Source organism: Enterobacter mori LMG 25706, from assembly GCF_000211415.1.
In the GTDB taxonomy this organism is placed as follows: domain Bacteria; phylum Pseudomonadota; class Gammaproteobacteria; order Enterobacterales; family Enterobacteriaceae; genus Enterobacter; species Enterobacter mori.
On the sequence record NZ_GL890777.1, the window covers coordinates 77,209 to 133,348 of the forward strand.

Here is a 56,140-nt window from a genome sequence, read left to right on the forward strand (position 1 = left end):
CCCCGAATCTGGTTGAACGGCCACGGCTGGAAAAACACCTGCAGAAGATCCTCAATGATGTCGTCAAAATGCGCGGCCTGATCACGCCCGCCAGCAAAGAAACCCATATTCAGAAAGCGATTTTCGAAGCCATCCAGACGGTAAGCCGCAATCTGGTCTGCATGCTTGAGCTGCAGATCAACGCGCACTGGGCCTCGCGTCCCAGCCATCTGCTGATGCTTAATGCGCAGACCCTCAAAGAGACCCAGCAGATGACGCAGCAAACGCTGCTGACCATCGCCCATGCGCTCTATGACGGCAACCCGCAGCCGATACTGGCCAACAGCGAGCGACTGAATGAGATCGTCGCGGAGCTGAAGCAGCTAATCAATGAACGCCAGAGCGATAACGTGGCGGAAACGCCCATTCATGGCTACGTCTGGCTGAGTATGGAGCTGGCGCGGCAGCTAGAGCTGTTATCGCATCTTATTTGCCGGGCGCTGCGCAAATAAAAGGCGTATGTGACGCCTGCTGCTTCGATTCAGCAGCAATTGGGGTTATGATAGATTTAAACGATATACTCATTGTCATTCGCAGCCGCTGTCTGTTACAACGGTTGCCTTAACGAATCCGACTCTCACCTTATCAGGGGTGTAAAAATGGAAACTACCAAGCCTTCGTTCCAGGATGTTCTGGAATTCGTCCGCCTGTTCCGCCGCAAAAACAAACTGCAGCGTGAAATCCAGGACGTTGAGAAGAAGATCCGTGACAACCAGAAACGTGTTCTGCTGCTCGACAACCTGAGCGACTACATCAAGCCAGGCATGAGCGTTGAAGCTATTCAGGGCATCATCGCCAGCATGAAGAGCGATTACGAAGACCGCGTTGATGACTACATCATCAAAAATGCTGAGCTGTCTAAAGAGCGTCGCGACATCTCCAAGAAGCTGAAAGTGATGGGCGAAATCAAAAACGCTGAAGCAAAAAGCGAGTAATCGCTGCGAATTGTGAAAAAGGCTCTCTGGTGACAGAGAGCCTTTTTTATTACGCAGAGCGCGGCTGTAGCTGATAAATCCAGGCCTTAACCTGTTTACCCTCAAGGGTGGTCACTATGACCTCAACCCGATCGTAGCCGTCTTCAAACTCATCCAGCATTTGCCAGTGTGCGGCAAGGTTATCAGAGATAAACAAATAGCCTTCGACGCGGGGCCCGTCCGGGTGGAGCACAATCCCCGGGAAATCCGCTGCTGCGCCCCAGCCGCGTTCGTAAAACGTGCCGGATACGAAGCCAGCGAGCCATTCACCGCCAATGTTTTCAAGAATATGCGCGTTAGAGTGACCGGGGCGTAGAGTGCCGTAAACAAACAGTGCGTCCATTTATCCTCACCGGAAAAGCAAAAAGCCCGCTCGAAAGCAGGCTTTTCTAAATGTGGCTCCTCTGACTGGACTCGAACCAGTGACATACGGATTAACAGTCCGCCGTTCTACCGACTGAACTACAGAGGAATCGTTGTGGAGGCTTATCTTAGCGGCGAAAAAAGTTTTGTCAAACCTGATCTTAGGGAAAATCGACTGACTGCTGATTCTGTCGTCAGTTTGTTGTAAATCCAAACATCTTTTTTATGGAAATACTTTGCAGGATAGCCATTTCTCCCCCATCATTTGAAATGGAGTTTCAACTTTTCTCGCTAAGGTCCATTTTGAACGTCACTGCCCCCTTACGCCAGGCGATCATGCGCACGCCCTGGTATGCAAAACGTAAAAGTTATCGTGTTCTGTTCTGGCGTGAAATCACCCCCCTTGCTGTGCCTATTTTCCTGGAGAATACCTGCGTACTGCTGATGGGCGTGCTAAGTACGTTCCTGGTCAGTTGGTTGGGCAAAGAGGCGATGGCAGGGGTAGGGCTGGCGGACAGCTTTAACATGGTGGTGATGTCTTTCTTTGCCGCCATCGATCTGGGTACAACGGTCGTCGTTGCCTTTAGTCTGGGGAAACTTGACCCGAAGCGCGCGCGCGAGGCGGCACGCCAGTCGCTGATGATCATGACCATCTTTTCGATCGTTCTGGCGGCGGTTATCCATTACTACGGCAAAGAGATTATTGATATTGTCGCGGGTGAGGCGACCAGTGAGGTAAAAGACCTTGCGCTGACATACTTGGAAATGACGGTGTTGAGCTATCCGGCGGCGGCTATTGCCCTGATTGGTAGCGGTGCGCTGCGCGGGGCGGGCAATACCAAAATTCCGCTGCTGATCAACGGCGGGATGAATATCCTGAACATTATCATCAGTAGTGTACTGATTTATGGGGTCTTTTCCTGGGACGGTCTGGGGTTTGTTGGTGCTGGCCTTGGCCTGACTATTTCACGTTACATTGGCGCGGCAGCGATTATCGGCGTGCTGATGACGGGGATCACCCCGTCGCTGCGCCTCACGCTGAAAAGCTATTTCAGGCCGTTTAACTTTGCCATTATCTGGGAAGTGATGGGCATCGGTATTCCGGCCAGCATTGAGTCGGTGCTGTTCAACGGCGGCAAGCTGCTCACGCAGATGTTTGTGGCCGGTATGGGAACGGATGTTATCGCCGGTAACTTTATCGCCTTCTCCATCGCCTCGCTGATTAACCTGCCGGGCAACGCCCTTGGTTCCGCCTCCACGATTATCACCGGCAAACGGCTCGGGAAAGGGCAGATAGGGCAGGCGGAGCGTCAGCTCCGGCATGTCTTTTGGCTATCGACCATTGGGCTGACAATGATAGCCTGGGGAACCGCGCCTTTTGCCGGGTTGATGGCCTCGTTTTACACCCACGAAAACGATGTTAAAGAGGTGGTTAAGATCCTGATTTGGCTCAACGCCGCGTTTATGCCGATCTGGGCCGCGTCCTGGGTGTTGCCCGCTGGCTTAAAAGGCGCGCGCGACGCCCGGTTTGCCATGTGGGTATCCATGCTCGGGATGTGGGGTTGCCGCGTGGTGGCGGGTTATACGCTGGGGATTATGCTGGGAATGGGCGTTGTAGGGGTCTGGCTGGGTATGTTCCTGGACTGGGCCGTACGCGGTGCACTGTTCTACTGGCGCATGGTAAGTGGGCGTTGGTTATGGAAATATCCACGGAAGAATGCCTGACAAATGCGCGAAATGGAGAATAAATCGGCAAACGAACGGAAATCTGCATTCTGCCTTTGACATCATCGGGGAGCATCGATAATATTCGCCCCGTTCACACGATTCCTCTGTAGTTCAGTCGGTAGAACGGCGGACTGTTAATCCGTATGTCACTGGTTCGAGTCCAGTCAGAGGAGCCAAATTTGAAAAGCCTGCTTTTAAAGCAGGCTTTTTGCTTTTCTGCGCAAGGTAAATGCAAAACGGCAACCGAGTTGCCGTTTTTAGTGTGTGCACCCTCTCCCGTGGGAGAGGGCTGGGGTGAGGGCACCAGCCCGCACAATGCACTATCCGTTCATACGAATCGGCGCCGTCGCCTCAATTAGCCACGGACGCGCATCGCTATCCACCAGCGGTGACAATGCCTCCCGTACCTGCTGATGATATTCATCCAGCCACTGCTTTTCCTGCTCGCTCAACAGATGCAATTCCACCTGGCTTAGGTCAATCGGGATCAGCGTCAGCGAGGCAAATTTGCAGAACCCCGGGCGGCTTTCCATAATCTCTACCTGATTTTCAATGCGAATGCCGTGGCTATCACCCAGATAGTAGCCCGGTTCGATGGTCATGATATTCCCCGCCACCAGCGGCCACGGGTTGACCTTTTTGGCGATGCGATGTGGGTTTTCATGGATCAGCAACTGATGCCCCACGCCGTGCCCGGTACCGTGATCGTAATCCAGCCCCATCTCCCACAGCGGACGACGGGCGAAGGCATCCAGTTGATGTCCCTGAGTTCCTGAAGGGAACTGCAGGGTAATGAGTGACAGGAAGCCTCTCAGCACGGCGGTATAGTGTAGGCGCTGCTGCGGATCGACTTTACCCCACGCCAGCGTGCGCGTGGCATCGGTGGTGCCGTTGTGGTACTGGCCACCGGAGTCATTCAGATAAAAATGGTCATGTCCGATGGACTTGTTACTTGCTTCGCTTGAGTGGTAATGGCACATTGCCGCATTGCTCGACGACGCGGAAATGGTCGCAAAACTCTGCTCAATAAAACCGGGCTGTTGCCTGCGGAACGCCAGCTGTTGTGCCTGTACCTCCAGTTCGGTCAACGGTTTCCCTGCCGCCACGCGTCGTGGAACTTCCCGACTCAGCCAGGCAAGAAAATTAACCCACGCGGCACCGTCCTGATGATGGCATTCGCGATAGCCTGCCAGCTCCATCGGGTTTTTCGTGGCTTTCATCAGGGTGATGGGGTTGGTCTGCCAGACGATCTCTCCCTGCGGCTCGATGGCAAAGCGCAATGCAACAGGCGCAGAATCTGCATCGACCAGCACCCGTTTGCCCGCAGCCTGCTGCTGGCAGCGTTCAATAAACGCCCTCTGCGGGGCGAGAGTGAAAGCATCACGCACGGGAGCCGGCAACGCGGTGAGCTTCGCATCGTCAACAAACCACTCCACGCTACCATCACGGCTGAGCAGGGCGAAGGAGAGAGGAACCGGGCTAAAGGGGATATCTGATCCACGCACGTTCAGCAGCCAGGCGATATTGTCCGGCAGCGTCACGGCGAGGAAATCAGCATTGTGTTCTGCCAGCACGGCGGCAACATGCTGACGTTTTTCTGCGCTGCTTTCACCGCTGACCTCAACGGGCATTTCGCGGATAAGCCCTGCTGGCGCCGCTGGGCGGTCAGTCCACAGCGTGTCAAACGGCGAGGCATCCAGAGGCACCAGCTCGCACGGCGTGGCAGACAGCTGCTCAAACTCTGAATTTGTCATCAGCATCGCGTCAAAGCCAATGCGCGTCCCTGCCTCCACGTTTTTCGCCAGCCACTCAGCCAGCGGTTCGTTGTGAAGATGGTGGATCTCAATCTCGTCCATATTGACCTGAACGCGGGCCTGAACCTGATAACGTCCATCGACGAAGAGTAGCGCTTTGTCTTTCAGCACCAGAGCCAGACCGGCCGAGCCGTCAAAGCCCGTCAGCCAGGCCAGCTTTTCGTCGTACGGGGCGCAGTATTCGCTCTGCCAGGCATCCGCACGCGGAACAATCATTCCGTCGAGATGACTGGCTTCAAGCCAGTGGCGCAGGGCAGAGAGCGGTGATGTGGTTTGCATGGTTTTTCCTTGTTATTAGCGGAACGGCGGCTCGTTGAAGGTACGCAGCTTGCGTGAATGCAGCTTGTCGCCCTCCGCGCGAAGTAAATCAATCGCACGAATACCGATCTGCAGATGCTCAGAGATAGCCCCTTCGTAAAAACGGTTGGCCTGGCCCGGCAGTTTGATTTCGCCGTGCAGCGGCTTATCGGAGACGCACAGCAGCGTGCCGTAAGGGACGCGGAAGCGATATCCCTGCGCGGCAATGGTGGCGCTCTCCATATCAATCGCCACCGCGCGGCTCAGGTTGAAACGCAGCGCGGAAGCGGAGTAGCGCAGCTCCCAGTTGCGGTCATCCGTCGTCACTACCGTGCCGGTACGCAGGCGCTGCTTAACCTCTTCACCCGGCATACCGCTGACCTCTTTGGTGGCGTCATAGAGCGCGCGCTGTACTTCGGCGATGCTTGGGATCGGGATGTCCGGCGGCAGTACCGCGTCCAGTACGTGGTCATCACGCAAATAGGCGTGGGCCAGCACGTAATCGCCAATCAGCTGGCTTTCGCGCAGGCCACCGCAGTGGCCAATCATCAGCCATACGTCCGGACGCAGGACCGCCAGATGGTCGCAGATGGTTTTGGCGTTTGACGGGCCCACGCCGATGTTGATCAGCGTAATGCCCTGTCCGTCGGCGGTGATCAGGTGCCACGCGGGCATCTGGTGTTTTTTCCACGCCAGGTCGGAGATAGCCTGCTCGGGCGCTTCGGTCTCCGCGGTGATCCAGATCCCGCCCGCGCAGGAAAGGGCGATGTAAGGGCTGTCCGGATCGAGAATTTGGCTACAGCCCCAGCGGACAAACTCATCCACGTAGCGGGTGTAGTTGGTGAACAGCACAAACGGCTGGAAGTGCTCCGCAGGTGTGCCGGTGTAGTGACGCAGGCGCGCCAGGGAGAAGTCCACGCGGCGAGCATCAAAGTGCGACAGGGGAGAAAATTCAGCCGGGTGATAGATGCCGTCAGCCGTCTCATCGCCAATCTGGGAAAGCTCGGTGGTCGGGAAGTGGCGCGTCAGCCCCGCGCTCATGGAGCGATCCAGCGTCAGCGCCGAGCCGTCTATCACGTACGGATAAGGGATTTCGTGCAGCGAAGGTTCCACAGAAATGTGCGCGCCGTAATCCTGATACAGCAGCGTCAGCTGTTCCTCAAGATAGGGGCGGAACAGCGCAGGGCGGGTGACGGTGGTGCTGTAACAGCCGGAGTGGGTAAAGCGCGCGTAGGCACGGGTTTTGGGATTACTGCTGGCACTGCCGTCCCAGGTAACAGAGAGCGACGGATAAACAAAAAGGCCCTGAGTTCTGGCCTTTTCATCGGGAAGTTTCCCTGATTCGATGTATTCACTAATGGCGCTGCGCAGCGCGTTGACGGACTGTTCATACAGCGCGTCGAGTTTTTCCAGCGCCTGAGCCGGGGTCAGGCTGGAGCCCTTATTATTCATCTCTGTCTCCTTGTTCCACAGGTGTGTGACTCTACCCGATAGTATGTCACACGCCCGTGAAACAAAAGTGAGATCAGGTGTGGCGCGGCTCTTTCATAAACAGCGCCGTGGCGGCAGAGAGCAGGCAACCGGCCAGCAAATAAATCGCCACGCTGTGCCAGTTTCCGCCAGAAAAAGTCACCAGCGCGGCGGCAATAAACGGCGTAAACCCGCCACCGACCACGCTTGCCACCTGATAGCCCACGCCCGCGCCGCTGTAGCGGTAGCTTGCGCCAAACAGCTCGGTGAACATCGGCTGCTGCACGCACACCACCATGTCGTGAGCGATGTTGGCGAGCATGATGGCGAAGAAGACAATCCAGAAGATCGACTGTGCCTCCAGCGCCATAAAGAACGGCCAGGCGCTGAGAGTGCCAATCAGCGCCCCGGTAATATAGACGCGACGGCGGCCAAACCGGTCCGCCAGCCAGGCGAAGCAGGGGATAGTCAGGCAGCTTATCCCACCGACCAGCAGGCCGATATTGAGGAACAGCTCGCGGGGAAGCCCGAGATTCTGCGTCGAGTAGTTCAGCGCAAACGCGGTGACGATATACATCGTCAGCAGTTCACAGAGGCGCAGGGCGATAATTTTCAGAAAAGCGCCAGGATGCTGAACCAGCGCTTCCATCACTGGCAGACGTTTTTTAGCGACCGGTTTTTCCCGCTGCTGCTGTTCGAATTCCGCGGACTCTTCCATCCCGTTGCGGATCCACAGCGCGGCGATGACAAGCACAATGCTGAAGATGAACGGAATGCGCCAGCCCCAGCTCAGGAATTGCTCGTCGGTGGTGAGCTGGCTGATTAAGGAGACCAGCCCGGTGGAGAGCAGCAGGCCGACGCCATAACCCACCTGCACGCCGCTGCTGTAAAAGGCTTTCCTGTGCTTCGGCGCGCTCTCGACGGATAGCAGCGCCGCGCCGCCCCATTCACCGCCTACGGCGAAGCCCTGGATGGCGCGCAGGGTGACCAGCAGTACCGGCGCCCACCAGCCGATGGAGGCAAACGAGGGGAGAATACCGATAAGCGCAGTGGCGATCCCCATCATCCAGACGGTGAGCATCAGCATGCGCTTGCGGCCGAGGCGGTCGCCAAAGTGGCCGAAAATTACCCCGCCCAGCGGGCGAAACAGAAAGCCGACGCCGAAGGTGGCAAACGCCGCGAGCGTGCCCATCGCGGGGCTGACCTGGGGAAAGAATTCGCGGTTAAACACCAGGGCGGCAGTGATGCCGTAGAGCAGAAAATCATACCAGTCGACGACGGCACCCGCGAAGCTGCCTAAGGCTGCGCGGCGGGCACGGTTGAGCGAAGGTGTCTCCTCGTTGGGACGTTCGGAGATGAGGGTGGAGTCCATAGTTGTCCTGTCTGTACTGATTTTTAATTATTGGTATAAGAAAAGGTCACTCACATTGCGTCCGTCATATAAACGGAACCTATGAGACTACCGCGACAAAACGCCTGAGAAAACGTTTTTATCTTTCCGGAAGGCGCTGAATAAATAAATTTCATCTTCCCCTGCCTCGAGATAAATCAGTCTGTTTGGCTCCGGTTAGTGCTGAATGGATTACAGTAATAGAAACCGCTGCGTGACTTAAGCTGAGGGAAAAACGATGCAACGCACCTTTTCGGCCATATGGATTGTCCTTTTTTTATTCGCCGCACCGCTTCATGCCGAGCAGAAAGTCTATGGAGAACAGCGAATTAGCGGCTGGTGGAATACGCTGACGGATGATATCTCCCAGACCTGGGAAGAGCCTCAACGTTACGATTTGTACCTGCCGTTCCTGAGCTGGCACGCTCGCTTTATGTACGACAAAGAAAAAACGGACAATTACAATGAAATGCCGTGGGGCGGCGGGTTGGGCGTTTCCCGCTATAACGAAGAGGGCAACTGGAGCGCGCTCTTTGCGATGATGTTCAAGGACTCCCACAACGAATGGCAGCCCGCGATGGGCTATGGCTGGGAGAAGGGCTGGTATCTGGATAATGCGAAGGATTTCCGCCTGGGGCTCGGTGCTGCAGCGGGCATCACGGCGCGAGATGATTTTGCCAACTACGTGCCGCTACCGTTCATCTTCCCGCTGTTTTCGGCCGGGTATAAGCGCGTTACCGTCCAGTTCACCTATATTCCAGGTACCTACAATAACGGCAACGTGCTCTTTGCCTGGCTGCGCTTAGGCTTTTAAAGGGTGATCACTTTTTTTGCCACGGCGTTAGACAATACCAGCATGGAGAAGAGAACAGAGGTGACGAACGTGAGCACAATCAGCGAAAGCTTTATGCCGAGTGAGGTCACCGGTATCAGCGCCGTCAGCAGGTGAAATACCGAGTAGTGCACAATATACACGCCGGTCATCGTTTTGCTGATGGCGGCCAGAACCGACTCTTTGAATTCGGCGTTGCGACGAAAGCGCACGCCGTTCGCCGCAATCACCAGCGCGATGATCAAAATGTAAATTTGAGAGCCGGTGAGAATAAAGGCGTTTCTGTCCGCCTTGAACAGCGCGAAGAAGAAGTGGCGCTCGTAAAACCAGGTAAAGAGATAGATAAACGGGATGGCGACAACCGCCGCCCTGACGACATTTTTGCGGCTTATCCACTCGGCGATTTTCGGGTCGCAGAAGAGCTGCCCCGTCAGATAAAACAGCAGCCATGTCCACAGCCGATACTGTGGTGACAGGGAAAGGAAGTGTGTTTCAGGATAAAGCGCCGATAGCAGATCGTATCCGTAGGAAAAGAGCAGCAGGGCGGCAATCGCCCCGCAGAATAGCGCTCGCCGCTGGCTGAGCCACTCCACCGCCGGATGGAAGGTGTAAATCACGACAAAGGCGAACACGAACCAGGGCTGGATTAAATACCCGCGCTGATAGGGCTCCCACAGGTAGTAGATCGTTATCCAGAAGAGAAAAACAATCACCAGACTTTTAATTTTACCCAGCTGCCAGCGGGTGCCGTGCCGGGATTGTCCGTCGAGATAGCCCGAAACCACAAAAAACAGCGGCGTGGCGATGGTCGAGATAAAAGTTAAAAATCCCAGGATCCAGTGATAGTCATAATCATAATGATCCCAGGTATTGTAGATGGTAAAGAAGGTCACCGCCGTCATACAGCCCAGCGTCTTGATAATGTTCAGCCCTGTCGCATTCATTGTTATTTGGCTTCGTCCTTACGATGGAAACACGCATAGATCACCGGGAGTACCAGCAGCGTCAGGATTGTAGCAAACCCCAGTCCAAACATAATCACAACGGCCATGCTCTGGAAGAAAACGTCCAGCAGTAGCGGAGCCAGGCCAAGAACTGTCGTAAACGCAGTGAGCAGGATGGGGCGCAGGCGCGAGGTGGCGGCGTACACGATCGCCTCGTGCTGATCCTTTTGCGTTTTCTGCTGCTCAATCTCTTCCACCAGCACGATGCCGTTGCGGATGAGCATTCCGCTCAGGCTCAGCAGTCCAATCAGCGCCATAAAGCCAAAGGGAATGCCGGTAATTAAAAATCCCGGCGTCACGCCGATCAGCGCCAGCGGTACGGTCAGCCAGATGGCGACGGCATTTTTTACCGAGCTGAACATTAGCACCGTAATGACAAACATCACCAGATACCCGAGAGGTAGCGTAGTGAACAGCCCCTGCTGCGCTTCGCTGGAGTTTTCCGCGTCGCCTCCCCACTCAATGCTGTAGCCGTGTGGCAGGGGAAGGGCATCTACCTGCGGCTTCACGCGGGCGAGGATATCACCGGAGGTTTGCTGGCTTAGCGGGTCCGGGTCTGTCTGAACCGTCAGCACCCGCGAACGGTCGCGTCGAAGGATGAGCGGATCCTCCCACTCCAGCGAGAAGCGGCTGACGACGTTACTCAGCGGGATATACTGCTGCCGCGTCTGGCTCCACACCAGCACGTTGTTCAGGTGATTGGCGTCCAGCCGTTCGCTCTCAGGCGGGCGCACCACCACGGGCAGCAGGTCGCTGCCTTCCCGGTACAGCCCCGCCCGGCTGCCGGAGAAGTTCATCTCCAGCGCGTTGTCGACGTCCTGTTTATCTACGCCAAGCTCGCGGCCCAGGGCGGCAACGTACTGTGGGCGGATCACCTTGCTACGGTTTTGCCAGTCGTTCCTGACGCTGCCCGTGGCAGGGTCGCGGGTGAGGATGTCGTCCACCTGGCTGGCAATCAGGCGCAGCCGGTCAGGATCGGGACCTTTAATGCGTACCTCAATGGAGCTGTCGCCGGAGGGGCCAAACATCACGCGTTTGGTGCTGGCGTTGACCTGCGGATAGTTTCGCGCGATGTACTCGTCCGCGTGGCGCGTCAGGGCGGAGATGTTGCGCTGGTCGTCCATGCGCACCATGATCTGCGCATAGTTACTGTACTGCCGCTGTCCGCTGTAGGTCAGAATAAAGCGCATACTTCCCTGACCAATGGTCGAGACGGTGGTTTCCACGCCCGGCTGGCCGTTAATGGTTTTTTCGATATCGCCGGTCATTTTCTCGGTCCATTTAATATCGGTGCCGTAGGGTAGCCAGAGGTCGACAAAGAAAATCGGCGTATTAGACGACGGGAAAAAGTTTTGCCGTACGGCGCCAAAACCCCAGACAGACGCTGCCAGCAGCGCAGCCATCACAATGAGCGTCGGTGCCTTATGGTGCAGAAGCGTGTTAAGCAGGCGCTGGTAGACGCGGTAGAGTCGTTTATCGTAAGGATCTGACTCATCGGTTTTTTCGGGGGTGTTGTCGTTTTTAAACAACCACCACTTAATCAGCACCGGGGTGAGGGTGAGCGCCGAAAACCAGCTCAGCATCAGGGAAATCAGCAGCACCTGGAAGAGGGATTTACAGTATTCCCCGGTGGAATCCTGCGACAGCCCGATAGGGGCAAACGCCAGGATGGCAATCACCGTCGCCCCCAGCAGCGGCAGGGCGGAGCGGCGGATGACGTAGTTCACGGCGGCCAGCAGAGGCGAGCCCTGCTGTCGGGCAATCAACACCCCTTCGACAATCACGATGGCGTTATCCACCAGCATGCTGAGGGCGATAATCAGCGCCCCGAGCGAGATGCGCTGCAGCTCAATGCCCCACAGATACATAATCAGCAGCGTGCCGAGCACGTTGAGCGCGAGAGAAAACGCAATGATGATCCCGCTGCGTACGCCCATAAAGATCAGCAGCACGCCGATGACAATCGCCAGCGCCATCAGGAAGTTAATAATAAAACCGTTAACAGAGTGGCCCACTTCGGCTGCCTGATCGTAAAACAGGTCTATCTGTATGCCTGCCGGTTTTTCCGCCGACATCTGGTTTAGCTTCGCCTCCAGCGCGTGGCCCACGTCGATTACGTTCACGCCGGGAATAAACGAGACGCCCATGGTGACGGCTTTTTTGCCGTTGGCATGGTAGAGACTGGCGGGCGATTCGTTTAGCCCGCGCGACAACGTGGCGATATCCCGCAGACGCGTCGCCGCCCCGGTGCCGGAAGGCGTGATGATGATATCCGCCAGTTCATCAAGATTCTCGAACTCACCGGTCGGGTGCAGGCGAATGGATTCGGTGCCGGAGGTGATTTCTCCTGCGCTGGAAACGACGTTAAGTCTGCTGAGCAGGACGGAAAGCTGGTTCAGCGTAATGCCGCGCGCGGCCATTTTGGTCAGGGAGATATCGATGTTGACCTGTTGGCTAATGGCCCCGCCGATGGCAACCTTTGCGACGCCGGGGATCAGAATCAACTCCCGGCGCAGCTGCTCCGCATATCTCACCAGTTCAGGATTACTGAATTCATCTCCGGAAATGGCGAAGAAGAAGCCGAACACATCGCCAAAATCGTCATTCACAAAGGGGGTGATGACGCCGGGCGGAAACTGACGCGAGGCATCGCCCACGCGGCGGCGAAGTTCATCCCAAATCTGCGGCAGTTCGTTCGAGTGATAGCGTGAAGCGATGTTAACAGTGATTTGCGACAGACCGTTTGACGAGATGGAGCTCACGTTGTCCAGATAAGGCAGCTGCTGCAGGGCATTCTCCAGCGGAAGTGTCACCTCTTCTTCAACCTGCTGAGCGGATGCGCCGGGGTAGTGGGTGACCACCACGGCGGTTTTGATGGTAAAGGCGGGATCTTCCAGCCTGCCGATATTCAACAGGGCGAAAATCCCCCCGATGCCCAGCAGCAGAATCGTTAGCCAGACGCGAACAGGGTTATTAATAAATTGACGAGAGATATCCATTACAGTCCCCGTTCACGCGTCCAGATACGCACTGGCTGGTTAGCGTGGAGCTCCCCAACGCCTGCGGCCACCACGCGCTCGCCCGCCTTAAGCCCGCTGGTGATTACCACGCCTTCGGTACTCACTTGCCCCACGCTGACCTTGCGGTCTTCAAGATGGAGCGTGTCGCCTTCTCCCGTTACGACCCAGACGTGCGGCTCATTGCGCGGGCTGTTGTCCGGGTTAAAGACTGCCTCAACCGGTACGACGAGCGCCTGAGCACCCGCACCGGCCGGGAGGTTGGTTAAATTGATGGTCACCGTACCGCTTACGCCACCGACGGCGGGAAAATCATCGGGTCGCGGCATGGTCAGTATCACCTGCCAGGTCAGGGTATTGCTGTCGCTGCTGCCCGAATGCTCTTTGTAGACGGCGGTAAATTCCCGATCCGGAAGGGCGTTAATTCTCACCACGGGGCGATACTGCGCGTTGCGAATATCAAAGGTCTTAAACAGGTTTTCAGGGATGCTGAACACCACGTCCAGCAGATCGGTACGGGTTAACGTCGCGATGGGCTGACCGGCGGACACCACCTGATGGTTTCGCACGTGCACGCTGGCTGCCGTCCCGCTAAAGGGCGCAACGAGCGTCATCTGATTTAGTTCTTCCCGGGCAATCTGCAGCGCCGCATTCGCCGAATCGCGGTTCGCACGCTGCACGTCCATCTCGGCTTTTGAAATGGCCTGTCGTCCTGCCAGCGTCTGGAAGCGGTCGAACTGCCTCTGGGCCAGCGTCGCCGCTGTTTGTCTGTCGTTAACCCGCTGCTGGGCCTCACGGCCGTTCAGTCTGGCAAGCTGTTGCCCCTGTTTGATGGCAGCACCCTGGCGTACATCGAGCGCTTCAATTTGCCCTGCACGCTTGAAGGAAAGGTCTGTGGCATCGCCCGATTCAATGCGGGCGGGGAAAACGCGCTGCTGGGCGTGGCCGGGAACCGTCACCTCCGCCACTTTTACCATTCTGGGCAGGGGGGAGGCTTGCTTCGGTTTAGGGTCGCACGCCGTGAGCGTTAACAAAACGAACGGTAAAAGAGAGAGGTAGCGGTTCACTGTATTCCCCTAATAAATAACTGTTTTATTTATTCCATAACCTGGACAGGGGGTGACACTATTCTGCCAGAACAGTGACAACCATATAGGTAAATAAACCAATCGCCGTACTGGCGATAATGGCGAGTGCAATAAACATACCCAGGCGGATCAGGCTTAAACCATACATACATTCCTCCATGAGCCGGAAGCGGTGGCTGACTATGAGCATAGTCGGCGAAAACATAAATGTTAAATAACCATTATCAGTGGGGAAGCGCTAAACCTGATATTCCTGTGCTACGTTTAATATTATTCATCTCTTTTTACCGTAACTGGCATTAAGGGCAACCCCCTGCATTTAATGCGTTTTTTTGCTTCATTCACTCTCGTGTTGGTTATAAAAAGGATGCTCGATATGTATAAAAACATTCTCGTTCCGGTGGATGTCTACGAGACAAGCCTGGCGGATAAAGCGTTGCAGCATGCACAGTTTCTGGCGCAAAGCGCATCGGGTGACATTCATTTGCTGCACGTCATGCCCAAATTTTCAGCCGAACTGACGCGTGGTTTTATTTCAGATGCGCGCAAAATGGATGAATATATGATTAATAATTCGAAAGAAAAGCTGTCTGACCTGGTCAAAAAATTGAATCTGCCAGAAGCGCGTGTTCATCTCCATGTCCGTAGCGGGAATGTTCGTGATGAGGTTATAAAGCTGGCGGATGAACTGGCTGTCGGCGCGATTATTGTAGGCTCGCGAAATCCCAATATTCAAACCCATTTGTTAGGATCAGAGGCGGCAAGTATTGTTCGTTACGCTCATGTCCCTGTTTTCGTTATTCGTTAATTACAGAGAAGCAAGGTGATTTCTGAATAGAACCTGAGGAAGGAACGATGGAAACAGGAAAACCTGAACGTCCGTATTATCAACAAACCGTTGACGAAACCCTGTCGAATATCCACTCCACCCTGGAAGGCCTTAGCGGCACTGAGGCATCAGCCCGACTTCAGCAGCACGGTGAGAATGCGTTACCGCAAAAAAAGGGCAAACCCGCCTGGCTGCGCTTCCTGGCGCATTTTAACGACGTTTTGATTTACGTTCTGCTGGTGGCCGCGTTGCTTAAGCTCTTTATGGGCCACTGGGTAGACATGTTTGTGATCCTTGGGGTTGCCATCATTAACGCGCTGATTGGCCATATCCAGGAGAGCAATGCTGAAAAATCGTTGCAGAGTATTCGCAATATGCTCTCCAGCGAAGCCGTGGTGGTACGGCAGGGGAATCATGAAACGATCCCCACCACGGCGCTGGTCCCGGGGGATATCGTGGTGATCCGTGCCGGGGATCGTATCCCTGCGGATCTGCGCGTGATTGAAGCGCACAACCTGCGCGTGGAGGAGGCCATCCTGACCGGTGAATCCACCGTTGTTGAGAAAAACAGCGATGCGTTAAGCGGGGAACTGCCTTTAGGTGACCGGTATAATCTGCTCTACTCAGGCACCACCGTCAGCTCCGGCGGCGGTAAAGGCGTGGTGGTAGCAACCGGGGGCGAGACCGAGCTGGGTCACATCAATCAGATGATGTCCGACATTGAAAAGCACCGCACGCCGCTGATGGTGCAGATGGATAAGCTCGGTAAGACTATCTTCATCACTATCCTGGTGATGATGGTGGCGCTGTTTGTCTTTAGTCTCCTGTTCCGGGATATGCCGGTTTCTGAACTGGTGCTGTCGCTTATCAGCCTCGCCGTTGCCGCCGTGCCGGAAGGCCTGCCGGCCATCATTTCCATCATTCTTTCGCTTGGCGTACAGGCCATGGCGCGTCGCAAGGCCATCATTCGCAAGCTGCCCACGGTGGAAACGCTGGGGGCGATGACGGTCATCTGCTCGGATAAAACCGGCACCCTGACGATGAATGAAATGACAGTCAAAGCGGTGATTACCGCTGACACGACCTATCGCGTGGAGGGTGACAGCTACGAACCGGTGGGGAATATTCACCCCGTAGATGACCCAACGCCCGTCAGCGTGACGCAGGGTTCCCTGCTGGAACGCTACCTGCGCACAATTGACCTCTGTAATGACAGCCAGCTGATCAAAGACGAGCAGGGGCTGTGGAAAATCACCGGGGGACCAACCGAGGGCGCGCTGAAGGTGCTGGCGGCGAAAATTCCGCTCCCACCGCTCGATACCGAAATGCGCAGTAAAATCCCGTTTGATTCGCAGTATAAATACATGTCCACGCTGTACCGGCTGGGCGATGAAGAGGTGATTTTAATCACTGGCGCGCCAGACGTCCTGTTCCGCCTCTGCCAGTACCAGCAGACGAATGACGGACTGCAGCCGTTCGATCAGCCTTACTGGGAAGGGAAGATTGAAGAGTATGCCCGGGAAGGCTTGCGTATGGTGGCGGCGGCCTGGAAACCTGCCCACGAGGGGCAACGCGAGCTGGATCACCCGGACCTGCATGATGGCGTGATCCTGCTGGGTATTGCAGGAATGATGGATCCGCCGCGTCCGGAGGCCATTACCGCCATTGCCGACTGTCTGCAGGCCGGGATCCGCGTGAAAATGATTACCGGCGACCACCCGCAAACGGCAATGAGCATTGGGCAAATGTTGGGGATAGGTAACGCCGCAAGCGCTATCACCGGACGTGAGCTGGAGGCGATGGACGATCGTCAGCTGAGTGATGCCGCCCAGCAGTACGATATTTTCGCCCGAACCAGCCCGGAGGATAAATTCCGCCTTGTGCAGGCTCTGCAAAGTAAACAGGAAGTCGTGGGCATGACCGGGGATGGCGTAAACGATGCCCCAGCGCTCAAGCGGGCGGATGTGGGTATCGCCATGGGGATTAAGGGGACGGAAGTCACCAAGGAAGCCGCCGACATGGTGTTAACGGATGACAACTTTGCCACTATTGCCCGCGCGGTGCACGAGGGACGTCGGGTTTACGATAACCTGAAAAAGACCATTCTGTTCGTCATCCCCAGCAACATCGCGCAGGCTCTGCTGATCATCATCGCGCTGCTGGCGGGGAACCTGATCCCGCTAACGCCGGTCCTGATCCTGTGGATGAACATGGCGACGTCGGCCACGCTGTCGTTTGGCCTGGCGTTTGAAGCGGGTGAGAAAAACATCATGAACCGGCCACCGCGCAAGGCGAATCTCCATGTGATGGACGGCTATGCCATCTGGCGCGTGGTGTTTGTCGGTCTGATGATTGCCATCAGCGCCTTCGTGCTGGAAGCCTGGCTACAGCCGCGCGGCTATTCGGCGGAATTTATCCGCACCGTGCTGCTGCAAACCCTGGTCACTGCGCAGTGGTTCTACATGCTCAACTGTCGCGTGAATGACGGCTTCTCGCTGAGCAAAGGCCTGCTGGCGAACAAAGGGATTTGGATCGTGAGCGGCGTACTGCTGGCGCTACAGCTTCTTATTATTTACGCACCCTTCATGCAGATGCTGTTTGGCACCGAGGCGCTGCCGTTCCGCTACTGGGTCATCACCCTGCTGATTGGTTTTGTGATGTTCCTTATTGTCGAGGCGGAAAAAGTACTGACGCGCAGGTGGCGCAAAACCGAGGCGTGATAGCGTAAACTGAGAAAGCCTGCCTGAGCCCGGGCTTTCTCTTTTTATGAGCACAGGAAACTATGATTCGACTTATCTGGTTCGTCCTTACGCTGTGCGCCGCTGTTCCCGGTGCGTTTGCCGTAACCTATCCACTTCCGCCGGAAGGCAGTCGTCTGGTGGGAACCCCGATTATCATCACCGTTCCCGAAGGCAACACGCTGCCTTTGGAAGCCTTTGCCGCGCAGTACGGGCAGGGGCTGAGCAACCTGCTGGAAGCAAACCCGGGCGTGGATCCTTTTTTGCCTAAATCCGGCACCCGTCTGGTAATACCTCAACAGCTGATTTTGCCTGACACCGTCCGCGAGGGGATCATCATAAATGCGGCGGAAATGCGCCTCTACTACTATCCGCCTGGCGGCAACACCGTAGAAGTGCTGCCCATCGGCATTGGTCAGGCCGGACGCGAAACGCCGCGTAACTGGGTGACGGCCGTTGAGCGTAAGCAGGAGGGGCCAACCTGGTCTCCGACGCCGAATACGCGCCGCGCCTATGCGGCAGAGGGGAAAACCCTGCCGGCGTTCGTGCCCGCCGGGCCGGATAACCCGATGGGGCTGTATGCGATTTATATCGGCAGGCTCTATGCCATTCACGGCACAAACTCGAATTTCGGCATCGGGCTGCGGGTGAGCCAGGGCTGCATTCGTCTGCGTAATAACGACATCAAATACCTTTTCGATAATGTTCCCGTAGGAACCCGCGTGCAGCTTATCGACAGGCCCGTTAAAACCACCACCGAGCCGGACGGCAGCCGCTGGGTTGAGGTTCATGAGTCATTATCACGTAACCGCGCGGAATTTGAGTCAACACGGAAAGTGCCTCTGCCCATTTCAGGCGCACAGCGGACGCAGCTGATAAACGAGGGGGCGGGAGCAGAACTGGAACGGCGGTCGGGGATGCCGGTGAAGCTCAGCGATTAAGTTCGTTTCGCCCGGTGGCGCTGCGCTTACCGGGCCTACAGTCCCGTAGGTCGGGTAAGGCGAAGCCGCCACCCGACAATTTTACCCGCCGCAGAAAAGCAAAAAGCCTGCTTTAAAAGCAGGCTTTCCAAATTTGGCTCCTCTGACTGGACTCGAACCAGTGACATACGGATTAACAGTCCGCCGTTCTACCGACTGAACTACAGAGGAATCGTGTGAACGGGGCGCATATTATCGACCTGCGTTCGCCTTGTCAAAGGATGGATCAACACCTTTTGATCGTTTGCTGACAAAATCAGCAAAGTGACGCTTTTGCCAACGTAATGCACCGTCATGGTGCAAACATACCTCTAATGGGGCAGATCATAAACTGCTGTTTCAGTCATTAAACCCCCATCCATGATTAGCTTTCCTTATTTTCAGCCGCTTAGCAACAAATCAGACCTCTTCGCAAAACTGGCATTCATATTGCAAAACCAGTTCAACAACGACAGCCGGTTCCGGCACAGTTTTTTGAACAGGGGGCAAAATGAACTTAAGACGACTGAAATACTTCGTAAAAATCGTCGATATCGGCAGCCTGACTCAAGCGGCAGAAGTGCTGCATATCGCGCAGCCTGCGCTGAGCCAGCAGGTGGCTACGCTGGAAGGCGAGATGGACCAGCAATTACTGATCCGCACCAAGCGCGGCGTAACGCCAACAGAAGCAGGCAAAATTTTGTATACCCATGCCCGCACTATTCTGCGTCAGTGTGAACAGGCGCAGCTGGCGGTGAACAATGTCGGCCAGACCCTGAGCGGGCACGTTTCCATTGGTTTAGCGCCAGGCACCGCGGCATCGTCTATCACCATGCCACTGCTGCAGGCCGTTCGCGCTGAGCTGCCTGAAGTGCTGGTCTACCTGCACGAAAACAGCGGTTCCGTTCTGAATGACAAACTGCTCAACGGCCAGCTGGATATGGCCGTCCTTTACGATCGCTCTCCCGTCGCCGGGATCACCAGCCAGCCGTTGCTGAAAGAAGATCTTTATCTGGTCGGCACCCGCGACTGCCCGGGTCAGAGCGTTGATTTAACCGCCGTGGCCGAGATGAATCTCTTCCTGCCGCGCGATTACAGCGCGGTGCGCGTGCGCGTGGATGAAGCGTTCTCCTTGCGCCGCCTGACGGCCAAAATTATTGGCGAAATTGATTCTATTTCCACGCTGACCGCAGCAATTGCCAGCGGAATGGGAGTAACGGTCCTGCCGGAGTCCGCCGCCCGCTCGCTGTGCAGTGCGGCAAACGGCTGGATGGCGCGCATCACCACGCCTTCAATGAGCCTGCCGCTGTCGCTGAATATGTCCGCACGCGGATCGCTGTCGCCGCAGGCGCAGGCGGTAAAAGAGATTTTGATGTCGCTGGTCAGCAAGCCGTCGCTTGAGAACCGTGAACTCCAGCTCGTGAGTTGATATTCCATAAAAGCATAAGATGCTGGTTTTTATTATTTGTTCTGCAGCTCAGCTGACTCTAACAATAGAGCTATGTCAGATGCGCCGGAGTGAATTGTGAATTTCCAGCAACTTAAAATTATCCGTGAGGCGGCCAGGCGGGACTACAACCTGACCGAAGTCGCTAACATGCTTTATACATCCCAGTCTGGTGTCAGCCGCCATATTCGCGAGCTGGAAGAGGAACTGGGGATAGAGATTTTTATCCGTCGCGGCAAGCGTCTGCTTGGGATGACGGAGCCGGGCAAGGCATTGCTGACCATCGCTGAGCGGATCCTCAACGAGGCCAGCAACGTGCGTCGTCTGGCGGATCTCTTCACCAATGACGCCTCGGGCGTGCTCACCATCGCCACTACCCACACGCAGGCGCGCTACAGCCTGCCGCCGGTGATTAAAGCCTTCCGCGAACTTTTCCCGGATGTCCGTCTGGAGCTTATTCAGGGCACGCCGCAGGAAATTGAAGTGCTGCTGCAAAACGGCGGGGCAGATATTGGCATCGCCAGCGAGCGTCTGAGCAACGACCCGCTGCTGGTGGCCTTCCCGTGGTTCCGCTGGTACCACAGTTTATTACTCCCGGTCGATCATCCCCTGAATCAGGTCTCTCCCCTGACGCTGGAAGACATTGCGAAATGGCCGCTGATCACTTACCGCCAGGGCATTACCGGACGCTCGCGCATTGATGAAGCCTTCAACCGCAAAGGGCTCACGCCGGACGTGGTGCTGAGCGCGCAGGACTCCGATGTGATCAAAACTTACGTCGAGCTGGGTCTGGGTATAGGCCTGGTGGCGGAACAGTCCAGCGGGGAACGCGAAGACGGGAACCTCGTGCGTCTTGATACGCGTCACCTGTTTGACGCCAATACCGTCTGGCTTGGGCTGAAGCGCGGACAGCTGCAGCGCAACTATGTCTGGCGCTTTATCGAGCTGTGCAACGCCGGACTGTCGGTGGACGAGATTAAACGTCAGGTAATGGAGCCGGAAGAAGTGGCGATTGATTACCAGATCTAGCTGCTGGCTTGCCCGGTAGCGCTGCGTTGGCCGGGCTCGTCGCTCAGTTGAAAGGATAGTTTTTAGAGAGGGAATAGCACGATGGGAAGAACCCTTGAGCAGCTTATAAAGAATGATGGACAACGTCGCTTGTTTATCCGCCCGATCTGGCACCTGTAAAGTGTCTTTGTGTTCACCGGACAGATTTCGCCCCATTACAAAGGTACAATCATGACAACACGCGAAGCCGTTTTCCCCTTCGGACGGCAGGCGCTCTATGATCGTAATCGGTACTCACCTGCCATCAAATCTAACGGCTTCCTACGGGTCTTGATATGACAGAGGAAAATTAATGAAAGCAGCGGTTTATGACGTGGAAGGCGCTCCCGACGTCCTGCAATACATTGATGTCCCGGATCCGGTCGCAGGGCCTGATGACGTCCTGATTTCTGTCGAGGCAATCTCGATTGAAGGGGGAGATCTGATCAACCGGCGTTCAACTCCGCCGCCTCTTCCTTCGTGGATCGTCGGCTACGCGGCCGCGGGCACAGTGGTTGCCGTCGGTTCGAAAGTCCGTCATCGCAGGGTTGGAGACAGAGTGACTGCGTTTAGCATGCAGGGATCGCATGCGGAACGTTGGGCTGTGCCTGCGGAACGAACCTGGCTTATACCGGATGGGGTGGATGCAGCAGACGCGGCGGTGGTACCGATTTCTTTTGGAACCGCGCATCATTGCCTTTTCACACGAGGCATGCTTCGGCACGGAGAAACGGTCCTGATTCAGGCAGCAGCAGGGGGCGTGGGGCTCGCGGCCGTTCAGCTTGCCTCACAAGCAGGCGCGACGGTTATCGCCGTGGCAAGCGGAACGCAGCGAAGAAGTCGGTTGCTTGAATTGGGTGCCGATTATGTCGTGGATCGTGTAGAGGACAACATCGTTGACAGTGTCCGAGAGTACACCCGTGGCGCCGGTGTTGACCTCGTCATCGATCCGGTAGGGACGACGTTGCCTGTTTCGCTTTCTGCACTCGCTCCGCAAGGACGTCTCGTCTTCGTCGGTAATGCGGGCGGTGGCAGTCTGACTGTCGACTTGTGGCCGCCAATGCAGTCTAACCAGACACTCATGGGGGTATTCATGGGGCCCCTTTTTGAAAGGCCCGGCGTTCGGGCAAGTGTGGACGACATCTTGCAGGCTGTGGCAGAAGGGCGCATCAGGGTTGTCATTGACCGCATCTTCCCCCTGGCTAACGCCGCGGCGGCCCATGAATACGCTGAGACAGCGAAACCGCTTGGCCGCATCGTTATGAAGCCGTGAGAGGGGGCCCTCAACCTGGCCCCAACACTCTACCGATGCGGAGGAGAACATCAAAAGCAAAAAGCCTGCTTCAAAAGCAGGCTTTTCAAATTTGGCTCCTCTGACTGGACTCGAACCAGTGACATACGGATTAACAGTCCGCCGTTCTACCGACTGAACTACAGAGGAATCGTGTGAACGGGGCGAATATTATCGACCTGCGTTCACCTTGTCAAAGGGGGAAAGTAAACTTTTCGTTCGTTTGCCGACAATTTCAGCAAATCGCTGATTTTATAGCAAATTCGCGTTGAAATTACACAGCAATATGCGCCGCCCGCAGGCGGCGCGCAGGATCAGAACAGTACGGAGTAGTTCAGACCAAAGGTACGTCCTCGGCCTTTATAGGTATACAGGCCCGGTGCGCCGTAGGTTGGGCTATACAGCCCCGGCGCGCGCTGGCCCCAGGCGGTGGTGTAGTCTTTGTCCAGCAGGTTTTCCACGCTGAAGCTGACCTTGCCCACCGGCAGGGCGTAGCTGCCCAGGAAATCAATGGTGTTATAGCCATCAATCTTCTTACCGTCGGCGTCAGATACGTCAAAGGTCTGCGTGCTCTGCACGCGCAGCGCCCAGTCGCCCGGAGCCCAGTTAACCCATGCGCTGGCCTTCGACGGGCTGGCGCTGTCGACCGTCAGCTTCTCCCATTTTCCGTTTTCACGCGTCTCAGACTTAATGGCGTTAAAGTTCGCGCCGGTACTCCAGTCGCTGTCGGTGAAGAAGTAGTCTACCTGGCCTTCGACCCCGTAAATACGACGTTTATCGTCTTCGAGGTTGATGGTCATGTCACTCTTGTTGATGGTGATGGTTTTATCCGAGAGCGAATAGTATGCCGCGACCTGCGTGCGCAGATTGTCGCCGGTGAAACGCCAGCCCAGCTCGTAAGCATTAACCTTGATCCCATCCAGAGTCGAGTCGTTCACGTTCACGCTGTTTAGCAGGCGATAGTGGCCGTCGACGAGCTGGTAGGTGCCAGAGCCATAGTATTTCGCCAGGTCCGGAATTTCGAAGCCTTGCGAGAAGTTAAACCACAGCTGCTGCTGTTCGGTCAGGCGGCCGAGTATCCCGGCGTTAAACAGGAAGTTGTTGTAATCCGTTTTCCCACCCGGCACCGCGTCGGCGGAGGTGGCTTTCCCGTTAGCGATGGCCTGCTGCTGGGCGTAACCAACAAAGTCATCCACCTTGTTTTCAGTGTACTGGTAGCGCACGCCGCCGCTCAGGGTGATGGCATCAATGTCATAGCTGGCCTGCAGGAACGGGGCAAGGTTGGTAATGCTGTAACCCGGATAACGGCCCACGTTATAGGCATTTTCCAGATCCATACCGCCGCTTGCCGCCGCTTTACTCAGATCGAAGAACTGCTGGTTGGCATCGAAGGTTTCATGGTCGGCATCGACACCCCAGGTGAGGGTCAAATCATCCACCGGCTTGCTGTTCAGCGTCAGCTTGCCGCCGTAAAAGTCGGTTTTCTGCTGGGATGCGCCAATGCTGGTTACCGCGCCTTTACTCAGCGTCGGGAACGGGTAGTAGGTCAGGCTCTCATCGCGATAGTAAATCTGCGCGACCAGGTCCTGGCCCCAGAAATCGGTATTCGAGTACTGCAGGTTAATCAGGTGGCGCTCGGTACCGGGGATACGATCGGAGTTGAGGTTGTCTTTGTTGTAGGCTTTTGCATCGCCCGTCACCGCCGAGAAGTTTTCGCCGAGGAACAGACCATGCTTCCCGTCGGACTCGCTCTTGTAGTACTGCGTGGTGAGCTGCAGCTGCTGATGATCGTCAATGTTGATGGTACCCGTGCCCATCACGTCAATACGGTCGGAATACTGCAGGCCGGTCTGGGTGTTATCGATAATCACCTCGTCGCCGTTGCCGTCATACCAGCCGCCGTAGCGCTGATACGACACCGACAGACGACCGGAGGCCTTATCGTTGCCGCCGCTGACGGCTGCCGACACGTTCTCATCGTGATCGTTGTGGCTGTTAAACCCGCTCTTTGTCCCGGTCTGGAACTCCACTTCGGTATCCGGCTGGCCCTTTTTGGTGACGATGTTCACCAGGCCGCCGGTGCTGCCGCCGCCATAGAGCGAGGTGGCACCGGAGATCACTTCGATACGATCGATATTGAACGGATCGATAGAGTCGAGCTGGCGGCTGTCGCTGCGTGACGAGTTCAGACGCACGCCGTCCACCATCACCATCATCGAACGACCGCGCAGGTTCATGCCGTAGTTGGTGCGCCCCTGGCTGCTGACGTCCATGCCTGGGATCAGCTGGGCCAGCACTTCTTTAATCTCTTTTCCGCCCTGAACCTGCTGCTCAATTTCAGCCCGTTCAATGACCCAGGTGGTCTGCGCCATTTCAGCCACGCTGCGGTGTGCGCGGCTGGCAGAGACCACGATATCTTCTTCCTTTTGTTCTTCCGCCCACGCAGAGGTAGAAAGCATTGCAAGCAAGCAAGGATTTAAAACCCAAAGATGAGAACGTTTCATTGTTATGTTGATCCTGAATGTGTGTGTCAGTACTCGGTCGTTTTTGCTAAAGATTTAAAAACCTGGCTACTTTCCGGGCTGGCGGTGCTTCGCCAGTGGATAACGCCAGGGGTGGTAGCCAGTTCAAACGGCTCGTCATCGTGCGCGCGATTCAGAATTCGCGCCGCGCGCCAGGCCATCAGGCTGAGCTGGGGTTCGGCAATGCCGAGACGGTGCATCCCGGCGTTTACGGCAAACAGGCGGTTGCTCTGCGGGCCGTCCCATTCAAGGGTGAAATCGTTGTTAATGCAGAAGGCCTCATCCGTATCCCGATGGAGGCGGTGAGACAGCGGCGCGAGGAACGCAGGCTGCACGGCGCGGTAGCCGGTGGCGAAAATCACCACGTCGCTCTCCAGCTGTTCCTGACCGCCATCAAGATGATGCTGAATGCTCAGGCGGTGTCCATTTTCCTGGCGCGTGAGGGCTGTCACCGAGCGGGATGGCAGGAGGTGAGCCCAGGGTTTTTCACGCAGCACTTCAAAGCGGTGGTACATGGCGCGGTAAATCGCCAGCAGCGATTCCGTGGTAATACCGTCAGAGGTCATCTTCTGCTCGTGCAGCATCTGGCGACGCGCCTCTTCACCGAGCGTGGAGAAGCTGTCCACGTATTCTGGCGTGAAGTATTCGTTGGCAAAGGCAGCTTCATCCAGCGCGTTGTAGTTGTTGCGGCGCGATACCCAGTTCAGGCTCCGCGGCCGGCCCCATTCACCGCGGAAGATGTTCAGGAACAGGTCGGCACCGCTCTGACCACCGCCGATCACGGTGACGCGCTTGCCCGCGAGATCCGGCGTGCGCAGCATCATCTCGCTGGCGTGGACGCAGGTATCGTCCTGCATCGTGACGCAGTCAGGCAGGTTGATCTGTTTGCCAATCCCCACGCAGACGTGGCGCGCCAGGAAGCGGTCCCGCTGTGTCATCACCTCAAACAGGCCGCTTGTCTCATCAAAGCTCACCTGCTGCACCTGCTGGCTGAATGACAGGTTGGTGAGGTTTTCCGCCGCCCAGCACAGGTAGTCCGCAAACTCCTCGCGGGAGACGGTGCGCTGCTCGGTGGTCAGAAAGCGGTAGAACTTTTTACGCTGCACCAGGTAGTTCAGGAAGCTGTGGCGGTTGGTGGGCTCCACGGCGCTGACCAGATCCTTCAGAAAGCTGGTCTGCATGTGGCAGTCCGGCACCATCATCCCCGGGTGCCAGGAGAAGTGCGGTTTACGCTCAAGGAACAGCGAGCTAAAACCGTCCAGCCCTTCCGCCAGAGCGGCGATGCTGAGGTTAAACGGGCCAATACCAATGCCGATGAAATCATAGGTTTTCATTGCGCTGACTCCCGGGAGGCGAGAAAAAGAGGGTTATCAAGATCGGTAACGTAGTTCGGCAGCATGCGGCTGCCGCCGTCGTGTTCGGAGAAGGTCAGTTTGACCGGGTTGAGGATCACGCGAATAATCTGCGGCTTAAACAGGTCGAACGTCGCGAAGCGCTCCGCAAGCTCCGGATGCGCGGCCATATAGCGAAGTAACACCTGTGCCAGAATCTGGTAGAAACGGGTTTCGCTGACGCCGCATTGCAGGGTGAGGCGCGAGATAAAGCGCAGCACCGTCACAAAGTTGCCGGTTTGCAGGTCGTGAATAATGTAATCCGCGCTCAGGCGCGCCGTGACGGCCTTCACCTGCTCCGGCAGGCTCTGCGCCTGCGGGAAATCCTCATCCACCAGGCGCATATCGCCCTGGAAATCTTTCAGCAGGATGCGCTGCGGGACGTAGTCCTTCATCACCAGCGTCACGTTCTGGCCGTGGGCGATCAGCGCCACGCCGTAGCGGCAGAGCAGGTGGTAGAACGGGATCACCGTTGCTTCAAACAGCTTTTCCAGCCACGCGTCGGCGCTTAACCCCGAACGGTTAATCCACGCGTCAATCAACGGGCGCCCTGCGTTGTCGGTTTCCATCAGCGCCGCCATCAGCACCGCCTGTTCACTGTCCTCTAAATAACAGGACGGGTTTTCGCGCCAGATCACCCCCAGCATCTCCTGATAGCGGTAGGGCGCTTTCGGCAACGCGGCATAGCCCGGATGCGACAGATATCCGGCGGCGGGTTCACCAAGCACCTGCGCGCCTGAGCGGGCAAGCGTGGCGTCGGTGGCAAACTGCTGCTGCAGCCAGCGCGAGGCCAGCGGCCCGGCGGCAATGTATTTGCCCGGAATGCCGCGATAGCAGGAGGTGTTGTAGATAGTCAGTGGCAGCTTGATGTCATACGGCGCGCGGCGGCTGGCGTTGGTGAGCGTGCGCAGGGACTGCTGCGCCAGATACTCATCGCCAAACTCGCCCAGCTCAACCATTTCACCGCGCGCCAGCTGCGCCAGGAAATGAATGGCGATCTTCTGCTGCCACTGCCACGGGTGCAGCGGCACCGGCAGCCAGCTATCGTTCAGACCTAGCGCCTGCCAGCGGGCGTCAAAGCGGGCGCGCTCGCCGTTGTCCATGGCGCTGGCCAGCAGAGCGCTGATATCGCAATCGGCGTCGCTGCTCCAGACCAGATGCTCCCGCTGAACGGCAACCCAGTGCAGACGAAAACGTCCGCGATACTCAGGCGCGTACTGACGCAGCGCGTCCAGCCCCCAGCCGCGGCGACCTTTGTTGAAAATAAACTTCGGGTGACCGCTCATCAGACACTGTAATTCGTCCGGGTCGAGGTGGATCAGCGCGTCCGCGTCAAGCGCTTCACGCGCCTGAAGCAGCTGCATATCGCCGCGCAGCGTGGCGTAGAGATCTTCCATGTGCTCTGCCGTTTGCGCGTCGCTCATCTCCAGCACTGTTGCGAGTTGCAGGAGTGCGCTTTCCGCTTCGACGGCTTCGCCGCTGGCGGTGGTCAGGCTGGCAGGATCGATGTGCAGCCAGCCCCAGATCCCGCGCGCGGCGCGAAACTGCCAGGACTCTCTGCCCATGGTGATGCGCCAGACTCCCGACGAAACCTGCTCAGCGCGCAGGGTGCCTTCGTATTCCAGCTCGGCGAGGATCTTCGCCACCATTTCGCGGTTCACTTTCTGCCAGAGCGCGTTCACAGGCCCACCTCGCTGAAGAAGCGGTGACGCTGGCTCATGATGAGGCGCGAGCGCTTGTGCGGGAAGTCGAACTCTTTCATCGTGTCAAAACCGGCGGATGCCAGATGGCGGAACAGGCGCTGATTGTCGAAGCGCGGCTCGGCGACAATGCGCGCGGTGCGCGGCTCATCGAGATATAAATAGTGGCTCAGGCCGCGCAGCCAACTGCGGATGTACTGCGCGCCGCGCCAGTTTTCTTCACCCACCAGCATGTGCAGCCCGCGGTCAAACGGCTGCCAGCGATAGTGACGGCCAATGCGGTCTTCCGCCGCCCAGTAGAGTTCAAAATAGCCGAACGGCTGGTCGTCAAAGCAGCCGATAACCGGGTAGCAGTAGGTCGAGTCAAGCTGGCGACGCAGGTAGCTTTCCTGCTCGGCCTGCTGGCCCGCCATCTCCCAGAAGGCGTTCACGCGCGGGTTGTTCATCCATTGGGTAAAACGCTCGCCGTCCAGCGTCACGTCGGCCACGCGGAAGCTCAGGGTGCGCTTAATTTGCGGATCGTAACGGCGGTACACTTCGCCCTGCGGGCGGCGAGGACGCAGCGGGAAGTACAGCTGACGGCTCTCATCAAACTGCATCCCGCCGCTGGACTGCGGCTGTTCGCCTTTTAGCCACAGCGGCAGCTGCCAAAAGGTTTCACGCGCCAGATAATCCCCGCTTGCCAGACGAAACAGCGCCTGCGCCTGCGGTTCATCCTGCCAGGTTGCCCAGGGCAGGGTGATACCGGCCAGCGTGGGTGCGGCAACAAACAGCTGATCCAGCGCCTCAGCCAGCCAGCCATCCGGGATCACATTCTGACGCTCCAGCACCGCGCTGCCGTCAAGACCCAGCGTCAGCGGCAGGTTTTTTTCCGTGCCTGTGCAGCGAAAGCCGTAGCCGGAATGGACGATATTCGCAATGGCCATCACGCCTTCTCCTTGTAAAACGGGTTGCTAAAGTCGAAATAGATCACCGCCGGATCGACGATGGTGTTTTCATTGCGATCGTGCAGGTAGCAGAAGAAGTTGCCTTTGCAGTTCCAGGTCGGGCTGTCGAGCACGTAGTCGAGGCAGCGGGTCTGCGCTGCCGTCTTGCGCAGTTCGGCCAGCGCGTCTCGCACCCGGGACATCAGGCTCTCCTCGCTGTCAAAACCGGCGGCGGCGAGGGCGGCGGTGACGGCAAGGGTAGAGTTCAGCAGCAGGTAGTAAGGGAAGTAGCGCAGCAGCTGGCTGTCGCCGAAGCGGTTTTCCACCTCCGTTTCACCCGCCTCTTTCAGCCACGCATCGGCCCCTTCGGTCCATGCACTGCCCTGGCAGTCGCGGTAGATAAGCCCGACGGGGAAATCCTGCTGCATTTCAACGAGGATATTCTGCTGGTGTGCCAGCAGGACAAGGCCGTAGTCCGCCTCGGCGCTGAACAGCGGGAGTAACACGCGGTCGCAATAGGCGTCGAGCCAGCAGCGGGTGGCCCGGTCGAGCGGTAATTCCAGACGCTGGCTCAGACGGCGCACCGCCGCGGCCAGCAGGCTATCACCGCCGTCCGGCGCGGCCTGGGTCAGGCTCACCAGCACGTTGGTCTGGGTGTCTGGCGTATCGAACAGCAGATTGACGCGCAGGGCCATCAGGCTCTCTTCCTGAACGATGCCATTTTCGTCACGCAGCCCCGCCCAGCCGTCTTCCTGCATCACGCGCATGGTCGGGTAGCGTGCCTGCAAGTCTTGCCAGCGTTCCGTTTTCGCCAGGCGCGCCAGGCGCATCCCGCGCTTAACTTCTTTCACCGACAGCGTGCGCACGGAGTTGGTCAGGCGCACGCTGAGCGAGAACTTAATCATGTCGCTGTTGGTTTCGCTGTACAGCGAGCGTGACGAGCTGGTGGGCAGCCACTGCGCGCCCGCTTCGCCCAGGTCCTGCAATGAACCTTTTTCCGCCAGACGCTGGCACCACGCCTGCTCCAGCAGATAGTCGGCCTGCCACGGATGCATCGGCAGCAGCCAGCGGGTGTCGGTGAAGTGGCCGAGCAGCTCAGGTGCGCTCTGTGCCGCGAAGCGCAGCAGACGTTCGCGCAGGGAGACGTTCAGGCTATCGCCGGCAATAAGCGTGCTCTCAACGGCAAACCAGCGCAGCGCGAAGCGGGAGGCGAAATCAGGCAGATAGCGCCGCGCCTCGGTTTCGCTGAACGGCTCATGGGATTTTGGCGCAGGGTGAAACGCGTGGCCGACCAGCAGCGCCTGTTCCGCCTCGGCAAACGTCAGCGGTTTATCGCGCAAGGTTGCCCAGCTGTGGCGCAGATCGATCGCCTGCCAGGTATGCGCATGGCTTTCAAGGACGCGCTGTTTAAAGCGTGCCAGCGTTTCGCTATCCAGTGAACCTTTTACGGAGGATTTTTCAAGAATTAAATCAACCAATTGCGTAAAGGTGACGGCGTCACCGCTATCGCTGTCGGCGTGGATCAGCGTTGCCGGAAAATGATACTGGTGATGCTGGGTAGGCGAAAAATAGCGTACGGGAACCCGAATAGCCTGGGTCTGGGAAAGCGGGATATGAATCTGCGATAACTCATCCGCAGCGGTAGCGGGATGATAGCGCCAGTCCTTCGTTTCGCGCAGCAGCGCGTTCAAAAAACACTGGGCCGCAACGTCTGTACCGGCGGAGCGGAGCAGAGCACGCATAAAAGTACCTCATTCCATGACTGATAATAATTCTCGTTATGATATTCATTCTGTTTACAGTCGCAACTATTTTTGCAATATTTGTTTTCATAAACTTCATAATTTCCACATATTTATTGACACTATCTTCACAAATCTATGCACCCAACCTCTGAAACTTTGATGGACAACGTCACCCCGAAAGCGAACTGGCCCCTGGCGCTGTGCGCAGGTTTATTAGGTATCGGGCAAAATGGTTTGCTGGTCATGCTGCCGCAGTTGGTCAGCCTGACCGGACTCTCACTCTCCGTCTGGGCGGGGCTACTGATGTTTGGCTCAATGCTCTTTTTACCCGCCTCTCCCTGGTGGGGACGGCAGAGCGAGCGGCACGGCTGCAAGGTGGTCATGATCGCCTCCCTCGGTGGCTATCTGGCCAGTTTCCTGGTGATGGCGCTGGTGGTCTGGGCGATGAGTAACGGCGTGTTGAATGCTTTGTGGGGGCTGGCGGGGCTTGTTCTCTCGCGCACGCTGTACGGCCTGACGGTCTCCGGGCTGGTGCCCGCCGCGCAGACGTGGGCCATTCAGCGCGCGGGTCTGGAGAAGAGAATGGCGGCGCTGGCGACCATTAGCTCGGGTCTCAGCTGCGGACGTCTGCTGGGGCCGCCGCTGGCGGCGCTGATGCTTAGCGTTAACCCGGTGGCGCCGCTCTGGCTAATGGCAGTAGCGCCCTTCAGCGCGCTGCTGCTGGTGCTGCGCGAAGCCGCCGATCCGCCGCTGCCGCCGGTGGCGCACCAGTCGACGCGGCTGAAGGTATCGATGCTGCCGTTCCTGGGGCTGGCACTGCTGCTGGCGGCGCTGGTGAGCCTGATGCAGCTTGGCCTGTCACCGCATCTGCATCCGTTGCTACAGGGCGACCCGGTGCAAATCAGCCATCATGTTGCGATGCTGCTGAGCCTGGCCGCACTGGCCACGCTCGCCGCCCAGTTTTTGGTGGTTCGCCCGCAGCATTTCAGCCCGATGACGCTGCTCTGCATCGCGGCGGTGTTAATGGTGGCAGGACTTGGGCTGATGTCTGTCGCGGGTTTAACGCTATTCTACGTGGGGATTGTTATCACTTCACTCGGGGCGGCGATGGCCACACCGGGCTATCAACTGCTGCTGAACGACAGGCTGACGACAGGGAAAGGGGCGGGAGTTATCGCCACCAGCCATACGTTAGGTTACGGGGTGAGTGCGATGCTGGTGCCTGTCGTCACCCGTTTTTATGGTGAGTCGTTTTTAATTGCTGCCGCATGGGGAATGGCGCTACTGTTTTTGCTGGTGAGCATAGGGGTACGCTGCTCCGCGCGTCCCCCTGCTGAAAAAGCTTAATGAACCTGGTGGGATGAATGACCGGCAGGGTCTTCGTTTTGCCGCAGACGTTGCAACGGATCTTGCTGGTAAAACTGGCAAAAACGCTGCCACAGCGCCGGGAAGCGCGGGGCAAAGAGTTCCGGTGCGCTAAAGAAATACTCTGACAGCACCGCAAAACACTCGGCAGGATCGGTTGCGGCATAGGCGTCAATACTGGCCGCGCTTTCTCCCACCAGGTCTATTTCATCCTGGATATTCTCCATCGCCGCATGCAGGTCGTGCTCCCATCCGGCAACTTCACGAAGCGGGATGAGCGGCACACCGCTGGCGCGATCGCCGTTGCGGGTATCCAGCTTGTGCGCAACTTCATGAATAATCAGGTTGAAGCCTGAGGCATCAAACGAGTCCTGAATATCCAGCCAGTTAAGGATGATCGGCCCTTGCTGCCAGCTCTGACCGGACTGCACCACGCGCTGGTTGTGCACCAGCCCGATGTCATCTTCCCACTCGTCATCGACGATAAAGGGGGCCGGGTAGATCAGCACTTCGTGGAAGCCATCCAGCCACTCAATGCCGAGCTCCAGCACCGGCAGACAGAAAAGCAGGGCGATACGGGTATTTTTCAGCGGATCCAGCTCGAACCCCTGCAACGGAACCAGGCGTTTTTGCTGCAAAAAACGATCCGCCATCTGAACCAGTTTCGATTGTTCATCCGGCTTAAGATTAGCCAGAACAGGGATCGCCAGCGCGTCATCCCACGGCAGCGCCATATCCCGGCCAGCCTCCTTCGTTTTCCAGGGCCACTTAATCATCGCTTTGCTCGCAAACTCGTCACTTGAACAAAATGGGAAGTTGATGTGCTGTTAACATGCCAAAGAACCCGGCATGAAGGCAACAATAAAACTGAGCAGGGGAATTTTTGCCGCAGGTGCAAAGCCTCTCTCCGGTGCTATTCAAGCACTTATGCCGTTTTGTTTCAGTGACAAAACTCCCATAGACACGATCGAGTGACGCACAGCCCTGTCCTTTTGGCATTCCCAGCGATAAAAATTTCAGAAAATACGCCGTCCGCCGAAATAACCCTAAAGCAGATGAGTTGTATACGTGGAGAACCAAAAGATGAATAAGCAGATACTTTTTGCAGCAGCGATAACTATGAGCATTCCTTTTTCAGCCCTGGCGGAGGAAACGTTAACGGGGTGCGCGGCGAAACGGCAAAGCATCGAGGAGCAAATGCGCTATGCGGAAACACACGAAAATAGCTATCGCCTGGAGGGCTTAAAAAAAGCCCACGCAGAAGTGGTCGCAACCTGTACGGATGCCTCGCTCAAAAAAGAGCGTGAGGCGGACGTGCAGAAAAAACAGCAAAAGGTAAGCGAGCGGGAACAGGAACTTCAGGAGGCAAATGCGTCCGGGCGTGCGGATAAGATTGCTAAAAAACGCGCAAAGCTTGAAGAGGCCAGAGCCGAGCTACTCGAAGCGGAAGCCGAGTTCAGAAAATAAACGGCCAGATTAATATCGCTAATTGCCAGCAATAATAAGCGATTATTGTCAAGTTGAGCGTATGGTTTGAAATAAAAATAATTGTTACCGTTGAATCGTTAGTGTCGAAATATCTGGCTGATACTCTTTTTTTTAAATACATAATCCTGACTATCCAGTGTCTCATACATTTACGGAGCATTTATGTTGTTAAAGAAAGCCGTATTTATTGCTATTCCTCTGGTGTTTTCCGCCTCTGCCCTGGCAGACCTGGGCGCAAAATGTTGCCCTTTCAGTGACGAAAATCTGAAAGAAGATATTCGTCCTCTTAAAGGCTCTCTGGACAAAATTCTCCAGCTGGAAGGGGTCTCTTATACCTGGAAAGAGAGCAAAAGCGAGGATGTTGGCTTAATCGCGCAGAATGTGGAAACGGTCTACCCGGAACTGGTCAAAACGGAAGATGGGAAAAAGCAGGTTGATTATCAAAAGCTGGTGGCCCCGTTGATTGAGGCCTTACGCGAATAGCAGAATGAAATTAAGACCTTAAAAGCGGATGTTGCACAATGTGCTTTGAAAAATAAGTAATGAAACCCTGAGCCCGTCGTAAACATGACGGGCTCAGGCATACCATTAGCGACGTTTAATTTTCCCGAGCGCGTCGATCAGCTGCGCCTTCTCCAGATCAGAGATCTGTTTATCGTTGAGTAACCGGCTCAGCATGCGGTCCTGCTCTTCACCAAATCCACCACCGGTCAGGATTTGACGGCTAATCAGATTCAGAATCGTATTATCCAGTTCGAGTATTTGTGCTCTTACCTGGGCAAGGGGACGAGGCTGCCACGCTTTTTCAGGCTGTACACGCCAGCGGTCAAGATAGCGATACTGGATATTTTTACTGATGGCCATCTGTGTCTGGACAAACGCATCGATACTCTGCGGATCCAGCATGGCGTCGCGGGCAGCGCTCTGTGCCTTCAGGAGCACGTTTTTTTCTCGCGGAAGATCCTCAACGGGAAGGCGGTTCGCCGCCTTATAGCCTGCCACATCCTTCATCACGTCGAACCGTGTATTTAATGCTTCTGCCAGCTCAGGAAGGCTTGCGGCGTTTACGGACGTTACCAGTGAAGATCCACACATTAATATTGATGAAACCACGATAGCAAAATAGTGCACGGCTTTTCTCCCACAAATAATGGTTGCGAATCTATTATGGCAGCCTGTTTTTTACAGGCAAACATTTATAGCGTTAATAAGCGATGACATTTGTAAGCATTTCGGGTGGTAGGGGGATAAATAATTTATTCTGTTCACTAAAGTCGTTAATAGCTTAAAGGTCTTTAAGGTTATCGCCAGATAAACAGATTGAACTTTCTGATAGCATAATAAAGAGTAATTTATACCACACGCAATGTGCGTCACGACGCGCCACTAAATATGACTCTGGAAATAAAATGAAAAAGAATATCATTATGCGCAGCCTGTTAATTGCAGGGTTTAGCGCGGCAGCACCTTTTGCCTCTGCTTCTTATAACGGTTTTGATGCCCGCAGCACCGCAATGGGTGGCACTGGCGTGGCGTCAGCACACTTTGGCGTGGCGCCGCTGGTGAATCCGGCACTGCTGGCGACGTCGCGATCGCAGGATAAAATCAGCCTGATTGCCCCGACCCTCGGGGCTCAAGCCAGCGATCCGGCAAACCTGATTGATGGTTTTGATGATGTCAAATCAGCTTGGGACAGGCTGGAAAGCGCAATTGGTACCGGCAATGAGGCACAGGCGGCAGGCGAACTGGGTGATATTGTTTCTGGTCTTTCTGGGGAAAACGCTTATGCGAACGTCGGACTGGCAATGGTGCTTGCCGTGCCGGATGATTCACTCCCTGTTGCGTTATCCGTCAACAGCTGGGCGAAGGGCAATGCCCGCGCGCTTGTCAGTCAGAGCGACCTGAAGTATCTCGAAGGGGTTGCCAGTGGCGCTATTATTCCGGTGAAGGAGGATCTGGATAACCTGACCTCCCGCGCCGAAGGGATGGCGGCGCTGGTCACTGAATACGGCGTGTCGATTGCCCATCCGTTTACCGTGAGGGATATCCCTGTCGGGGTTGGGATCACGCCGAAGATCCAGCGTATTGAAACGTGGAACTACAACGTTGCCATTAACAACTATGACAGCTCCGATCTGCGCGATGGCAACTGGCAGCACCAGACCATGAGCGCCAACATCGACGCCGGTATCTTTGCCTCGCCGACGCCAGGCTGGATGGTGGCACTTTCCGCGCAAAACCTGTTTGAAAACCGCGTGAAAACCCGAGAGGTGAACGGCTATCAGCCTGCCTTTGTGATCCGTCCGCAGGTGACTGCCGGTACCGCCTGGCAAACCGGGCCTGTAACGCTGGGGGCCGATATTGACCTAACGCCGGTCAGCAACTTCCAGTATATCGACAAAAATCAGTACGCGGCCTTTGGCGCGGAATGGCGCACGGCCGACTGGGTGCAGCTGCGTGCGGGCTATCGTCTTGATATGCGCGGCAACGACCGCCGGGTTGTGACGGGCGGTGTCGGGCTTTCCGCGGGTGACGCAATGCAGTTTGACCTAACCGCCATTGCCGGTCGCGACCGCACGATTGGCGGTATCGCGCAATTTACCTTCTACTTCTGACGACTAAGGCCACCCAGTGTGGCCTTTTTTATTGCACCGATCGCGCAGGGAGCCTATGAATAAAAGAACACGTGACGGAATAAAAGCTTATACGCCACTCTCACTGAAACTCTATTACTGGTGGGTGCATCAGGTTTCTAACCGCTACGCCTGGCAATGCGACACAGAGCGGCATCTTATTCCCCATTTCAGAAATAACATGAAAATAACCACCTCGATGTGGGGGGCGGTACTGGTTATTACCTGACGTTTAAGCCGGATATTTGCAACATATCGCTGCTTGATTTGAATATTTCCAGTCTGGAGGCGGCGAAATGCACGATAAAGCAGGGGTGATTGCCTACGCCAGTACTGCGTTAACGAAAGAAGGATGTTTATATGGCGCAACCATTCAGGGGGACGATGCGGGTCATAACAGGTTCGGGCGAAAGCTGATGCGAATGTATAATCAAAAAGGCATCTTTACTAACCGCACCGACAGCGCAGAAGCGTTAGTGTCTCTACTCTTCCGCTATTTCTGTCATGTTGAGATCCTCATTGAAGGGCGAGTGGTCCTGTTTAAAGCCGAGCGCAAAAAAGAGAGTATGCAGGCCGCATAATTTCAGATGATTGCCTTTTCACCGATGAATAAACAGAGAGGGGCTCCTCTCTGTGTATTCCTGTTCCAGATTGTACCGCGTGCATGACCGATTCGCCGGTCATGCACGGGCTTAACGCCGGTTCCGGTAACTCACCGTAACCTGGTTACTCAGCACCGTAAATGGGGCGTCAAGACCCCCGCCCGCCACTGAATAATACTCGAAACGAAAAGGCCCGCCTGCTGGCATATCGGCAGGCAGAGGCTGCTCGCCGGAAAAACCGGACAGCGGCAGGCACCGTGCCGCGCTGCACATGCGAATGCGAAACCCGGCAGGGATAAGGCCATGGGAAGAAATTTTCCAGTTCACACGGGATGCGACTGCACCTGCGGGCAGCGGAGAAGGGCTTTGCACCGGTTTGCTTTTCAACACTTGGTGGTCGCGGGTCAGCGTGCCGCCAAAGCTCTGGCTGCTCCAGGCCCCGTCCGCCGCGATAGCCAGCGGCGAAACCAGAAGCAGGGCGATCCCTGCTCTTATCATCCTTTGCCTCCAATCAGATACGTCATCCGCACGTTGCGTGAGGTATTGATCTCCTGGCTGGACAGCACTGCCATCTGCGGGAAAATGCGGCGCAGGTAGCGGGACAGCATCAGGCGCAGGGCCGGATTGACCAGCAGCACCGGCGGCGCGCCTAATCCCTCCTGATGCTGCAGCGCCTGTTCGGTCTGCTTCATCAGGTTTTCCGCAATGCCAGGTTCGATGGCGCTACCGCTCTGGGTTGCCTGTACCAGAAGTTGTTCCAGCGACAAACCCAGCCCAATCAGCTGAATATCCCCGTCGCCCGGGAACCACTGTTGGGTAATGGCGCGGGAAAGACGTGCACGCACGCGGGTGGTCAGCTCGTCGGCATCGCTCTGGGCGGTGGCAAACTCTGCCAGCGTATCGATGATGGTCCGCATATCGCGGATCGGCACACGCTCGGCAAGCAGGTTCTGCAACACCTTATGCAGGGTGGTCAGGCTGATGACCGCCGGGATCAAATCCTCTACCAGCTTCGGTGAGTGTTTGGTTAGCTGATCGAGCAGCTGCTGCGCCTCCTGGCGGCCAAACAGCTCCTCGGTATGGGTGGTAATCACATGGTTGAGGTGCGTTGCCACGACCGAGCTCGGGTCAACCACCGTGTAGCCCAGCGTCTGCGCCAGCTCGCGGTGGACTTCGTCAATCCACAGGGCCGGTAATCCAAAGGTAGGCTCCGTGCACGGTGAACCGGGAACGTCGCCCTCCGCGCAGCCGGGGTTGATCGCCATCCAGCGATCCGGCTGAACCTCGCCGGAACCAATCGTGACCCCTTTAAGCAGGATGCGGTAGTGCGTCGGGGCCAGATCCAGGTTGTCGCGAATATGCACGGCAGGCGGGAGGAAGCCCATCTGCTGGGCAAATTTCTTGCGAATACCGCGCACGCGGGTCAAGAGCTGCCCCTGCTGCTCGTGATCCACCATCGGGATCAGGCGATAGCCCACCTCCAGACCCAGAGTATCCTCCATCTGGACATCAGACCAGGTGGCTTCGTTCACCTGCGCCACCTCAGCGTCCGCCGCCTCGGTCTCTGCCTGTGCGCCACCGGCTTTGTTCGCGTCGCCTTCACGGCCGCGCAGCCACCAGGCAACGCCCAATAGCGTGGCGGTAAACAGCAGGAAGACAAAGTTCGGCATGCCGGGGATCAGCCCCAGCAGGCCAATGACACCCGCCGCCAGCACAATCACGCGCGGAGAGGTGAACAGCTGGCCCACCATCTGCTCGCCCACGTCCTGATCGTTGGCGACGCGGGTCACCACCACGCCAGCGGCGGTAGAGATCACCAGGCCCGGGATCTGCGCTACCAGACCGTCACCGATGGTCAGCAGCGTGTAGGTTTCACCGGCCACGCCCGCAGACATGTCGTGCTGCATCACGCCGATGACCAGGCCACCAATAATGTTGATCGCCATAATCAGCAGCCCGGCGATGGCATCGCCGCGCACAAACTTGCTCGCGCCGTCCATTGAGCCGTAGAAGTCCGCCTCCTGCGTCACCTCTTTACGGCGGCGTTTGGCTTCCTCTTCGCCGATCAGTCCGGCATTGAGATCGGCGTCAATCGCCATCTGCTTGCCCGGCATCCCGTCGAGGGCGAAACGCGCGCCCACTTCCGCAATACGCCCCGCACCCTTGGTGATTACCATGACGTTAATGATGATCAGGATGATGAACACGATAATACCGATGGCGAAATTGCCGCCCACCAGGAAGTGGCCGAAGGCTTCAACCCCCTGTCCCGCCGCTTCCGACCCGGTGTGCCCGTTCATCAGGATCACGCGCGTGGAGGCGACGTTAAGCGCCAGACGCAGCAGGGTGGAGAACAGCAGCACCGTCGGGAACGCCGAAAATTCCAGCGTGTTCTGGGTAAACATGGCGACCAGCAGGATCATGATCGACAGCACGATGTTGAAGGTAAACAGCAGATCCAGCACGAAGGTCGGCAGCGGCAGGATCATCATCGCCAGGATGGTCATGATCAGCACCGGCCCGGCCAGCACCTGCCACTGGGTTTCCTTCATGTTGGGTAATCGTAATTTGGTGGCGATATTGGCCATCACTCTCTACTCTCTTGTGCAAAATCCATCCCCGCCGGAACGGGAAGATCTTTAGGTGTCAGCGGACGCAGGCCATAGCCCTTGCGCCAGCGCTTAAGGCCATAAACCCAGGCCAGCACTTCCGCCACCGCGCTGTACAGTTCGGCGGGAACCGGCGTGCCGGGGTCGCAATGGCGATACAGGGCGCGCGCCAGCGGCGGCGCCTCAAGCATGGGAACCCGGTTCTCTTCGGCCAGCTCGCGGATGCGCAGGGCAATCAGCCCGCTACCGCTGGCGACCACCATCGGTGCTCCCATGGCGCCTTCCTGGTACTTCAGGGCCACCGAAAAGTGGGTTGGGTTATTCACCACCACATCTGCGGTGGGAACGTCCGTCATCATTCGCTGCTGCGCCATCTGCCGCTGCAGCTGGCGAATCTTGCTTTTGATCAGCGGGTCGCCTTCCTGATTTTTGAATTCGTCTTTGATTTCCTTCAGGCTCATGCGCAGCTTTTTAAAGTTGCTCCAGAGCTGGTAAACCACGTCGAACGCCACCATCGGGATCAGCGACAAAATGATGGCCAGCATGCAGCCCAGCAGCAGGGCGCTGATATCACCCAGCGCTCTGCCCAGCGGTTCATACATCAGGCTGATGAACTTCGCTTTGTTGAACCACAAAAACAGCCCGCCGCCGATGCCCGCCAGCGTCACCTTGAGAATGCTCTTTATCATTTCCGACACCATCTGCGCGGAAAACAGGCGCTTGATGCCGCTGACCGGGTTGAGCTTTTTGACGTTAAATTTGAGGGCCTTGGCGCTCATATTCAGTCCGCCAATCAGCGACGGCGTGGCGACGGCGGTAAGAAACAGCCCGCCGACGAACGGCAGCAGCGCCAGAAACGCGATCCCCAGCAGCGATGCAGCGTGATGCAGCATCTGCTGCGGGTCGCTGACTAACAGCCGGTCAAACGTTAAGCCGTTATGCAGCAGGTGCTGCAGCTGTTTTGCCAGCCAGCCGCCCGCGGCGACGATCAGCCCCCAGCCTGCCAGCAGCATCAGGAGGCTCGTCAGCTCGCGCGATCGGGGAACCTGCCCCTCTTCACGCGCTTTTTGCTTTCGGTGGGGGGTGGGGTCTTCTGTTTTTTCGCTGTCGTTTTGTTCTGACATGACATTCGCCCGGCGGGATTAGAAGCCGAGTGACTCCAGCAGGTCGTCCACCTGCTCCTGAGAGGCCACGATGCCCTCGGCGCGGGTATCGATCTGCGGGCCGTTCTTCAGATGCGCGTCGCCAGTGGCGGCGCTGGCGTCGCGTTCGTTCATGTTTTCCACCAGCACGCTGATAAGCTCTTTCTCGACGGTCTCGATCACGTGCATCAGGCTTTGCAGCACCTGGCCGGTGAGATCCTGGAAGTCTTGCGCCATCATGATTTCGGTCAGCTGGCGGTTAGTCTGCTGGGTGACATCCGGCACGTCATGCAGAAAGGTGCGGGTGGCTTTCACCAGCGCGCGGGCATCGTCCAGCGGCTGCGGGTTTTCAAACCAGGCGTCCCAGCGCGCGCTCAGCGCGGTGGCGTTATCGCTCAGCCCTTCCTGCAGGGGGCGCGCTACCTCAACGCTGGTCAGCGCCCGATCGGCGGCCTGCGAGGTTTTGCCGACCACGTAGTTCAGGCGGTCACGGGTGTTCGGAAACGCATCCGCCACTTCCATAATCGCCTGTTCCAGACCGAGGTTGGCCATGCTGTCGCGCAGCAGACGGGTCAGCTGTCCGATGCGAACAAAAATCTCTGTGGCGTTATCCGCCTGCATGTTTAACGGGGAGTTCATAAGGGTTACCCGAGTTTTTCAAAGATTTTGCCGAGCTTCTCTTCCAGCGTGGCAGCGGTGAACGGCTTAACGATGTAGCCATTGGCTCCTGCCTGGGCAGCGGCGATGATGTTCTCTTTCTTCGCTTCCGCGGTCACCATCCGCACCGGCAGTCTGGACATCGCCGCATCGCTGCGGATGGTTTTCAGCAGCTCCAGCCCGTCAACGTTCGGCATGTTCCAGTCGCTGACGACAAAATCGAATTTGTCGGCGCGCAGCCGGTTGAGCGCGTCCTGGCCGTCTTCGGCCTCGTCAATGTGCTTGTAGCCCAGATCCTGCAGCAGGTTTCGTACGATGCGCCGCATGGTGGCAAAATCGTCCACCACCAGAAAACGCAAATTTTTATCCGACATATGGGGTATCTCCTGAACGTCGTGAGTCGGTATTGGGTGACTTATGTCTGTGGAAACTGTCCAGTAAGCACTGGCTGATATCGTCAAGGTCGACGACCTTCTTTGCCGCGCCCAGCGCAATGGCTTCACGCGGCATACCGAAGACCACGCAGGTGGCTTCGCTCTGCGCGAGGGTAAAGGCGCCGGTCTGGCGCAAGTGCAGCAGGCCGCGCGCGCCGTCCGCGCCCATGCCGGTCAGCAGGGCGGCGCTGGCGTGCTTGCTGGCCTGCCGCGCCACGGAGTCAAACAGCACATCTACCGACGGGCGATGGCGATTCACCGGCGGGGCATCGCTGAGCCTGACCCGGTAGCCGTTGTCCTGGCCGAGGATCTCCATGTGGCTGTCCCCCGGCGCTATCAGGGCGCAGCCCGGGCGTACCGGTTCACCATCCTGCGCTTCACGCACGACAATCTGGCACAGCGAGTCGAGACGCTGGGCGAAAGAGTGGGTGAAACCGGCAGGCATATGCTGGGCGATGACAATCCCCGGCGTACTGACCGGCAGCGGCATTAAAACCCGACGCAGCGCCTCCGTGCCGCCCGTGGAAGAGCCAATGGCGATGATGCTCTGCTGACGCACGGGAATACCGGCGAGAACCGGTCGGGTGAGGGGACTGTGTGGTGCCAGTTTTGCGCGAGCGGCGATGCGGATCTTCTCCACCACCAGCTGGCTCCAGGTATCGATATTCTCTGCCCCGCGGTGTTCCGGCTTGGGCAGAAAATCAACCGCGCCGTGCTCCAGCGCGCCCATGGTGGCTTTCGAGCCTCGGGTGGTCAGGGAGGAGATCATAATGACCGGCATCGGGCGCAGGCGCATCAGGCGGGAGAGAAACTCCAGCCCGTCCATCCTTGGCATGTCGATATCCAGCGTCAGCACGTCCGGGTTGAGCTGTTTTATCAGCTCGCGGGCAATAAACGCGTCCGGCGCTGTGCCGACCATTTCCATATCAGGCTGCTGATTGACTACCGCACTGAGCATGTTACGCATCAGGGCAGAATCATCGACCGCCAGCACACGAATCGCCTTCACCGTGTGGCCTCCGTCAGTTCATACACCGACTGCCCGCGCAGGCGCAGTGGAATATGTGCGTGGTTAAAATGTTCCGAGTGACCTACAAACAGCAGGCCGCCGGGCTTAAGCAGACGCGCAAAGCGCTGCAACAGGCGCTGCTGCGTCGGCGCGTCGAAATAAATCATCACGTTGCGACAGAAAATGGCGTCGAACGGCCCGGGTACGGACCACTTCTCATCCAGTAAATTAAGCTGCTGATAGTGAATGGCGGAAAGCAGCTCCCGTCTGGCTTTCACCCACTCGCTGTTGTCGCCCGTGCCGCGCAGAAAGAAGTGACGCTTCTGCGCCAGCGTCAGCGCGTCCAGATCGCTCAGCCGGTAAACGCCCGCTTCCGCTTTTGCCAGCACCTCCGTGTCGATATCCGATGCCCAGATGCGCGGCCCGGACACCGACGCGCCCAACAGCTCGTGCAGCGTCATCGCGATAGAGCAGGGCTCTTCCCCCGTTGACGCGGCGGTACACCAGACGCGATATCCCGACGCGCGCTGGCGCGCATGTTCCGCGAGGATCGGAAAGTGATACGCCTCGCGGAAAAAGGAGGTCAGGTTGGTCGTCAGCGCGTTAATAAAGTTCTGCCATTCCGGATGTTCTGAGTGCGACTCAAGAAGGCCGATATACTCGCTGAACGTGGCAAGACCCAGCGTACGCACGCGACGGGAGAGACGATTAAAAATCATCTCCCGCTTTTGTGCGTTGACGACAATTCCGGCTCGCTTATAAATTAATTTCCCGACGCGCTGTAATTCGCTGTCGGTCAGAGAAAGCGTATTCAGGGATAAGCGTGCAGAAGTGCTGATAATTTCACTCATAGAATAGGAGCAGACCTTAAACCGGTGTATTCATTATTTCCTGATACGCGCCGATCATTTTATTTCGCGCCTGCATACCAAAGCTGAATGAAATAGAAGACTTCTGCATTGCGCGCATCACATCATTCAGGGCAATATCGCTGTTGCCGGACATCCACTGCTGTGTTTTGCTCTTTGCCTCGACCTGGGTTTTATTTATTTCGTTAATGCTGTTAAATAAAACGTCAGAAAAAGAGGGCGTGTCGCCGCGCGGGGATTCGAGGCGAGTAGACGTCCCGCCGACCTGCTGCGCCTGACGCTGAATTTGATCGAGTACGCCATGCATTAATGTTGCTGACATGTTCAATTCCTGGTAAATGAGATAAAAACTGCTGTTTGTTGCACATCTTTTAAACGCCGACAGCTTAACACGCGAATAAAAACCTCAGAAAATCCAATAAGCCGACAGAACTTTGAGCTTATTTATCCTTAAAAAAAACGCCTTTCAGACGATAATGCCCGCCTGAAAAATTCTTATATTTTTGAAATCGTCGACATCACTCTCGCGAATTTCGTGAGCTGACGCGCATCGCTGATGCGTGCTATTTCATACAGGAATACGGCATGAGTGCCACACTAAATGATTTAACCAACAACCCGGCAGAGCGAATTAAAGCAATACTGTCCTCACTTCGCAGCAGTCCAAAGCTTTTGCTGGTAATTTGCGGCGCTGCGGCGCTTTCCGTCATCATCGCCTTAATGTTCTGGGCAAAGGAGCCGGATTACCGGGTGCTGTTCAGCAACATCAGCGATGAAGAGGGCGGCGCGATTGTGGCGCAGCTGTCTCAGCTCAACGTCCCTTACCGTATCGATACGCCGGGCGGCGTGATCATGGTACCGGGATTCCAGGTACATGAAGTGCGTATGAAGCTGGCGCAGCAGGGGCTGCCGAAAGGCGGTTCGGTAGGCTTTGAACTCCTCGATCAGGAGAAGTTCGGCGTCAGCCAGTTTACCGAGCAGGTGAACTATCAGCGTGCCCTGGAGGGCGAGCTGGCGCGCACCATTGAAAATCTCGGGCCGATTCAGAGCGCGCGCGTGCATCTGGCCACGCCGAAACCGTCGATGTTTGTCCGTGAGCAGAAAAAACCGACCGCGTCAGTCACCGTTAACCTGCTGCACGGCCGCACCCTTGACGACAGCCAGGTGGTGGCCATCACCCATCTGATCTCCAGCGCTGTCACCGGGCTTTCTGCCGAGAGCGTCACCATTGTCGATCAGCGCGGCAACCTGCTGACCCAAAGCGGCGTGCGCGGTTTGCAAACAGCGCACCTGAAATACACCAACGACATTGAGAGCGACTACCAGCAGCGTATTCAGCGCATTCTGGCTCCGCTGGTGGGGGACGAAAATATTCGCGCACAGGTCACGGCGCAGATTGACTTCACCGAGCAGGAGCAGACGCTGGAGCAGTATCAGCCGAACAGCGAGCCTGAAAAAATGGCGATCCGCAGCCGCCAGGCGAGCCTCTCCGAGCAGGGCAACCGCCGCGGTGCAGGCGGCGTGCCGGGAGCGCTGAGCAATACCCCGCCCGCACCGGCCACCGCACCGCTGACCCAACCGCTCAACACCCCGGCGGATGACAATAAAGAGAAAACTACCGGTAACAGCGCCAGCCGCGATCCAGCCCAGCCGTATAACAACCGCAGTGATGAGACCACCAACTTTGAGGTGGATCGCACGCTAACCCACACCAAATCCAATACGGGACGCATTCAGCGTCTCTCGGTGGCCGTGGTCATCAACCATTTGCCGCAAGGGGAAGAGGGTAAACCCGGCCCGATCGGTGAGGCGGAGTTGACCCGCATCAACGCCCTGGTCAAAGAGGCGATTGGTTACAACGCCGCGCGCGGCGACAGCGTCAATATTCTCAACTCCGCGTTTAACGGCGTGGTGGAAGCCCCGGTACCGCCGTTCTGGAAACAGGAAAGTTTCTACGTCCTGCTGATGGCGATTGCGCGCTACCTGGTGATTGCGATTATCGCCTGGGTGATGTGGCGCAAGCTGGTTCAGCCAGCCTGGATCCGCCACCAGGAGACCACAATCCGTCGTCTGGAGATGGAGAAAGAGGCGCGGGAGGAACAGATTGCGGCGAAAAAACGTGCCGCGGAGAAAAACAACCGCGACCGTGCCCAGCAGCGAGTGGATACCGAACTCAATGGTCAACAGCTGCGTGAGCTGGCAGAGCAGGAGCCGCGCGTTATCGCCCTCGTTATCCGCCAGTGGATGAGTAAGGAGCCTAAATAATGAATGCCTCAGAAAAAAGCGCCATTGTCATGCTGACGCTGGGAGATGTCCTGGCGGCGGAGGTGTTCAAGCACCTCAATGCCCACGAGGTAAAGCAGATCAGTAGCTCAATGGTCAACATGGCGGGCTTTACCCATGACCAGATGGCAAGCGTATTAGAACAGTTCAAGAAAGACTCCAGCGAATATGCCGCGCTGAGCCTCAACACTAACGATTATCTGCGCAGCGTGCTGGTGAAGGCGCTGGGCGAAGAGCGTGCCTCGTCGCTGCTGGAAGACCTGCTGGATACCCATCAGGGCGGCAACGGCATCGAGACGCTCAACTTTATGGAGCCACAGTCGGTATTCGATCTGATCCGCGAGGAGCATCCGCAGATCATCGCCACCATCCTGGTGCACCTGAAGCGTAACCAGGCGGCGGACGTGCTGGGCAAATTTGACGACCGCGAGCGTAACGACATCATGCTGCGTATCGCCACGTTTGGCGGCGTACAGCCTGCCGCGTTGCAGGAGCTGACGGAAGTGCTGAACAACCTGCTGCACGGTCAAAACCTGAAGCGCAGCAAGATGGGCGGCGTGCGTCCGGCAGCCGAGATCCTCAACCTGATGAAGTCTCACCAGGAAGAGGCGGCCATCGAGGCGGTACGCGAATTCGACGGTGAGCTGGCACAGAAGATTATCGACGAGATGTTCCTGTTCGAAAACCTGGTGGAAGTGGAAGACAGAAGCATCCAGCGTCTGCTGCAGGAGATCGAGAGCGAGACGCTGATCATCGCGCTGAAAGGTGCCGACGAGCCGCTGCGCATGAAGTTCTTCCGCAACATGTCCCGTCGTCAGGCCGAGCTGATGACCGACGACCTGGCCTCCCGTGGTCCGGTTCGTCTGTCGCAGGTCGAAGCGGAACAGAAGACGATCCTCAACGTGGTCCGTCGCCTGGCCGAATCCGGCGAGATCCTGATTGGAGGCAGCGACGATGCCTACGTTTAAGGATACCCATGCCCAGGAGTGGCACAGCTGGCAGCCTGAAAATCTGCTCGGAGAACCCCTTGAAACGCCGCTGCCGACGCTGGATAACGCCCAGTCCGAGGCGCAACTGAAAGCCGAGCTGGCACGCCTGCGGAAACAGGCGGAGCAGCAGGGCTTCGCACAGGGACAGCAGCAGGGACAGGAAGAGGGACGCAAGCAGGGCTATGAGGTGGGCCTTAAAGAAGGCCGTGAGGCGGGCTTTGCAAAAGGTATGGAGCAGGCGCGCGTGGATCAGCAGACGGTGCTGCGTGAAGCGGAACAGTGGGTCACTCACTTTAAGCTCGCGCTGGAGAACCTCGAAAGCCTGATCCCTGGCCGTCTGGTGCAGTTCGCGCTCACCGCCGTGCAGCAACTCTACGGCAGCGCCAGCATGGCGGATAACCAGGCCCTGATGAGCCAGATCCGTAGCCTGATGAAACAGGATGTGCTGCTCCACGGCACCTTTAAGCTGTACGTGAATCCGGACGCGTTTACCTCGGTTGAGCAGGCGCTGGGTGACACGCTCACGGCGATGGGGCGGGAGCTGCACCGGGACGCGCACCTGGCGTCCGGCGGCTGCCGCGTGGTGTCACCTGACGCAGAGGTAGACGCCAGTATGGAAACGCGCTGGCAGGCGCTCTGTCACCTGGCTCGCGAGGAACTGTCGCAATGAGCGCGCAGCTAAAAAAGTGGCTTTCCGTCCTCGACCGGGTGGAAGAGAGACTGACGCAGGTGCCGGATTTTCGCCAGTACGGCAAGCTGACGCGCGCCACGGGTCTGGTGATGGAAGCGGTTGGGCTGAAGCTGCCGATTGGCGCGTTGTGCATCGTGGAGCGCCAGACGGAGCAGGGCATTATCCCGGTTGAGTGTGAAGTGGTGGGCTTTAACGGCCAAACGCTGTTCCTGATGCCGCTGGAGCACGTCGACGGCATTCTGCCGGGGGCGCGTATTTACGCTCTGCAAAACGACAGTCATGCCGGGAAGCAGTTGCCTGTGGGCCCGCATCTGCTGGGCCGGGTGCTGGATGCGCAGGGACGACCGCTGGATGGTCGTCCCGCGCCAGGGAATCCGTCGGCGGGGCTCTTTACGCCAACCCTCAACCCGCTCCATCGTGACCCGATTAAAAACGTACTGGATGTCGGTGTGCGCGCCATCAACGGCCTGTTGACGGTGGGACGCGGTCAGCGTATGGGCCTGTTTGCCGGATCCGGCGTGGGCAAAAGCGTGCTGCTCGGCATGATGGCGCGCTTCACCACCGCCGATGTCATCGTGGTGGGGCTGATTGGCGAGCGTGGCCGTGAAGTCAAAGATTTTATTGAAAATATCCTCGGCGAGCAGGGGCTGGCGCGCGCGGTGGTAGTTGCCGCACCGGCCGATGTCTCGCCCATTTTGCGTATGCAGGGGGCGGTCTATGCCACCCGCATCGCCGAAGATTTTCGCGATCGCGGCCTCAACGTGCTGCTGATCATGGACTCCCTGACGCGTTACGCCATGGCGCAGCGCGAGGTGGCGCTGGCCATCGGCGAACCGCCCGCGACCAAAGGCTATCCGCCATCGGTCTTTGCCCGCCTGCCTGCGCTGGTGGAACGGACCGGTAACGGCGTGAAGGGAGGCGGGTCAATCACCGCGTTTTATACCGTTCTGACGGAGGGCGATGACCAGCAGGATCCGATTGCCGACTCCGCGCGAGCAATCCTCGACGGACATATCGTCCTGTCGCGTCGTCTTGCCGAGGCGGGCCACTATCCGGCCATCGATATCGAAGCCTCGATCAGCCGCGCCATGACCGAGCTGATCCCGCCTGCCCCGTTCCGCAAGGTGCAGCGTTTCAAACAGCTACTTTCTGCGTATCAGCGCAACCGCGATCTGGTCAGCGTGGGTGCATACGTCAAAGGCAGCGACGCGATGCTGGATCTGGCAATCGACAAATACCCGTCACTGGAAGCGTTCCTCCACCAGGCGATCCACGAACGTAGCGGTTATGACGACGCCGTGCATACCCTCTCCGGGCTCTTCCCGGATATCAGGGACTAACCCGGAGGAGCCATGAAGGTAAACAACCCAATGACCCTGCTGCGTGACATGGCAGAGGAGACGCTGACGGAGACCACCCGCGCGCTGGGTGGCGTGCAGCAGCAGCTTCAGCAGGCGGTCACCCAGCATGAACAGCTGCAGCACTACGAGCAGGAGTATCAGCAGTCACTGCGTCAGGGAATGATGGGCAGCGGCATGTCGGTGGCGGATCTGGTTAATCACCAGTCGTTTATTTTATCTCTCAAGCAGGTCGTTAAGCAGCAGCAAGGCCATGTCGACGCCTGTGAAAAGGCAGTCGACAAGGTGAAACAGAACTGGGTGCATAACAAGCAGCGCCTGAACGCGTTTGAAACGCTGATTGAACGCCGGGCGAAGGCGCAGGCGTTGGTTCAGAGCCGACATGAACAAAAGCTGATGGATGAATTTGCCCAGCGTGCCGGGCAGAAAAGAGAAAGGCTATGAATATTGATATTGCCACCCTGCTACTGGGTGGAGCACAGAGCAAACCGAAGGCGGGATTACTGTCTGACGAGAATTTCGGCCTGGCGCTGGAAGGTAAGCTGGTGCAGCTGTTCACCGGGCTTGACCCGCAGGCGTTGATGGCTCTGCCGGAGGCGGCGCTGCCAACCGGTATGCTGCCGGGGCAGTTAAGGGACGTGGTTGCCGGGGACGATGACGAGGGCAACGAGACGTTGTTGATGGCCGCTCCGGGGCTGGCTGAGGCGTTGACGGGCGCTGTTGTCATTGAAGGCGACGGTGAAGGCCAGGATAGCCCGCAGTGGCAGCTTCAACAGCTGGTTACCCGCAGCGTGACGGGCACTGAGGCAGCGGCAAGACCGGAGCCTGGCAAACCTGCGGCAAGCGAGAAGCCTGACGCGCAGGGCGGTAAAACCTTAGCACCCCTCAGCGTAACAGAGAAAACGCCAACGGTGACGACAACGCCTCTGACGGCGCAGTCTGCGCCGATCGCGAGCGAAACGGTCGCCACGGCAGAGATGTCATCCACCGCGCAGGTCAGTGCCGTGGCGCTGCCTGCCACCGTACGCACCAGCGTTGCCCATGCTCCGCAGCAGGTGGTTACCGTGAATCACCCGCCGGAAACGCCGGAGTGGAAGCAGTCGGTAAGCCACCATATCGCTATCTTTAGCCGCAACGGCCTGCACAGCGCTGAGATCCGTTTACACCCTGAGGAGCTAGGTTCACTGCAGATCTCCCTGCGCGTACAGCAGGATCAGGCGCAGATCCATATCGTCAGCGAACATGCTCATATTCGCCACGCGATGGAGCAGGCGATGCCGCAGCTGCGCGCCGCAATGGCGGAATCGGGCATTCAACTCGGTCAGGCGAACGTCAGCGCAGAGGGGCAACAGCACGCTGCGGCGGGTGAACAGCGCGGCAATACGTCTGGCGAGCAGCAGGCTCAGCCTGAGGGAGACGCGCAGCCAGATGAAGGTGATAGTGTTCCGACATTATTAACCACTATGCCTGGAAATATTTACGGAATTAATACCTTTGCCTGAAGTGGCGAATTAGCTTCAGGAATGAAATTTTATCGCCTGATTATCAGGATGATTAAATGGACTACAATGTCCGCCATATTGACACGAGGGTAGTACGCTGCCTTCTCTTATTTATCAGGTGTACGTTCAATGAGTAATAAAAATAAAAAGGTCGCCAGCGGCGGAGGGTCTCGCTCGCTTCTGATGACGTTCATGTTTTTGACTGCCGTTGCGGCGTGCGGGGTTTCCGGCTACCTGTTCTGGGAAATGAAATTCGCCAAACCGGCACAAGAGGTCGTGGAAGGAGAAGCGAAAACAGTGCCTGCGCCTGCGCAAGTCGAGCCGCTTTACGCCTCGATGAACACTTTTACCGTAAGCCTGAAGCCGACGGCGAATGAATCCGACCGGGTATTGTACCTGGGCTTGTCTATTCGGGTGGCAGAGCAGAAATCACTGGCCGTACTGGAAAAATATTTGCCGGAATACCGCAGCCGCTTATTTATGTTGCTCACGCATCAGACCTATGAAGATTTAGCCACCGACGAGGGAAAACGCCGCCTGATTACCAATATTCAGAGCGAGCTGGATAAACCGCTGGCGTTTAACCAGTCCATTCGCGTCACTGACGTCCTTATTAACGAATTTATTCTGCGGTAATAATTATGGCTGACAGCTTTTTATCACAGGATGAGATCGACCGTTTACTGAACGCCGATGTTGAGAGTAGTAGCGATCTCAATAACAGCCGTCCAGACGCAGGGATAAAACCCTACGACCCGCATACGCAACGCCGGGTTATTCGTGAACGTCTGCATTCGCTGGAAATTATTAACGAACGTTTTGCCCGTCAGTTCCGTATGGGGCTGTTCAACCTGCTGCGCCGTAGCCCGGATATTACGGCGGGGAATATTAAGATCCAGCCGTATCACGAGTTTGCCCGCAACCTGCCGGTGCCGACAAACCTGAACCTGCTGCACCTTAACCCGCTGCGCGGCACGTCGCTGATGGCCTTTTCGCCAGGGCTGGTGTTTATGGCCGTGGATAACCTGTTTGGCGGCGACGGTCGTTTCCCGACCAAGGCCGACGGGCGTGAATTTACGCCCACCGAGCAGCGCGTGATCCACCGCATGCTGTCGATGGCGCGCGAGGCGTACGAATTTGCCTGGAGTTCGATCTATAAAATCAAAACGGAGTACATCCGTTCGGAAATCCAGGTGAAGTTCACCAACATCACCTCATCGCCTAACGACGTGGTGGTCACCACGCCGTTTTCGGTGGAGATCGGCTCGCACCGTGGGGAGTTCAACATCTGTATTCCCTTCAGCACCATCGAACCGCTGCGCGAGCTTCTGAGTAACCCGCCGATGGACAACTCCCGGCAGGAAGACACCCAGTGGCGCGGCATGTTGGCCAGCCAGATGCGGGAAACGGAGCTGGAGCTTACCGCACGCTTCGCCGATATCGGCACCCGACTGTCCAGCGTTATGCAGATGAAAAAAGGCGATGTTATCGCCCTGGATAAGCAGGAATTTATCGAAGCCAGCGTGGGTGGTGTACCGGTCTTCACGGCCAAATATGGTGCCGTTAACAATCAATATGCCCTGAAGGTCGAGCAGATGATTCAGCCTTCATTACTATCATTAAACAAGGAGTAATTTCCCCATGAGCGATATGAGCACCTCATCGGGTTCTGACGATCAGTCCATTGATAATCTCTGGGGTGATGCAATGACCGAACAGCACGCGGCGGGAATTACCGACACCATGGCTGCACCACAATTCTCTGACGAGATGAACCTGATCCTCGATATCCCGGTAAAAATGACCGTGGAGCTGGGGCGTACCAAGATGACCATTAAAGAGCTGCTGCGCTTAAGCCAGGGCTCGGTGGTGTCGCTGGACGGGCTGGCGGGGGAACCGCTGGATATCCTGATCAACGGCTATCTGATAGCGCAGGGGGAAGTGGTGGTGGTTTCCGATAAGTTCGGCATCCGCATCACGGATATCATCACGCCGTCTGAACGTATGCACCGTCTGAGCCGCTAATGAACGCCACTGACTCCCTCCCGGCGACCGGCTCGGTGCTGATGACGGTCTCCGGCGCGCTGGCCCTGATTATCCTGCTGATTGTGGTGATGGCCTGGGCTGCCCGCCGCAGCGGACTGGCGCGTCGGCTGAACGATGTTCAGGGCAACATGACTCTGGTGGCGACCCAGTCGCTGGGGCCGCGCGAGCGCCTGGTGCTGGTCGACGTAGGCGATCAGCGTCTGGTGCTGGGCGTGACCGCCACGCAGATCACCTGCCTCGCGACGCAGGCGCGCCCGGAGCACGCTCCGCAAACCTCTGCGCCTGCCGCGACCTTCCCGCTGATGCTGGAAAAACTGCGCCAGAAATACCGTTCGGGAGGTGAGCAGTGAACCGCCGCCTGCTGCTGGCGCTCGTCCTGATGCTGCCTACCGCCGGTGCGCTGGCGGCCAACGGTGACATCACCCTTGGTCAGCCGACGGGCGAGGGCGGCTGGACGCTGCCGGTGCAAACCCTGCTGCTGCTGAGCGGTTTTACCTTTATTCCAGCCGTGCTGCTGATGATGACCGGCTTTACCCGCATCATCATCGTGCTGGGGCTGATGCGTAACGCCCTCGGCACGCCCACCGCGCCGCCTAACCAGGTGCTGGTGGGGCTTTCGCTGTTTTTGACCTTTTTCGTCATGTCTCCGGTGTTCAGCCAGATCTATGAAAAAGCCTGGCAGCCGCTGCAGGAAAACAAGATCACCATGGAAGTGGCCCTGACGGAAGGGGTTAAACCGCTGCGTGCCTTTATGCTCGACCAGACCCGCGAAAGCGATCTGGCGATGTTTGCCCGTATCGCCAAAACCCCGGATATCGCCTCGCCGGAAGCGGTGCCGCTCAGCATTCTGATACCGGCGTTTATCACCAGCGAGCTAAAAACTGCCTTCCAGATTGGTTTTACCATCTTTATCCCGTTCCTGATTATCGATCTGGTGGTTGCCAGCATCCTGATGGCGCTGGGGATGATGATGGTACCGCCCACTACCATTGCGCTGCCGTTTAAGCTGATGCTGTTTGTGCTGGTCGACGGCTGGCAGCTGCTGGTCGGGTCGCTGGCCCAGAGCTTTTACAGTTAGGAGAGCGTGATGACCCCTGAAAGCGTTATGGTGATGGGTATGCAGGCGATCAAGGTAGGACTGATGATTTCAGCTCCGCTGCTGGTGGCCGCGCTGGTTACCGGTCTGATCATCAGTATTTTGCAGGCCGCCACGCAGGTCAACGAAATGACCATGACCTTTATTCCAAAGATTTTGATGATCGTCGGCGTAGCGGTTGCGCTGGGGCCGTGGATGATGAAAATCTTCATTGAATACACCCGTGCGGTGTTCGCCAGCATTCCTTTTGTGATTGGCTGATGGCCTTCGGACTTCCTCTCGACCAGCTCTACGGGCTGGTCAGCCACACTTTTTTCATCATGGTGCGCATTGCCGCGTTGCTGCACGTCGCGCCGATATTCGGCGAGAAAGCGATTAGCGCCCGGCTGCGCGCTGGCCTGGCGCTGCTGATTGCGATACTGATTGGCGGCACGCTGCCTGATGCGCAGATTGGCCTTTACTCCTGGGAAGGGGTCTGGGTGCTGGCGAAACAGGTGATTATCGGCGCGTCAATGGGGCTGACGCTGCAGCTGCTGTTTGCCGCCGTGCGCATGTCCGGTGAAATCATCGGTATGCAGATGGGGTTATCCTTTGCCACCTTCTTTGACCCCGGTGCCGGGAACAGCCCGGTGATTTCCCGCTTTCTCACCCTGCTGGTGACCCTGCTGTTCCTCGCCTTTAACGGCCATCTCTGGCTGCTGGCCCTGCTGACAGAGACGTTTCAGGCGCTGCCTGTCAACAGCACACCGCTGCATGCGGGCGGGTACCTCTGGCTGGTGACGCATGCCGGGATGATCTTCAGTCAGGGACTGTTGCTGGGTCTGCCGGTCATCGCGCTCCTGCTGTGCATTAACTTTATTCTCGGGCTGTTAAACCGCCTGACGCCGCAGCTCTCCATCTTTGTGATCGGCTTCCCGCTGACGCTGACCTTCGGCATGCTGGCGCTGCTCCTGATTGCCGAAACGCTGGCACCGTTCTTTGAGCGCCTGATGGCCCTCGGGTTTGACACCCTTGATGGCTTGATTCAGGCGCTGGTCTGACCCTCAATTCATGCAGGCGATACGGGCGACGGTCTCCGTACCGGAGGCCAGGACTTTGTCGTCCAGCAGATAGATAGTGCTGGTCGCCACCTCACCTGGTTTGATTTGCGGGAAGATATAGTCGGTCACGTCTTCATCCGAGCTCTGGCCGCCGAGCTTGCGGTGCTGGCTGGTGACGGTCAGATGGAGCCGTTTCCCCGACATATCAACGTCGTAGCGTACTTCACGGTTTACGGCTTTGGGAAGCCCGTCGCGCTTGCCGTCTTTAAAGTGGCTGATGCTGCCGATATAGGTGGTATGCCCGTTGAACAGGCCGTCACGATAAGAACGGTAGATACCGCGCGCCAGCGTCGCGTTGTTGTCGTCCTCAATAATGTAATACGAGGTCGGCGCGATACAGACCGCCTTATAGGGCGAGGTATAAAACCCATACAGCGCCATGGCGCCGGTCCCGATAATGACTCCGCCGAGAAACAGAAGCGCGATCGGCGATTTAATAATGGCGAAAATAGAACGATTCGCAGTCATTCCCTGAATCCTTAAAGGGTTGTTGGCAGGCAATAAGCCCCTGGAATTTACTCATCTTTTCCGAGCCCGTCGTAACATACAGTACGGCTGCGGGCTTCTCGTCAGTACGGCGCGCCAGAACATGGCGGGTATAGGTTTGCAGCGTGGACTCAATCAGGGCGGTCTGCGACTGTTTGTCTTGCTGAACCATCACCTCGGTACCGGGCGGCACGCCGGGGCCATTCCAGCGCACAAAGTGCACCGGCTGCGGGCTAAAATCTAAAATGCCGCGCAGGAGGAGCGCAATCACCAGCCCGACGAGCACGCCGCTGAGCGTGACGCAGCTCTTTTGCATGAGCGTGCTGCGGGGGCGAGGCGGAGAGGGCGCAACAACCGACAGTGACTCTGGTGCGTCGGCCTGTACGGGGAGATCCTGCGGCGGGAGGGCTTCCGTCTGCGCTGCAGGCGGCACTTCGCTGCCGCTCTCCCGCACGAGCAGGCGATAGCCGCTGCGCGTCACGGCGATGAGCGTGATGGTTTCATGCAGGTTTAGCTGTGCGAACGCGCGGCGTAACTTGGTGATCATCACCCGCACGCTGTTGTCGGTGACTTCCACTCCGGCGCTGCGCCAGCCGATCTCCATCAGCTGTTCCTGGGAAAGCACTTCCCCATGAGCCTCCGCCAGCGCGGCAAGGCACAGACATGCGCTTTGGGGAAGAGTGACGGTCTCTTGCGTATCCGTTCGGGCAAGCGTACGGCTCTGCAAATCCAGCGTCACTAACGATCCAATCGCGATATTGTTTAGCATAGTTATTTGATTCTTCTGGTGTATTGGGTATCGCTTCTGGCTAATGTAATTAATAGTAATGAATGCACGTTATTGCTAGCCGGGTGCCAGAGCGACATGCTTTTTATGTCTTACGTCATCTTTTTGCAACCATTATGTAAGAGCAGCCTTAACACCTTTAAGGTTATTAATTGCGGTGTTTTAACCACACCAAAAATAACGTTATTCATGATTGCGCTTTAATCACATTAAAACCAATTGGTTACCTTTCTTACTGCGAAAGCGCGGCGTCAGTAGCGTTGATAATGAGACGCTGTTATCACTTTAGATTAATCATTTTTAATCTGTATAAAGTTATTAATTGTGCCGGAAATGGTGGGGCGGCAGTTGCGAACGAGATCTGTGAATTTATACTGAGTAAA

51 protein-coding genes, 4 tRNA genes and 2 pseudogenes (1 of these 57 cut by a window edge) are annotated in these 56,140 nt (G+C 57.1%); 30 read left to right on the plus strand and 27 right to left on the minus strand.

Features of this window, described 5'->3' with window-relative positions:
* Both ENTMO_RS0114055 and ENTMO_RS0114060 read left to right on the plus strand, forming a co-directional pair.
* Nucleotides 1-491, plus strand: partial view of an FUSC family protein gene (locus ENTMO_RS0114055; protein WP_010432066.1) — the 3' end only. 568 nt of this gene lie to the left of the window's left edge; 491 of the gene's 1,059 nt are visible here — the last part of the coding sequence; the start codon falls outside the window, past its left edge; the stop codon is at nt 489-491.
* Nucleotides 492-638: 147 nt separating this feature from the next.
* The gene (locus ENTMO_RS0114060) at nt 639-974 is read left to right on the plus strand and encodes a DUF496 family protein (RefSeq protein WP_010432067.1); all 336 of its coding nucleotides are present in this window, start codon (nt 639-641) and stop codon (nt 972-974) included.
* A 49-nt stretch (nt 975-1,023) separates the two neighbouring features.
* On the opposite strand, the gene ENTMO_RS0114065 is transcribed toward ENTMO_RS0114060, so the two are convergent.
* Both ENTMO_RS0114065 and ENTMO_RS0114070 read right to left on the minus strand, forming a co-directional pair.
* A complete protein-coding gene (locus tag ENTMO_RS0114065) occupies nt 1,024-1,356 on the minus strand; it encodes a gamma-glutamylcyclotransferase family protein (RefSeq protein WP_010432068.1) in 333 nt (110 codons plus the stop codon).
* Nucleotides 1,357-1,409: 53 nt separating this feature from the next.
* A tRNA-Asn gene (locus ENTMO_RS0114070) sits at nt 1,410-1,485 on the minus strand.
* Nucleotides 1,486-1,646: 161 nt separating this feature from the next.
* On the opposite strand from ENTMO_RS0114070, the gene emmdR reads away from it, so the two are divergent.
* Together emmdR and ENTMO_RS0114080 are read left to right on the plus strand one after the other, a co-directional pair.
* On the plus strand, nt 1,647-3,101 hold the full coding sequence (gene emmdR, locus ENTMO_RS0114075; RefSeq protein ID WP_010432069.1) for a multidrug efflux MATE transporter EmmdR: 1,455 nt from the start codon (nt 1,647-1,649) through the stop codon (nt 3,099-3,101).
* A 103-nt stretch (nt 3,102-3,204) separates the two neighbouring features.
* Nucleotides 3,205-3,280: transfer RNA gene (locus ENTMO_RS0114080), tRNA-Asn, on the plus strand.
* 144 nt (nt 3,281-3,424) lie between these two features.
* Here ENTMO_RS0114080 and ENTMO_RS0114085 read toward each other — a convergent pair.
* From ENTMO_RS0114085 to shiA, 3 genes are all read right to left on the minus strand, one after another.
* The gene (locus ENTMO_RS0114085; RefSeq protein WP_010432071.1) at nt 3,425-5,197 is read right to left on the minus strand and encodes an aminopeptidase P family protein; all 1,773 of its coding nucleotides are present in this window, start codon (nt 5,195-5,197) and stop codon (nt 3,425-3,427) included.
* A 15-nt stretch (nt 5,198-5,212) separates the two neighbouring features.
* Nucleotides 5,213-6,667, minus strand: a complete 1,455-nt coding sequence (locus ENTMO_RS0114090; RefSeq protein ID WP_010432073.1) for an AMP nucleosidase — start codon at nt 6,665-6,667, stop codon at nt 5,213-5,215.
* 73 nt (nt 6,668-6,740) lie between these two features.
* A complete protein-coding gene (gene shiA, locus ENTMO_RS0114095) occupies nt 6,741-8,057 on the minus strand; it encodes a shikimate transporter (RefSeq protein ID WP_010432076.1) in 1,317 nt (438 codons plus the stop codon).
* A 256-nt stretch (nt 8,058-8,313) separates the two neighbouring features.
* Between shiA and pagP the strand changes: the two genes are divergently transcribed.
* Entirely contained in the window at nt 8,314-8,889 is a 576-nt protein-coding gene (pagP, locus tag ENTMO_RS0114100; RefSeq protein ID WP_010432078.1) for a lipid IV(A) palmitoyltransferase PagP, read from the plus strand.
* Here pagP and ENTMO_RS0114105 read toward each other — a convergent pair.
* Genes ENTMO_RS0114105 through ENTMO_RS0114115 form a run of 3 tightly spaced genes read right to left on the minus strand, consistent with a single transcriptional unit; the run spans nt 8,886 to nt 13,995 of the window.
* Complete coding sequence (locus ENTMO_RS0114105; protein WP_010432083.1) at nt 8,886-9,851, minus strand: acyltransferase; 966 nt, start codon at nt 9,849-9,851, stop codon at nt 8,886-8,888. The two genes, pagP and ENTMO_RS0114105, sit on opposite strands and share 4 nt — an antisense overlap.
* A gap of 2 nt (nt 9,852-9,853) precedes the next feature.
* A complete protein-coding gene (locus tag ENTMO_RS0114110; RefSeq protein WP_010432086.1) occupies nt 9,854-12,910 on the minus strand; it encodes an efflux RND transporter permease subunit in 3,057 nt (1,018 codons plus the stop codon).
* Nucleotides 12,910-13,995 carry an efflux RND transporter periplasmic adaptor subunit gene (locus ENTMO_RS0114115; RefSeq protein WP_029485111.1) on the minus strand — a complete coding sequence of 362 codons (1,086 nt, stop codon included), beginning with the start codon at nt 13,993-13,995 and terminating at the stop codon, nt 12,910-12,912. The genes ENTMO_RS0114110 and ENTMO_RS0114115 overlap by 1 nt, the downstream gene beginning before the upstream one ends.
* 397 nt (nt 13,996-14,392) lie before the next feature.
* Here ENTMO_RS0114115 and ENTMO_RS0114125 point away from each other — a divergent pair, with 397 nt between their 5' ends.
* The 3 genes from ENTMO_RS0114125 to ldtA all read left to right on the plus strand — a co-directional run bounded on the left by ENTMO_RS0114125 (nt 14,393) and on the right by ldtA (nt 18,524).
* Entirely contained in the window at nt 14,393-14,824 is a 432-nt protein-coding gene (locus tag ENTMO_RS0114125; protein ID WP_010432094.1) for a universal stress protein, read from the plus strand.
* Between the two features lie 47 nt (nt 14,825-14,871).
* Nucleotides 14,872-17,565 carry a cation-transporting P-type ATPase gene (locus tag ENTMO_RS0114130; RefSeq protein WP_010432097.1) on the plus strand — a complete coding sequence of 898 codons (2,694 nt, stop codon included), beginning with the start codon at nt 14,872-14,874 and terminating at the stop codon, nt 17,563-17,565.
* Nucleotides 17,566-17,627: 62 nt separating this feature from the next.
* A complete protein-coding gene (gene ldtA / locus ENTMO_RS0114135) occupies nt 17,628-18,524 on the plus strand; it encodes a L,D-transpeptidase (protein ID WP_010432100.1) in 897 nt (298 codons plus the stop codon).
* 134 nt (nt 18,525-18,658) lie between these two features.
* Here ldtA and ENTMO_RS0114140 read toward each other — a convergent pair.
* Nucleotides 18,659-18,734: transfer RNA gene (locus tag ENTMO_RS0114140), tRNA-Asn, on the minus strand.
* Nucleotides 18,735-19,053: 319 nt separating this feature from the next.
* On the opposite strand from ENTMO_RS0114140, the gene nac reads away from it, so the two are divergent.
* The 4 genes and pseudogenes from nac (at nt 19,054) to ENTMO_RS0114155 (ending at nt 22,309) form a co-directional block, all read left to right on the plus strand.
* Nucleotides 19,054-19,971 carry a nitrogen assimilation transcriptional regulator NAC gene (nac, locus tag ENTMO_RS0114145; protein WP_010432103.1) on the plus strand — a complete coding sequence of 306 codons (918 nt, stop codon included), beginning with the start codon at nt 19,054-19,056 and terminating at the stop codon, nt 19,969-19,971.
* 96 nt (nt 19,972-20,067) lie between these two features.
* Nucleotides 20,068-21,018, plus strand: coding sequence for an HTH-type transcriptional regulator Cbl (cbl, locus tag ENTMO_RS0114150; protein ID WP_010432106.1), 951 nt, complete (start codon nt 20,068-20,070; stop codon nt 21,016-21,018).
* A 210-nt stretch (nt 21,019-21,228) separates the two neighbouring features.
* Nucleotides 21,229-21,327: pseudogene (locus ENTMO_RS25945) on the plus strand (RidA family protein); the annotation flags it as partial.
* A gap of 22 nt (nt 21,328-21,349) precedes the next feature.
* Nucleotides 21,350-22,309, plus strand: a complete 960-nt coding sequence (locus ENTMO_RS0114155; RefSeq protein WP_010432108.1) for a quinone oxidoreductase family protein — start codon at nt 21,350-21,352, stop codon at nt 22,307-22,309.
* Between the two features lie 92 nt (nt 22,310-22,401).
* Here ENTMO_RS0114155 and ENTMO_RS0114160 read toward each other — a convergent pair.
* The 6 genes from ENTMO_RS0114160 to ENTMO_RS0114185 form a co-directional block, all read right to left on the minus strand.
* Nucleotides 22,402-22,477: transfer RNA gene (locus ENTMO_RS0114160), tRNA-Asn, on the minus strand.
* A 164-nt stretch (nt 22,478-22,641) separates the two neighbouring features.
* On the minus strand, nt 22,642-24,831 hold the full coding sequence (locus tag ENTMO_RS0114165) for a TonB-dependent siderophore receptor (RefSeq protein WP_010432111.1): 2,190 nt from the start codon (nt 24,829-24,831) through the stop codon (nt 22,642-22,644).
* Between the two features lie 26 nt (nt 24,832-24,857).
* Nucleotides 24,858-26,183, minus strand: coding sequence for a lysine N(6)-hydroxylase/L-ornithine N(5)-oxygenase family protein (locus tag ENTMO_RS0114170; RefSeq protein WP_010432114.1), 1,326 nt, complete (start codon nt 26,181-26,183; stop codon nt 24,858-24,860).
* Complete coding sequence (gene iucC, locus ENTMO_RS0114175; protein WP_010432117.1) at nt 26,180-27,922, minus strand: IucA/IucC family protein; 1,743 nt, start codon at nt 27,920-27,922, stop codon at nt 26,180-26,182. Before iucC ends, ENTMO_RS0114170 begins: the two co-directional genes overlap by 4 nt.
* Nucleotides 27,919-28,866, minus strand: a complete 948-nt coding sequence (locus ENTMO_RS0114180) for a GNAT family N-acetyltransferase (protein ID WP_010432121.1) — start codon at nt 28,864-28,866, stop codon at nt 27,919-27,921. Before ENTMO_RS0114180 ends, iucC begins: the two co-directional genes overlap by 4 nt.
* On the minus strand, nt 28,866-30,608 hold the full coding sequence (locus ENTMO_RS0114185) for an IucA/IucC family protein (RefSeq protein ID WP_010432124.1): 1,743 nt from the start codon (nt 30,606-30,608) through the stop codon (nt 28,866-28,868). The genes ENTMO_RS0114180 and ENTMO_RS0114185 overlap by 1 nt, the downstream gene beginning before the upstream one ends.
* A 138-nt stretch (nt 30,609-30,746) precedes the next feature.
* On the opposite strand from ENTMO_RS0114185, the gene ENTMO_RS0114190 reads away from it, so the two are divergent.
* The gene (locus ENTMO_RS0114190) at nt 30,747-31,958 is read left to right on the plus strand and encodes an MFS transporter (RefSeq protein ID WP_029485112.1); all 1,212 of its coding nucleotides are present in this window, start codon (nt 30,747-30,749) and stop codon (nt 31,956-31,958) included.
* On the opposite strand, the gene mtfA is transcribed toward ENTMO_RS0114190, so the two are convergent.
* A complete protein-coding gene (mtfA, locus tag ENTMO_RS0114195) occupies nt 31,955-32,752 on the minus strand; it encodes a DgsA anti-repressor MtfA (RefSeq protein ID WP_010432129.1) in 798 nt (265 codons plus the stop codon). The two genes, ENTMO_RS0114190 and mtfA, sit on opposite strands and share 4 nt — an antisense overlap.
* 307 nt (nt 32,753-33,059) lie before the next feature.
* Between mtfA and ENTMO_RS0114200 the strand changes: the two genes are divergently transcribed.
* A complete protein-coding gene (locus ENTMO_RS0114200; protein WP_010432134.1) occupies nt 33,060-33,443 on the plus strand; it encodes a DUF1090 domain-containing protein in 384 nt (127 codons plus the stop codon).
* Nucleotides 33,444-33,626: 183 nt separating this feature from the next.
* Nucleotides 33,627-33,947, plus strand: a complete 321-nt coding sequence (locus ENTMO_RS24195; protein WP_010432137.1) for a tail fiber domain-containing protein — start codon at nt 33,627-33,629, stop codon at nt 33,945-33,947.
* Between the two features lie 105 nt (nt 33,948-34,052).
* On the opposite strand, the gene ENTMO_RS0114210 is transcribed toward ENTMO_RS24195, so the two are convergent.
* The gene (locus ENTMO_RS0114210; protein WP_029485113.1) at nt 34,053-34,595 is read right to left on the minus strand and encodes a chorismate mutase; all 543 of its coding nucleotides are present in this window, start codon (nt 34,593-34,595) and stop codon (nt 34,053-34,055) included.
* Between the two features lie 278 nt (nt 34,596-34,873).
* Here ENTMO_RS0114210 and ENTMO_RS0114215 point away from each other — a divergent pair, with 278 nt between their 5' ends.
* The gene (locus ENTMO_RS0114215) at nt 34,874-36,079 is read left to right on the plus strand and encodes a conjugal transfer protein TraF (RefSeq protein ID WP_010432144.1); all 1,206 of its coding nucleotides are present in this window, start codon (nt 34,874-34,876) and stop codon (nt 36,077-36,079) included.
* A 55-nt stretch (nt 36,080-36,134) separates the two neighbouring features.
* A pseudogene (locus ENTMO_RS25315) lies at nt 36,135-36,678 on the plus strand (class I SAM-dependent methyltransferase).
* A 111-nt stretch (nt 36,679-36,789) separates the two neighbouring features.
* Here ENTMO_RS25315 and ENTMO_RS0114225 read toward each other — a convergent pair.
* Genes ENTMO_RS0114225 through fliE form a run of 8 tightly spaced genes read right to left on the minus strand, consistent with a single transcriptional unit; the run spans nt 36,790 to nt 43,741 of the window.
* A complete protein-coding gene (locus ENTMO_RS0114225) occupies nt 36,790-37,197 on the minus strand; it encodes a flagellar protein FlhE (RefSeq protein WP_010432148.1) in 408 nt (135 codons plus the stop codon).
* Nucleotides 37,194-39,287, minus strand: coding sequence for a flagellar biosynthesis protein FlhA (gene flhA, locus ENTMO_RS0114230; protein ID WP_010432150.1), 2,094 nt, complete (start codon nt 39,285-39,287; stop codon nt 37,194-37,196). The genes ENTMO_RS0114225 and flhA overlap by 4 nt, the downstream gene beginning before the upstream one ends.
* Nucleotides 39,287-40,432 carry a flagellar biosynthesis protein FlhB gene (gene flhB, locus ENTMO_RS0114235; RefSeq protein WP_010432152.1) on the minus strand — a complete coding sequence of 382 codons (1,146 nt, stop codon included), beginning with the start codon at nt 40,430-40,432 and terminating at the stop codon, nt 39,287-39,289. The genes flhA and flhB overlap by 1 nt, the downstream gene beginning before the upstream one ends.
* 18 nt (nt 40,433-40,450) lie before the next feature.
* Complete coding sequence (gene cheZ / locus ENTMO_RS0114240; protein ID WP_010432154.1) at nt 40,451-41,089, minus strand: protein phosphatase CheZ; 639 nt, start codon at nt 41,087-41,089, stop codon at nt 40,451-40,453.
* Nucleotides 41,090-41,094: 5 nt separating this feature from the next.
* Nucleotides 41,095-41,481, minus strand: coding sequence for a chemotaxis response regulator CheY (gene cheY, locus ENTMO_RS0114245; protein WP_010432156.1), 387 nt, complete (start codon nt 41,479-41,481; stop codon nt 41,095-41,097).
* A complete protein-coding gene (locus ENTMO_RS0114250; RefSeq protein WP_010432158.1) occupies nt 41,471-42,550 on the minus strand; it encodes a protein-glutamate methylesterase/protein-glutamine glutaminase in 1,080 nt (359 codons plus the stop codon). Before ENTMO_RS0114250 ends, cheY begins: the two co-directional genes overlap by 11 nt.
* Complete coding sequence (locus ENTMO_RS0114255; protein WP_010432161.1) at nt 42,547-43,401, minus strand: CheR family methyltransferase; 855 nt, start codon at nt 43,399-43,401, stop codon at nt 42,547-42,549. Before ENTMO_RS0114255 ends, ENTMO_RS0114250 begins: the two co-directional genes overlap by 4 nt.
* Nucleotides 43,402-43,417: 16 nt before the next feature.
* Nucleotides 43,418-43,741 (minus strand): flagellar hook-basal body complex protein FliE, encoded by a 324-nt coding sequence (gene fliE, locus ENTMO_RS0114260; protein ID WP_029485114.1) that lies wholly within the window; start codon nt 43,739-43,741, stop codon nt 43,418-43,420.
* A 263-nt stretch (nt 43,742-44,004) separates the two neighbouring features.
* Here fliE and fliF point away from each other — a divergent pair, with 263 nt between their 5' ends.
* The 13 genes from fliF (at nt 44,005) to fliR (ending at nt 54,424) form a co-directional block, all read left to right on the plus strand.
* Nucleotides 44,005-45,684: a flagellar basal-body MS-ring/collar protein FliF gene (gene fliF, locus ENTMO_RS0114265; RefSeq protein WP_010432166.1), complete on the plus strand. Its 1,680-nt coding sequence runs from the start codon at nt 44,005-44,007 to the stop codon at nt 45,682-45,684.
* A complete protein-coding gene (fliG, locus tag ENTMO_RS0114270; protein ID WP_010432169.1) occupies nt 45,684-46,670 on the plus strand; it encodes a flagellar motor switch protein FliG in 987 nt (328 codons plus the stop codon). The genes fliF and fliG overlap by 1 nt, the downstream gene beginning before the upstream one ends.
* Entirely contained in the window at nt 46,657-47,361 is a 705-nt protein-coding gene (locus ENTMO_RS0114275; protein ID WP_010432170.1) for a flagellar assembly protein FliH, read from the plus strand. Before fliG ends, ENTMO_RS0114275 begins: the two co-directional genes overlap by 14 nt.
* Nucleotides 47,358-48,722 carry a flagellar protein export ATPase FliI gene (fliI, locus tag ENTMO_RS0114280; RefSeq protein WP_010432173.1) on the plus strand — a complete coding sequence of 455 codons (1,365 nt, stop codon included), beginning with the start codon at nt 47,358-47,360 and terminating at the stop codon, nt 48,720-48,722. The genes ENTMO_RS0114275 and fliI overlap by 4 nt, the downstream gene beginning before the upstream one ends.
* A gap of 12 nt (nt 48,723-48,734) precedes the next feature.
* The gene (gene fliJ / locus ENTMO_RS0114285) at nt 48,735-49,184 is read left to right on the plus strand and encodes a flagellar export protein FliJ (RefSeq protein WP_041951416.1); all 450 of its coding nucleotides are present in this window, start codon (nt 48,735-48,737) and stop codon (nt 49,182-49,184) included.
* Nucleotides 49,181-50,242 (plus strand): flagellar hook-length control protein FliK, encoded by a 1,062-nt coding sequence (locus ENTMO_RS0114290; protein WP_010432178.1) that lies wholly within the window; start codon nt 49,181-49,183, stop codon nt 50,240-50,242. The genes fliJ and ENTMO_RS0114290 overlap by 4 nt, the downstream gene beginning before the upstream one ends.
* A 129-nt stretch (nt 50,243-50,371) precedes the next feature.
* Entirely contained in the window at nt 50,372-50,878 is a 507-nt protein-coding gene (locus ENTMO_RS0114295) for a flagellar basal body-associated FliL family protein (RefSeq protein WP_010432181.1), read from the plus strand.
* 5 nt (nt 50,879-50,883) lie between these two features.
* Nucleotides 50,884-51,876 carry a flagellar motor switch protein FliM gene (fliM, locus tag ENTMO_RS0114300; RefSeq protein ID WP_010432185.1) on the plus strand — a complete coding sequence of 331 codons (993 nt, stop codon included), beginning with the start codon at nt 50,884-50,886 and terminating at the stop codon, nt 51,874-51,876.
* A gap of 7 nt (nt 51,877-51,883) precedes the next feature.
* Nucleotides 51,884-52,267 (plus strand): flagellar motor switch protein FliN, encoded by a 384-nt coding sequence (fliN, locus tag ENTMO_RS0114305; RefSeq protein ID WP_010432189.1) that lies wholly within the window; start codon nt 51,884-51,886, stop codon nt 52,265-52,267.
* Nucleotides 52,267-52,638, plus strand: coding sequence for a flagellar biosynthetic protein FliO (gene fliO, locus ENTMO_RS0114310; protein ID WP_010432192.1), 372 nt, complete (start codon nt 52,267-52,269; stop codon nt 52,636-52,638). Before fliN ends, fliO begins: the two co-directional genes overlap by 1 nt.
* Nucleotides 52,639-52,667: 29 nt before the next feature.
* Complete coding sequence (gene fliP, locus ENTMO_RS0114315) at nt 52,668-53,366, plus strand: flagellar type III secretion system pore protein FliP (protein WP_041951426.1); 699 nt, start codon at nt 52,668-52,670, stop codon at nt 53,364-53,366.
* Between the two features lie 9 nt (nt 53,367-53,375).
* The gene (gene fliQ, locus ENTMO_RS0114320) at nt 53,376-53,645 is read left to right on the plus strand and encodes a flagellar biosynthesis protein FliQ (RefSeq protein ID WP_010432198.1); all 270 of its coding nucleotides are present in this window, start codon (nt 53,376-53,378) and stop codon (nt 53,643-53,645) included.
* The gene (gene fliR / locus ENTMO_RS0114325; protein ID WP_010432200.1) at nt 53,645-54,424 is read left to right on the plus strand and encodes a flagellar biosynthetic protein FliR; all 780 of its coding nucleotides are present in this window, start codon (nt 53,645-53,647) and stop codon (nt 54,422-54,424) included. Before fliQ ends, fliR begins: the two co-directional genes overlap by 1 nt.
* 3 nt (nt 54,425-54,427) lie before the next feature.
* Here the strand turns inward: fliR and ENTMO_RS0114330 are convergent, their stop codons facing one another.
* A complete protein-coding gene (locus ENTMO_RS0114330; RefSeq protein ID WP_010432202.1) occupies nt 54,428-54,952 on the minus strand; it encodes a hypothetical protein in 525 nt (174 codons plus the stop codon).
* Complete coding sequence (locus ENTMO_RS0114335; RefSeq protein WP_010432203.1) at nt 54,918-55,739, minus strand: winged helix-turn-helix domain-containing protein; 822 nt, start codon at nt 55,737-55,739, stop codon at nt 54,918-54,920. Before ENTMO_RS0114335 ends, ENTMO_RS0114330 begins: the two co-directional genes overlap by 35 nt.
* Nucleotides 55,740-56,140 lie beyond the last annotated feature (401 nt).

Excerpts from the sequence above, each read along its gene's own strand:
- ENTMO_RS0114060 (WP_010432067.1), top strand. The coding sequence starts at position 639 with ATGGAAACTACCAAGCCTTCGTTCCAGGATGTTCTGGAATTCGTCCGC.
- ENTMO_RS0114065 (WP_010432068.1), bottom strand. The coding sequence starts at position 1,356 with ATGGACGCACTGTTTGTTTACGGCACTCTACGCCCCGGTCACTCTAAC.
- emmdR (WP_010432069.1), top strand. The coding sequence starts at position 1,647 with ATGGAGTTTCAACTTTTCTCGCTAAGGTCCATTTTGAACGTCACTGCC.
- ENTMO_RS0114085 (WP_010432071.1), bottom strand. The coding sequence starts at position 5,197 with ATGCAAACCACATCACCGCTCTCTGCCCTGCGCCACTGGCTTGAAGCC.
- ENTMO_RS0114090 (WP_010432073.1), bottom strand. The coding sequence starts at position 6,667 with ATGAATAATAAGGGCTCCAGCCTGACCCCGGCTCAGGCGCTGGAAAAA.
- shiA (WP_010432076.1), bottom strand. The coding sequence starts at position 8,057 with ATGGACTCCACCCTCATCTCCGAACGTCCCAACGAGGAGACACCTTCG.
- pagP (WP_010432078.1), top strand. The coding sequence starts at position 8,314 with ATGCAACGCACCTTTTCGGCCATATGGATTGTCCTTTTTTTATTCGCC.
- ENTMO_RS0114105 (WP_010432083.1), bottom strand. The coding sequence starts at position 9,851 with ATGAATGCGACAGGGCTGAACATTATCAAGACGCTGGGCTGTATGACG.
- ENTMO_RS0114110 (WP_010432086.1), bottom strand. The coding sequence starts at position 12,910 with ATGGATATCTCTCGTCAATTTATTAATAACCCTGTTCGCGTCTGGCTA.
- ENTMO_RS0114125 (WP_010432094.1), top strand. The coding sequence starts at position 14,393 with ATGTATAAAAACATTCTCGTTCCGGTGGATGTCTACGAGACAAGCCTG.
- ENTMO_RS0114130 (WP_010432097.1), top strand. The coding sequence starts at position 14,872 with ATGGAAACAGGAAAACCTGAACGTCCGTATTATCAACAAACCGTTGAC.
- ldtA (WP_010432100.1), top strand. The coding sequence starts at position 17,628 with ATGATTCGACTTATCTGGTTCGTCCTTACGCTGTGCGCCGCTGTTCCC.
- nac (WP_010432103.1), top strand. The coding sequence starts at position 19,054 with ATGAACTTAAGACGACTGAAATACTTCGTAAAAATCGTCGATATCGGC.
- ENTMO_RS0114155 (WP_010432108.1), top strand. The coding sequence starts at position 21,350 with ATGAAAGCAGCGGTTTATGACGTGGAAGGCGCTCCCGACGTCCTGCAA.
- ENTMO_RS0114165 (WP_010432111.1), bottom strand. The coding sequence starts at position 24,831 with ATGAAACGTTCTCATCTTTGGGTTTTAAATCCTTGCTTGCTTGCAATG.
- ENTMO_RS0114170 (WP_010432114.1), bottom strand. The coding sequence starts at position 26,183 with ATGAAAACCTATGATTTCATCGGCATTGGTATTGGCCCGTTTAACCTC.
- ENTMO_RS0114180 (WP_010432121.1), bottom strand. The coding sequence starts at position 28,866 with ATGGCCATTGCGAATATCGTCCATTCCGGCTACGGCTTTCGCTGCACA.
- ENTMO_RS0114185 (WP_010432124.1), bottom strand. The coding sequence starts at position 30,608 with ATGCGTGCTCTGCTCCGCTCCGCCGGTACAGACGTTGCGGCCCAGTGT.
- ENTMO_RS0114190 (WP_029485112.1), top strand. The coding sequence starts at position 30,747 with ATGCACCCAACCTCTGAAACTTTGATGGACAACGTCACCCCGAAAGCG.
- mtfA (WP_010432129.1), bottom strand. The coding sequence starts at position 32,752 with ATGATTAAGTGGCCCTGGAAAACGAAGGAGGCTGGCCGGGATATGGCG.
- ENTMO_RS0114200 (WP_010432134.1), top strand. The coding sequence starts at position 33,060 with ATGAATAAGCAGATACTTTTTGCAGCAGCGATAACTATGAGCATTCCT.
- ENTMO_RS24195 (WP_010432137.1), top strand. The coding sequence starts at position 33,627 with ATGTTGTTAAAGAAAGCCGTATTTATTGCTATTCCTCTGGTGTTTTCC.
- ENTMO_RS0114215 (WP_010432144.1), top strand. The coding sequence starts at position 34,874 with ATGAAAAAGAATATCATTATGCGCAGCCTGTTAATTGCAGGGTTTAGC.
- ENTMO_RS0114225 (WP_010432148.1), bottom strand. The coding sequence starts at position 37,197 with ATGATAAGAGCAGGGATCGCCCTGCTTCTGGTTTCGCCGCTGGCTATC.
- flhA (WP_010432150.1), bottom strand. The coding sequence starts at position 39,287 with ATGGCCAATATCGCCACCAAATTACGATTACCCAACATGAAGGAAACC.
- flhB (WP_010432152.1), bottom strand. The coding sequence starts at position 40,432 with ATGTCAGAACAAAACGACAGCGAAAAAACAGAAGACCCCACCCCCCAC.
- cheZ (WP_010432154.1), bottom strand. The coding sequence starts at position 41,089 with ATGAACTCCCCGTTAAACATGCAGGCGGATAACGCCACAGAGATTTTT.
- cheY (WP_010432156.1), bottom strand. The coding sequence starts at position 41,481 with ATGTCGGATAAAAATTTGCGTTTTCTGGTGGTGGACGATTTTGCCACC.
- ENTMO_RS0114255 (WP_010432161.1), bottom strand. The coding sequence starts at position 43,401 with ATGAGTGAAATTATCAGCACTTCTGCACGCTTATCCCTGAATACGCTT.
- fliE (WP_029485114.1), bottom strand. The coding sequence starts at position 43,741 with ATGTCAGCAACATTAATGCATGGCGTACTCGATCAAATTCAGCGTCAG.
- fliF (WP_010432166.1), top strand. The coding sequence starts at position 44,005 with ATGAGTGCCACACTAAATGATTTAACCAACAACCCGGCAGAGCGAATT.
- fliG (WP_010432169.1), top strand. The coding sequence starts at position 45,684 with ATGAATGCCTCAGAAAAAAGCGCCATTGTCATGCTGACGCTGGGAGAT.
- ENTMO_RS0114275 (WP_010432170.1), top strand. The coding sequence starts at position 46,657 with ATGCCTACGTTTAAGGATACCCATGCCCAGGAGTGGCACAGCTGGCAG.
- fliI (WP_010432173.1), top strand. The coding sequence starts at position 47,358 with ATGAGCGCGCAGCTAAAAAAGTGGCTTTCCGTCCTCGACCGGGTGGAA.
- fliJ (WP_041951416.1), top strand. The coding sequence starts at position 48,735 with ATGAAGGTAAACAACCCAATGACCCTGCTGCGTGACATGGCAGAGGAG.
- ENTMO_RS0114290 (WP_010432178.1), top strand. The coding sequence starts at position 49,181 with ATGAATATTGATATTGCCACCCTGCTACTGGGTGGAGCACAGAGCAAA.
- ENTMO_RS0114295 (WP_010432181.1), top strand. The coding sequence starts at position 50,372 with ATGAGTAATAAAAATAAAAAGGTCGCCAGCGGCGGAGGGTCTCGCTCG.
- fliM (WP_010432185.1), top strand. The coding sequence starts at position 50,884 with ATGGCTGACAGCTTTTTATCACAGGATGAGATCGACCGTTTACTGAAC.
- fliN (WP_010432189.1), top strand. The coding sequence starts at position 51,884 with ATGAGCGATATGAGCACCTCATCGGGTTCTGACGATCAGTCCATTGAT.
- fliO (WP_010432192.1), top strand. The coding sequence starts at position 52,267 with ATGAACGCCACTGACTCCCTCCCGGCGACCGGCTCGGTGCTGATGACG.
- fliP (WP_041951426.1), top strand. The coding sequence starts at position 52,668 with ATGCTGCCTACCGCCGGTGCGCTGGCGGCCAACGGTGACATCACCCTT.
- fliQ (WP_010432198.1), top strand. The coding sequence starts at position 53,376 with ATGACCCCTGAAAGCGTTATGGTGATGGGTATGCAGGCGATCAAGGTA.
- fliR (WP_010432200.1), top strand. The coding sequence starts at position 53,645 with ATGGCCTTCGGACTTCCTCTCGACCAGCTCTACGGGCTGGTCAGCCAC.
- ENTMO_RS0114330 (WP_010432202.1), bottom strand. The coding sequence starts at position 54,952 with ATGACTGCGAATCGTTCTATTTTCGCCATTATTAAATCGCCGATCGCG.
- ENTMO_RS0114335 (WP_010432203.1), bottom strand. The coding sequence starts at position 55,739 with ATGCTAAACAATATCGCGATTGGATCGTTAGTGACGCTGGATTTGCAG.